A 57,341-nucleotide genomic window follows, 5' to 3' on the forward strand; every position below is an offset into this window, starting at 1 on the left:
TAGGTCGAGAACTCGGTCACGTTGATCTTGCCGATCTGCTTGCCGTCGAACCCGGCGTCGCCGGTCAGCGCGCCGAGCACGTCGCCCGGGCGGATTTTGTCCTTGCGGCCGCCGAGAATCTGCAGCGTTTCCATCGGCGGCAGCAGCGTGTCGGTGCCGGTCGGCTTCAGTTCCGCGAGCGAATGCCATTCGACCTCGCGCTTCTGCGCCTGCTCGATCGCGCCGACCCGGCCCATCTCGTCCATGCTGGCGAGGCTCAGCGCCCAGCCTTCCTGATCCGCGCGGCCAGTGCGGCCGATGCGGTGCACGTGCACTTCGGGGTCGGGCGTCACGTCCACGTTGATCACCGCTTCAAGCTGCGCGATGTCGAGCCCGCGCGCGGCGACGTCGGTTGCGACCAGTACCGAGCAGCTGCGGTTCGCGAACTGGATCAGCACCTGGTCCCGTTCGCGCTGTTCGAGTTCGCCGTGCAGCGCGAGCGCATGGAACCCCTGCGCGTGCAGCACGTCGAGCAGGTCGCGGCATTGCTGCTTGGTGTTGCAGAATGCGATCGTGCTGATCGGCCGGTAGTGATTCAGCAGCTGGCCGACCGCGTGCAGCCGCTCGGTTTCCGTCACTTCGTAGAAGCGCTGGCGGATCTTGCTGTTGTCGTGGCGCTCCTCGAGCTTCACTTCCTTCGGATTGCGCAGGAATTGCTGACTCAGCTTCGCGATGCCGTCCGGATAGGTCGCCGAGAACAGCAGCGTCTGGCGCGTGGTCGGGCACAGCCGCGCGACCTTCGCGATGTCGTCGAAGAAGCCCATGTCGAGCATCCGGTCGGCTTCGTCGAGCACGAGCGTGTTGAGCGCATCGAGCTTCAGGTTGCCGCGGTCGAGGTGATCCATGATGCGGCCCGGCGTGCCGACGACGATGTGCGCGCCGTGTTCGAGGCTCTGCGCCTGCGGGCGCATCGGCGTGCCGCCGCACAGCGTCAGCACCTTCACGTTTTCTTCTGCGCGCGCGAGGCGGCGCACTTCCTGTGCGACCTGGTCGGCGAGTTCGCGCGTCGGGCACAGGATCATCGCCTGCACGTCGAAGCGGCGCGCGTCGAGGCGCGCGAGCAGCGCGAGCGAGAACGCGGCGGTCTTGCCGCTGCCCGTCTTCGCCTGCGCGATCAGGTCATGGCCGGCGAGCGCGATCGGCAGGCTCGCGGCCTGAATCGGCGTCATGTCGACATAGCCGAGCTGCGCGAGGTTCGCGAGCGCGGCGGGCGTCAGCGGCAGCGCGCTGAACGGCGTGGCGGTCGGTTGCGTCAAGACAGGTCTCCGAGGTAGGGGCGGCCTTCCATCTGCTCGTAGACGACATTGCCTTCGTCGTCCTCGAAGCGCTCGAGATAGTTGCGGGCGCCGCAGAGCGGGCAGCGGAACAGCAGCCCCTGGCCCTCGTCCTTGATGACGACGTCGGACGTCTCCCACTGCGTGCCGCAGCTCTGGTTTCGGCAGGTAAACACGGTCATTCTCCAGCTGAATTCGGTTGGTGGCGCGCCCGGCGGGCGCGGCAGCGAGGCGCGGCGCTCGCGCGGCTCGGGCGCGGGCCGCACCGGCGGTCGCGTGGACCGCGGCGATGCGGATGGTGGATCGGGTGGCGACGGCGTCGCGCGTGCCCGCAATTCTAGCGGATGCGGGGGGCGCCAGTGGGCGGCACGGTGCGCGGACCGGCTGCGCACGAACGTCCGTGTGCAGCCGGTGGGGGCGCCGCGACCGGCTGCGTGCGGCGCCGCACGCATTCGCCATGAAAAACGGCCGCCCCGAAGGGCGGCCGTCCGATGCGGCGAAACGCAGCCGGATCCGTTACAGCGCCATGTCGGCCGATGCCTTCGCGGGTCGCGCCGGCGCGCCGCCCGTCGCCTGCGACGGCGCCGTCAGGTCGATCTTCGGCGGCGGCGACAACTGCAGCACGTCGCTCGTGTAGGTCCATTCCTCGACGACCTTCGCCGGGCTGTCGTTCAGCTTCGTGCCGTAGCTCGGCACGATCTGGCGGATCTTCTGCTGCCATTCGGGCGTCGCGACCTTGTCCTTGAACACCTTCTGCATCAGGTTCAGCATGATCGGCGCCGCCGTCGACGCACCCGGCGATGCGCCGAGCAGCCCCGCGATGCTGCCGTCCTGCGAGCTGACGATCTCGGTGCCGAGCTTCAGCACGCCGCCCTTCTTCGGGTCGCGCTTGATGATCTGCACGCGCTGGCCGGCCTGCCACAGGCGCCAGTCTTCCTTCTTCGCATCCGGGAAGTATTCCTTCAGCGCGTTGAAGCGGTCGTCGTCGGACAGCATCAACTGGCCGGCCAGATACTGGACGAGCGGGAATTCGTCAACGCCCACGCGCATCATCGGCGCGACGTTGTGCAGGTTCGTACTCTTCGCGAGGTCGAAGTACGAGCCGTTCTTCAGGAACTTGGTCGAGAACGTCGCGAACGGCCCGAACAGGATGATCTTCTTGCCGTCGATAATCCGCGTGTCGAGGTGCGGCACCGACATCGGCGGCGAGCCGACCGACGCCTTGCCGTACGCCTTCGCGAGGTGCCGCTTCACGACCTCGGGGTTGTCGGTGACGAGAAACGAGCCGCCGACCGGGAACGCGCCGTAGTCCTTCGCCTCGGGGATGCCCGACGCCTGCAGCAGGTGCAGCGCACCGCCGCCTGCGCCGATGAACACGAACTTCGCGTCGACGGCCTGCGGCGGTTCGTCGGAATGCAGCTTGACCCACGACACATGCCACGTGCCATCCGCGTTGCGCGCGATCTCGCGCACTTCGCTCGACAGCGACAGCGTGAAGTTCGGCTGCGTCTTCAGGTAACCGACGAACTGGCGCGTGATCTCGCCGAAGTTCACGTCGGTGCCGATCGGCGTCCACGTGGCGGCGACCTTCTGCGAACGGTCGCGGCCTTCCATCATCAGCGGCACCCACTGCCTGATCTGGTCGTAATCTTCCGAATACTGCATTCCGCGGAACAGCGGGCTCGCCTGCAGCGCGTCGTAGCGCTTCTTCAGGAAGCGGACGTTGTCGTCGCCCCACACGAAGCTCATGTGCGGCGTCGAGTTGATGAACGAGCGCGGGTTCTTCAGCACGCCCTGGCGGACCTGCCATGCCCAGAATTGGCGCGAGATCTGGAACGACTCGTTGATCTCGATCGCCTTGGAGATGTCGATCTTGCCATCCGCTTTCTCCGGCGTGTAGTTCAGTTCCGCGAGCGCCGAGTGGCCGGTGCCGGCGTTGTTCCAGCCGTTCGAGCTTTCCAGCGCGACGCCGTCAAGGCGCTCGACCATCGTCATCGACCAGTCGGGCTGAAGCTCGTGCAGCCACACGCCGAGCGTCGAGCTCATGATGCCGCCGCCCACCAGCAGGACGTCGACCTTCTTCGTATCGGCGGCGTGCGCGGACGACGCGGCGACGCACAGCGCAATCGCCGACAGTATTACCCGTAACGTTTTGATCACAGCAGATCCCTTTTTCAACTTGGATGCATCGGTTTGCCATCTCGTCCGGACGTGCCGAATCGCGACCGGTTTCGGTATCCGGAGATCCGGACCGCGAATCCGGAATTCCGGATCGGTCGCGTGCACCGTCGCATTTGCGCACGGGACGCCGTTGCGAAGGACACCTTCGGATCGGCTCCGTGCGGTCATGCGGATGCGTGCACCGCGGTCGCGGGCAACGCGTTCCGGCCCGCGCGGCAAGCTTCGCCGGGCGGCATTTCAGCCGAAGTCGACATGGGCCGCGCGCGATGCGTCTGGCGGGAGCGGGACGGCAAGGGGCGCGTAATATAACCGAACTCGAAAGCCGTGTCGCACGCGCGCAATATCCTTGTTTTCGTGGGGTTTTTGCGTGTCCGGAAACCCGGAACGACGGAGCGCGGAACGGGAAAAACGGCGAGGAAAGCGCTGCGGTGCGAAAGCACACGCTCGGCGTGCGCCAGCCCGTGGCAGCTAAGACAACGGATGTACCGAAGGAGCGAGCTGAGCGCCAATTCGCCGTTTGGCGCATGCCGCGAGCGTCGTATGAAACGAATAAGCGAAAAGCAAAGATATCGGCGGACCGCGTTTCCGACGGCCCTCATCAGCGCGGTGCGCTCGGCGGAAGGTGCTTTACGGCGCACGGAGCAATCTCGGTGTTCACGTACAGACCGGCGACAATGCGCTGCGTGATTATCGTCGCGATATAACGGCGCAGGCCCGAGTACAGCAACGCGATGCCGCGCGGCCGTGCGCGGTGCCGTTACGATGCCGTCGTGCGGCGCGGATTGCCGAGCCGTATCTGTGGTTCGGCTTCGTGCACGATATGCAGTTCGCGCGTGCGGATGGGTAGCGCGCAATTCGCATCGTCGAGCGTCTTGCGCACCTGGCGCGCGAGGCGCCAGCGCATCGCCCAGAACTTGTCGGTGTGCGTCCACACGCGCATGTTGGCGATTGCGGTGCTGTCGTCGAAGCGCATCACCATCACGTCCGGGGCGGGATCCTTCAGCACGTCGGGATCGGCTTCGGCCAGCGCACGCAGTGCGTCCAGTGCGCGGTCGATGTCGTCGTGCACCGACACTTCCACTTCGAGATCGAGACGGCGCGTCGTGTTGCGCGTGTAGTTGCGGATTGGGCTGCCCCACAGCGCGCTGTTCGGCACGTATTCGCAGATGCCGTCCGGCTTCGTCAGCCGCGTCATGAAGAGGCCGACCTCTTCGACGGTGCCCGCGACGCCCGTACTGCCGTCGATGTAGTCGCCGACCTTGAACGGCCGCAGCAGCAACAGCATGATGCCGGCCGCGATGTTCTGCATCGTGCCCTGGAGCGCGAGCCCGATGGCGAGGCCGGCCGCGCCGAGCACCGCGACGATGCTGGCAGTTTCGATGCCGAGCTGCGACAGCGCACCGACGATCGCGACGATGCGGATGCCCCACACGGCGACGTCGCAGAGGATCGGCCGCAGCGTATCGTCGACGCGCTCCTTGTTCGAGAGCAGCCGGTTGAGCCAGTTGCCGATACGTTTCGACAGCCACCAGCCGGCGACGAGGAGCGCCACCGCGGCGGACAGCTTGACGGAGAGGGTGGACAACGCGTTCCACAGGAACGTCCAGCGTTCCGGATGAAGAGTGTCGGAGAACATGACGGGATTTCGGTTTTGGAGATACGGAGCTCGGCACGTGTCGCATACCGGCAACCCTCGACTGTACACGGCACGGCGGCTATTGCGCCAATGCATCGCGTTCGGGCTGAGTTGATTTGGTACGGGTATTAGATCGCTTTGAAATCAAATCAGACACGTCCTATTCATCCGTTGCAGCCACGCCGATACACTCGCTTTCGTGTAGCCGGACCGCGACGATCGATCGTCAGCGATATCCGGTTTTTTTGATTTTCATTGAATAGCGAGTGACGACGTCATGCGGTCAGACCTGCGTTTCCGTGTCGCACGCGAGCAAGGTCACCCCGCATCACGCGGCGTTCGCCGTTTCCCGATACACGCTGCGTTACTGTGCGGGATTGTCACGGCCGCCTGCGTGGCCGGTGCGCAGGCGGCAGCACTGGCGTTTCACGATGCCGCGCATGTGGCGCCCGCGACGACGGAAGCCCCCGACCTTGGCGACGTGCCTTTCTTCAATTCCGCGCGCACGACGTGGGGCGGCCTGCATGCATCGTCCGCCGTGCCGCTCGACATCGCATATGTGTCGCATGCGTTGAACGTGCCCGCACGCGGCGAGCACGATGCTCCGGCGATGCGTTTCGGTGCTTGCATTGCATATCGCGTGCTGTGCGATACCGCGCGCGATGCGGTCGAACGCGGCTATGCGTCGCGGTTCGACTACGGGCTGGCGTCTGCATTGCCCGCGACGGGTTCAAAGCAGGTGTTCTCGCAAGCTGCGACCGATCTGGCATCCGCGGAGCCGTTCACGTTGCCGCAGCCGGATCGCGGCGCGTACGCCGGAGCGATCGTCGGCAGTCTGCGCGCTTCGCTGGCGCGTGCCGATCTGCCGGCCGGCGTCGCCGCACAGATCGTACGTGTGCTGGCCGGCCGGATGGATCCGAAGCAGCGCGGCACGGACGGCGACACTTTCCGCGTGGCATTCGAGGCAAACCGTGATGCCAAGCGGCCGGGCCGCGTGCGCGTGACGGCGCTCGACATCCGCTTTCGCGGCCAGCGGGTCACGGCCGTGTGGTTCGCCGCTCATCCCGGATCGCCGGGCGCCTATTACGATCTTGACGGCATGCCGCTCGCCGGTTCGCGCTTCGCGATGCCGGTCGCCGCGACGCGTATCAGTTCCCGGTTCGGCGCACGCGTGCATCCGGTGAGCGGTTCGCGTCACGTGCATTCGGGCGTCGATCTCGCGGCGCCGGCGGGCCGTGCGGTTCGTGCGTCGGAGCGCGGTGTCGTGACGTTCATCGGTACCGAGCCGCGCGGCTACGGCAAGTACGTGGTGATTCGCCATGACGGCGGTTACACGTCGTACTACGCGCACTTGTCGGCATTCGAGCCGACACTGCGAACCGGCGCGCGCGTCGTGCGTGGTCAACGCGTCGGCGCGGTCGGTAGCACGGGCAGCGCCACTGGCCCGCACCTGCACTTCGAGGTTCGCCGGCATGCGCGCCTGGTCGATCCGATCAAACTCGTGCAAGCAGCCCAAGCCACGAAGCTGAAGGGCGCGCAGCGTGTGGCGTTCAACCGGGTGGCCCGTGATGCGCGCACGCAACTGGCGTCGGCGGTCCGGTCGCAGCCCGTTGCAATGGCGAAGCGCTCTGCATCGGATTCGGGCTGAGCAGGCCTCCGGACGATGCCGGATCGAATCGACTACAAGCATTTCGCTTCAGCTCAACTCCCGCTGGGTCAAATGTGGTGCGTGAATACCGTCATGCATGGCTCGGCGCTGAATGATCACAAGTGCGGATCCAACGAAGCACGGACGTCTCGTCATTGATAGGACATGTTGAAGAAAATCCGGCCGATTGCCGTGCCGGGTTGGACATCGTTCGACGTCTTCACGTATTTGGCCGCCAGCGGCACGGTAATCGACGGCGTCGCGGAATCGGTGATCATGAACTGGTTATCCGCGCCTGCCGCTGACGTGTCGGGGCCGTAACGGACGGCCTTCGATCGGAAAAACACTTGGTAACCGAGGGCCGGAGGCGGTCGATTCGGGCGCGAGCGAAAGTATGTCCGAGCGGTTCGCGGGGTTGCTTGCATCGGCGAATGTCGCATGCACGGCCAGTCCTGCCGGGCAGTTGTCGAGCACGATATTGAATCCCGTGGCGCCAGCCGAGGACCCTGGCCCATCGAGCAAGTACGTGACGCCTCTGGGTATCGTCACGTTCACGTCGGGAGTGGCAACCCTGCAGGCCTGCGCTTCGATCTTGATTGGCGGATCGACACGCAGTTCGTATGTCGCTATCGGCTCGCCAGGATCCGCCTCCATCTGAACCGACATATATGGGAGATTCGCGACTGTGCCTGTTCCAAGCGAGCCGATCACGACAAGTTCGGCCGCCGTCCTGAATTTATTCGTGAATGGCCATCCTGCGTCGATTGTCCGGGAAAACGGCGCGACAAGTGTGGTCCCCCACAGGTCTGGCTCGAATGGTCTCGGCGACGGGGTAGGTACGAAGCCATGGAACCGGATGCCTAATCCCTTTATTCCAGTCTCGTAGACATTGGTATAGCCCGGCGCGAGCGTGCCGCCCACAACGCGTGCAGCTGTCTTGATGTACCCATAGCCACAAATGACGGTCTGTGTCGGCAGAGTTTTCTTTTGAGACGTTCCCACAAATTTGTCTCGCGGGAGCTGCCACTCAGCGAATGAAACGGTCTCCCCGAGCGTGCTGAACATGCACTTGGACCACGCGGTCTGAGAAGCCATCGAAAGGGCCGCGCCGACAAACACCGTTCGTACAACGCAGTTAAATTGATCGTGCAGTTGTGCATCCATATCAAGTCTCTTTCCGAGTTTGGTCGTTCCGTATTCGAAGTGTCATCGGCCGGTGCCGCGCCCTGATTGTTCGCTCAAGGCTTGCGGCGGGGCGCCCCCGGTTGCGAGCCGAATGCTGGATCGGCGGAACGCGCGCCGACAGGTGAGCGTTGGCGCATCGAACTCTAAACCGTACGTGCCGCGGGTAATCAATTCCGTGTTTTTGCAGATATGTACTACTAATGTAAGCGGATCGACGAGGTCGGTTCTTAAATTAAGTATTGCATGAGTGTGGTTAATATTCAACGCAATAGTCGATATTTGCCTTGATGTCTGTATGGGTGATAAAAAAGTAGATATATCGCTAATTATCTTTTAATTAATGTTGCAAAAAAGTAATTAAACGTACGTATGTTGATTTTCTAATATGACAAGTCTCAAATCTGCAAAAAAGGATCGGCGGTGATGCGGCGGAGCGGGGATGTGAGCTACAGGTCATGCGAAGCTGTTGCGACGTGCCGCGTGACTCAAGCGAGCGGTGTGTGTCGCGACGAGGGCGCCATCAGCGCGACGCGGTATTGATAGCACCTGTCTGCCAGTTGACACCACCTGATCGGCCGGGCGGCGATTGGCGGCGGCAAATTTGCGGATCGCAGCGCCGGGACCGTCAATCCAGCGCCGCAACAGCCCGATCGAGCTTATGGGCCCGCTTTGCTGCACGCGTGAATTTCGACGTTGGTCCAGGCGCATGGCCTGGGTCGCCGTTCGCTGATTGCGACGGTTCTTGGGTTACCTGTTCGCCTGCGAGCGGAGTCAGCAGAAGTAACCGCACTTCGAAACGTCGAACGCGGTAGCGGTCGACCTCGCTCGAGTATTGCTCGCGGTTGCATAGGACACGAACGAAAGAAATATTAAAAAAAGAAAAAACATAATACGAGTTCTATTAATCAATAAATTTTCGAGTCGTTGTCCCATATTCGCGCATAGGCCAAATCGTTAGAATTGGAAAATAAAATTCGCCCCATCGGCGGATGGTCGGACCGTAAAAAACGGCTGCCACCGTGAGACGTTTTCAGATCGTTCACCCGGTGCTCGGCGAATCAGCAACACGGGTCGCGGATCGTATGCCAGGCACGCGTGACGGGGTGGCGGATCCATCGACACCTTTCCTTCCCGTTGTACCAGCACGTAGACGTATTCGGAATGTTTCTCTCGATCCGCGCGGCGCGCACCCTGTGTGCCGCGAACCTGTTGTGGTTCAGCTTGGCCATCCACGCTCAGCCTGCGAGTCCGGGCGCACGGCCTCCCGTCGCGAACCGCGGCCAGGAGCAGCAACTCGATCAACTGCAGCAGCAGTATCTCCGGCAGCCCGACGTCTTGTCGGCACCCACGACGGGCGCGTCCGGCCGTCTGAATCTTCCCGCCGAGCAGCCGTGCTTCACGATCCGCACCGTCGAATGGCGCGGCGCGGACGCGTTCCCGTGGTTGGCGTCGGGTGCCGGCGTCGAAGGCCAGTGCATTGGCCAACAAGGCCTGCGCATGCTGCGTGAATGGGCCAACCGGCAACTCGCCGCGCACGGTTACGTTACGTCGCTCGCCAGTCTGCCGGCACAGGATCTGTCGCGCGGTCAGCTTGTCGTCGACATCCTGCCGGGCCGCATCGGCGAGATACGGGACGATGCCGCACGCATCGGCTGGACTCCATTGCTCTTTCCACATGGACCGCGTGGGCGGCTGAACGTGCGCGACCTCGACCAGGCGCTCGAGAACGTACGGCGCCTGCCCGGCCAGGCGGCCACGGCGTTCGATCTGGTGCCGGGCGCAACGCTCGGCGACACCGATATCGTCGTCCGGCATCCGGCCGACGCGCGACGCATGCGCGTCGTCGCGACCGCCGACAACGCGGGACTCGATGCAACCGGCCGCAACCAGCTCGGTGTGATCCTGTCGCTCGACTCGCCGTTGCATCTGTACGACCAACTGCTCGTCACCTACAACACCGACGCCGCGTTCCGCGACAAGACGCGCGGCGCGCAATCCAAAAGCGTCGCATGGAACGTCCCGATCGGCTATGCGTCGTTCGCGGTCGGCGCGAGTGAATGGACCAGCCGCCAGCCGCTCGACGACCTGGGCGGTCTCGTCTACGCGAATCGGACCAGGCGCATCGAGGCCGCGATCGGCTACGTCCCGTACCGGTCGAGCCATGGCAAGTCGACGCTGCGCCTCAGGCTCGCGCGCCGGGACGATCGCGCGTGGTTCGACGGCTCGGAGCTTCTGGTCCTGAAGCATGACCTCGTGACCTACGACTTTTCGGCTGCGCATCGCGAGAAGTTCGCGAACGCGACGCTCGACGCCGCCATCGGCGTGCGCGGCAGTCTGCCGGCCTTCAGCCGCTTTCCCGGCTATGTGAAGGACCGCGCGCAATGGGACGGGCGCTATCGGGTCTTCACGGTCGACGGCGGCCTCGACACGGTTTTTTCGGTCGGCACGCGCCGCTACGGCTATCGCGGAACGCTGCGCATTCAGCACGCGCCGAGCGCTACGCCGTCTACGGAATTCATGCAGATCGGCGGCCGCTACACGGTCCGCGGATTCGATGGCAACTCCGCGCCGAGCGGCAAAAGCGGATGGCTGGTTCGGAACGAACTGGCGACCGGGCTTCGCGGCCAGGAAGTGTATGCGGCGCTCGATGCGGGCGGCGTGTCGTGCGATGCGTACGGGGAGCGCTGCGTGCTTGCGGGTGCCGCGCTCGGCGTGCGTGGCAGCTATCGCAGCTTCGGATTCGACGTCGCGCTCGGTGTGCCGCTGCGCAAGCCGGCGCGGTTGCACACCGCGTCGCCGACGCTGGACGTGCAACTCACCAGTCGTTTCTGACGCCGTCGCGAACGGCGACTTACTCACGGAGGCCCCCATGTAGCTCGCGTCATCCCTCGGCCGGCGCGCAGTCGCGCCACACCACAAACGCTATGGAGAAGCACCATGAAACACACTGTCACCCATCAATTCACGTATCGGCGCGCGTTGCCCCGACGTACGGCACTGGCGGGCGCGCTTGCGCTGATGATGCCTGCGCTGGCTGCGCACGGTCAGGCTGTCCTGCGCCCGGATGCCGGTGCCGCCGCACAGCCGGGCATCACGGCGGTCGGCGGGACGCCGGTCGTCAACATCACCGCGCCGAATGCAGCCGGTTTGTCGCATAACCGTTTCACCGATTACAACGTCGGCGCGAATGGGCTGATTCTGAACAACAGTGCCACGTCGGTTCATACGCAACTCGCGGGTACGATCGCCGGCAACGCGCAACTCGGCGGCGCACCCGCCCGGATCATTCTGAACGAGGTGACCGGCGGCCAGGTGTCGCGACTCAACGGCGCGACGGAAATCGCCGGGCAGGCGGCCCGGCTCATCGTCGCCAATCCGAACGGCCTCGTGGCAGACGGCGCCGGGTTCATCAATGCAACTCGCGCGACGCTCGTGGCCGGCAAGCCGGTGTTCGATCAGGATGGCGGCATCGCGAGCTTCGAAACGCGCGGTCGCCTCGTGGTCGAAGGCAAGGGGCTCGATGCGGCGGATACCGACGTCGATCTGGTCGCGCGCTCGCTGCGTATCAATGCCGACGCGAGGGCGAAGAAGCTCGTTGGGGTCGCGCTGGACGGCAACGTGAAGGTCGACGGCGACACCATTGCCTATCGCCGGAATGCCTCCGGCACCGACACGCCGGAGATTGCGATCGACGTCGCGCGGCTCGGCAGCATGCACGCGAACGCGATCACATTGGTTGGCGCGGCGAAGGGCGTCGGCGTGAACGTCGACGGGAAGATCGACGTCGTGGCGGGCCTGCCCGCTCTCGATGCGAGCGGGAAGGTGTTCACGCAAACTCAGTCCGGTGCGAATATCGGGTCGAACGTGTCCGGCGTCTCGGTTACGCAGATTCAGTCCGGTCCGAACGCAAACTCGGGCGGTGATGGCGTCACCATCGTTCAGCATCAATCCGGCGCAAATGTCGCCCCCGGCAGCCACGACGTTACCGTGGTGCAGCAACAATCCGGTGCCAACGCAGAAATCGGCGGCTCCGGCGGCTCGCATGGCCAGACGATGACCTTCGACAATACTGTCGGCACCGCAAAGAATGGCGGGATGACGATTGTCGGCGGGCTGTCGAACGGAGGAGAGCTGACCGCCGATACGGTCTCGGTTCATGGGGGCGCAACCGTCGCGTCGGGTGCGTCGCTCGCGGCGCGGCGCGATCTGTCGGTGTACGGCGGATTGTCCAAGAATGACGGCGTGGTACGTGGGCAATCGGTCTCGGTTCACGGTGGTGCACAGATCGGCTCGGACGGGCAACTGATCGCGTCCGATGCGCTGTCGACCTATGGCGATGTGAAGAGTGAAGGGAAGATCCGGGCCGGCTCGGCCGCGATCTATGACGGGCTCGATGTTGCCAAAGGCGGCAGCGTCGCAATCTCGGGAAGCGCTACGACATACGGCACTGTCAACAACGACGGTACGTTTCACGCGGATGCGGTGACGGCATACGGGAACGTCACCAATAGCGGCAAGATTCGCACCGAAAAATCGATCACCGTGTATCGCGGACTGAGCAACTCGGCGTCCGGCCGCGTCAGTGCGGGCGGTGCGCTTGCCGTGTACGGCGGGCTGTCGAACCACGGTCAGATCGAGAGGTACGCGAAAGTCGATACATTGGTCGACTCGACTCCGGTAGCTGCGCCGCCGGTCGTCATCGCGCCGACCCAGCCTGCAGCTCCGGCGGTAAAGCCGGCGGAACCGGTGGCGATCGCGGAACTCGCTCAATCGAAGCCCGAGAGCTCGGTCGTTGCACCGGTTGTCGACAAGCCGGTCGAGCAGGCAACGACGCAGCAGGTTGCGGACAAGCCGGTTGAGCAGGCCGCGACGCAGCAGCAGGTTGCCAACAAGCCAGTCGAGCAGGCAGCGACGCAGCAGGTGGCCGATAAGCCGGTCGAGCAGGCAACGACGCAGCAGGTTGCCAACAAGCCAGTCGAGCAGGCAGCGACGCAGCAGGTGGCCGATAAGCCGGTCGAGCAGGCAACGACGCAGCAGGTTGCGGACAAGCCGGTTGAGCAGGCAGCGACGCAGCAGGTTGCGAACAAGCCGGTTGAGCAGGAAGCGACGCAGCAGGCCGCCAACAAGCCGTTCCGGCCGATTCAGCCGGTCCAGCAAGTCGCGCCGCCGCCGTTCTATTTCGTGCCGGTGCATCAGATCATGGCATCGGTTTACGCATCGATGCCGTGGATGTACAACCCGATGATGTTCTTTGCGTCTGTATTCGGGTGGGGGCGCGTATAACTCAGCGCACGGGTATTGTCTGATCGTGTCGGGCCTGCTGATGTCAGGCGGGCCGGACACCGTCGATCAATAGGCAATCGATATCGCTGACATTTCGCTCCAGCGTGTGGGTGATTGTTCGTGAGCAGGCGGGCGCTGTACACGACGATGTTCCCCGCACGCCGGGGCGGCTACGGCTGAGTTCACGAGCGCCATCGACGCCGGGTTCGGTGGCGCTCCCTGCGGCCGCGGGAAGGCAATGCTCGTCAGGGGAGCTTAACGGCGGACGAGTTCGCCTAGCGTGTCCCGGAGCCGGGCGGCACTCAGCTCGCCCATGTGCGACTCGACGAGTTCGCCCTTCGCATTGAAGAACAGCGTCGTGGGCAGCCCGCGAGATCCGTATGCGTGCATCGCGCGCAGTGACGGATCGAGCAGAACGTTGTCGAACTGCAGTCCCTGTCGTTCGAGGAACGCACGCACGGTTTGCGCGTTTTCACCCTGGTTGAGCATCAGCACCGCAAGATCCGGACGATCACGCTGCGCCTGTTCGAGAATCGGCATCTCGCGCCGGCACGGCGCGCACCACGTCGCCCACAGGTTCACGACGACCGGCTTGCCGGCGAAGCGCTGCGGCAGCACGGGCGTCGCATCGAGCGTCTCGAGCTGCATTGCGGTGAACGGCAGTGCGTTACGTTGCAGCGTGGCGAGCGTGCCTTGCGCGATGCCCCACGCCGCGAGCCCCGCGACGATGCCTGCTGCCACAGGCTTGCGTAGCGCCGGCAAGCGACGCAGCCGCCACGCCGCGAACATGAGCGCGGCCACGATGCCGATACGCCAGTCGAAGCCGCCGTCGCCGAACGCAATGATCGAGCGCGGCGCGGACGCATAGTCGCGCCACCATTGCACGACGTAACTTGCGCGCGCTGCGATCAACCCGAGCAGCAGCACGTCGAGGATCAGGCTCGATGCGGTCTTGGGCTGGTCGTTGGGCGGTTTGCGCTGGATGAAACGCGCGACGAGCCACGCCAGCAACGCGGCGACAGCTACCGCGATGACGCGGATCGAGAACGGGCCGAGGCTCAACATGAAGCGAGAGTGCGAAGAGGGAAGGAAGAGCGGCGAAAACGGAACCGCCGACGTACGGTGTCGCGTTTCGACCCGACGGCATGGGCGGGGTTCCCGCGTCGGCGGTAATGTCGCTCAGCAGCGTCGACCGACTGCGATTGTGCTTCCGGCCCGCCGAGTGCATGGCCCGTACCGCAGCGCGTTGCTGCGCCGGCACCGGCGATCGATGGGCGATTAACGTCCGTTGTCGGATTCCGTACCGCCGAGCCGGTATGCGGTGAAGAACTCGTACCACGGCGTACCTTCCTCAACCGGTACGCCCAGCGCCGACGTGCGTTGCTTCAACGCAGCGAACACGTCGCGGATGCGCGCTGCCTGCGCGGCATCGCTGAACGGACGCGGCTTCGCTTTGCCGGCCGCGAACGCGCCGTACGCGATCGCGAGCAGACGTGCAGCATCGTCGATCGACAGGATCGATCCGTTGATCGCTTCGACGAAGCGCGGCCGATCCGCTTCTCGCGATGCGGCGAAGCACTGGAACACGATCGCCGATACCTCGTGCAAGTCCTCCGCGCGCAGCAACGCCGGCAGGCGCGCGGCGATCCGGTCGGCCGGTTCCTGTTGCAGCGCGGCGCCGAAGTCGAGCACGGCGGCCATCGGATTGCGTTCCGCCTTCACGCGATCGAGCGCCGACGCGGGCGAAGCGGGTGCTGCCTCCGACTCGTCGCCGGCCGGGGACCGCAGCACGTCCGCGACGTGCTGTGTCCATTCGGGATAAATCATTCGCACGTTGCCGAACTGCTCGCCGCCCCGGGCGTCCGGATTCCATCGGTAGATGATCGTACCGCCATGGATGAACGGCGAATACAGATGCTCGGGCGTCTGCGGCACCGGCCGCCGGTTGATCGGCAGCCATGCGAGCGTCAGCCAGTCGTAGCGGCCGGTGGGCGGCACCGACGGGCTCGAACTCGCGACGACCTGCCACGTGCCGCGGTTCGCGTAGCGGCGGCGCGCGTCCGGTATCGCGACGGTCCGCTGTTGCGCGGTATTGAAGTAGGTGGGGCCGATCACATTCGCGCCGCTGTCTGCGGCCGGCTTGATGGTCGCGATGACCCACGACGCACCGTCCGCCGAGCGATAGTCGGACGGCCGGAACGTGGCAACATCGTGCACCGTCCGCGTCTCGGCGGCGACGGGGCTCGGGGGAAACTGGGCGGAATCCGCGACAATACTCGGCATGGAGGTACCTCGGAATCGGGTGCGTATCGCGAACGGCGACGCAGGCCGTTTCTCGTCACTTTAGGATGTTGCAACCGATATCGCGAGTTGCGCAGACCCGGACGTCGCGAAATCTTGATTCGCGATCGAATGCAAGCATCCCTCGGCGAACCCGTTGTCTACATTTCGTCATTTAGCTAATATTCAAAACGTAAACCGAGGCCGATTCCATGGACGACGTCACCCGCATCAGCGCACTCGCGAACGAAAGCCGGCTGGCCGTGATGCGCTGGCTCAAGCAGCCGCGCAAGCATTTCCCGCCGCAGCCGCACGGCGACTTCGACGAACTCGGCGTGTGCTGCACATATATCACCGAGAAGCTCGGCATCGCGCCGGCGACGACCACGCGCCACATGCGCATCCTCGCGGATGCGGGGCTCGTGCGGGCGACGCGTGTCGGCAAGTTCACGTACTACAAGCGGATCGACGACGCGCTGCATCGGTTGGGCCGCGATCTCCTGCAACTCTGACCTTCACCGAGGCAATCGACATGGATGAACTCGCCCTGCTGGCCGACGCCGACCGGCGCGCGCACGCGTATCTCGCCGCGACGAACGAACGACGCGCATATCCGGATGCGGCCGCGCTCGCCGGTCTGACAGCGTTCGACGAGCCGCTGCCCGATACGGGCCGCCCGGCCGACGACGTGCTGCGCCTGCTCGATGACAAAGGCACGCCCGCAACCGTCGCATCGAACGGCCCGAACTACTTCGGCTTCGTGATCGGCGCGACGCTGCCGGCTGCTGCCGCGGCCGAGCGGCTGATGCTCGCGTGGGACCAGTGCGCGTCGTCGTTCGCGAATTCGCCGGTGGCCGCGACGATCGAGCGGCAGGCCGCGCGCTGGGTCGTCGACGTGCTCGGATTGCCCGAAGGCAGCGCAGTCGGCTTCGGCACGAGCGCGACGGCCTGCACGCTCGTCGCGCTGGTCGCCGCGCGGCGTGCGCTGCTCGGGCGCAAGGGCTGGGACGTCGACGAGGACGGGCTGACCGGTGCACCCGAGGTCAAGGTCGTGCTGTCCGAACTCGCGCACGTCACCGTGAAGAAGGCGCTGCGCGTGCTCGGCTTCGGGATGAAGCGCCTGATCGTCGCACCGGTCGACGCGCATGGCCGCATCGATCCCGCGCAACTGCCGCCGCTCGACGACATGACGATCCTGTGCGTGCAGGCCGGCGAAGTGAACACCGGCGAATTCGATCCGTTCGCGGCGCTGATTCCGGTTGCACAAGCCGCCGGTGCATGGGTGCACGTGGACGGCGCGTTCGGATTGTGGGCGCGCGCATCGTCAAAGCGCGCGCTGACCGACGGTGTCGACGGCGCGGACAGCTGGACCACCGACGGCCACAAGTTGCTCAACACGCCGTACGACGGCGCGATGGTGATCTGCCGCGACGCGGCCGCGCTCGCGACCGCGATGAACAGCGATGCGGTGTACTTGAGCGGCGCGCACGATGCGCAAAAGAACCTGAACCTCGAATTCTCGCGGCGCGCGCGCGGCATTCCGGTGTGGGCCGCGCTGCGTGCGCTCGGTCGCGCGGGCGTGGCGACGATGGTCGAGCGGCATTGCGCCCAAGCGCAGCGGGTCGCGGACGGCCTGCGCGCAGCCGGCTACGAGGTGCTGAATCGTGTCGTGCTGAACCAGGCGCTCGTGCGTGCCGGGACCGACGAAGAGACGATCGCGATCCTTCAGTCCGCGCAGGATTCGGGCGACGTGTGGTTCGGGCAGACCGTGTGGCAGGGGCGGCCTGCGTTCAGGATCAGCGTGTCGTCGTGGCGCACCGAAGACGCACACATCGATCGCCTCGTCGCGTTGCTGACGACGCTGCGCGGCGTGCACGTGGGCTGACTGGCATCGGCATTGCTTGCTGCCGTCCGGTGCAGCGCCGGTCTTGGTCATTGCGGCCTTCGAGCACGCCCATCGGAATTACCTCGCGCAGCGCACGCGCCGGCGCTGGATAGCCTGCCGGCGCGGTTGCGTGCGGCAACGGCGCGCGTCGACGCACGCCGCCGCGCCTCGCCGGCTTCCGCGTCCGCATGAAAATGTCGGACAATGGCGCCGCATGCGCGCCGCGCGAGTCGGGGCGGCGCGTCCAACCGCTGCATTCACGCTGACGAGGTCCCCATGTCCACGACACCTCCCCGGGAACTGCTGAAAGCTGCCGACATCGCGAAAATGACACCGGCGCGCGCGGTGCATTCGCTGAATCCCAATGCCGTTCGCCTCAAACGACAGCTCGGCGAGCCGACCGGTCTCACACAAATCGGCGTGCACCTGCTCACGCTGATGCCCGGTCACGAATCGTCCGAATATCACCGGCACCTGTACGAAGAAGAATGTGTGTACGTGCTGTCCGGCACCGGTACGGTCACGATCGGCGAACGTCGTCACGACGTCGGAGCCGGAGATTTTCTCGGCTTCGCACGCGGCGGCGAAGCGCATGTGCTCGAGAATACGGGCGATGCACCGCTCGAATTGCTGATCATGGGGCAGCGCCTCGAACACGACGTGTGCGAATACCCGCGCATCGGCAAGCGGCTTCATATCGCCGGACAGCTCGAAGATTTCGTCGACCTGCCCAAACAACCGTAGCGCGCGCGTATCCGCATCGATCGTCGTCGCCCTTATGATGCGGGAATGCCACCGACAGGATCCCTGCCATGGACGCACCGCACCCGCCGATGAATGCCCCCGTTTCCGACACGGAGCCGGAAACCGAAACCGCCGTAGAGCCGCGCGCGGCGCGCGTGCAGCGGCCCGTCGCGCTCGTCACCGGCTCGACGTCGGGCATCGGCGCGGCGATCGCGCGGCGCCTGGCGGCGGACGGCTATGCGGTGATCCTGCATTCGCGCCAGTCCGCCGCGGCCGGTCGTGCGATGGCGCGCGAACTTGGTGCGGCGTACGTTCAAGCCGATCTCGCCGACGACGCGCAGCGCGTGCGTCTGATTCGCGATGCGCTCGCGGTTCACGGGCGGCTCGACGTGCTGGTCAACAACGCAGGCGTGAGCCGCGTGATTCCGCACGACGATCTTGCCGCCGCGACGCCCGACGTATGGCGCGAGATGCATGAGATCAACGTGATCGCGCCGTTTCGGCTCGTCGCCGAAGCACAGCCGGCGCTGCTCGAAGCGGCGTCGGGCGGGCGCGCAGGCTGCGTGATCAACGTCAGCTCGCATGCGGGCGTGCGGCCCAAAGGCGCGTCGATCCCGTATGCAGCGGCCAAGGCTGCGCTCAATCACACGACGCGCCTTCTCGCACGCACGCTCGCGCCCGCGATTCGCGTCAATGCGGTCGCGCCCGGGCTCGTCGATACGCCGCTGACCGCCGACTGGACCGAAGCGCAGCAACTGTGGCGCGAGCGCGCGCCGATGCGCCGCGCGGCGACTCCGGACGACGTCGCGCAGACGGTCGCGATGCTCGTCGCGTCGGATTATGTGACCGGCGAGGTTGTGATGCTCGACGGTGGGATGAATCTCACCTGATCGAGGACCATTGGGGGCTTCCGGAGCTTCGGGGCATTAAGGCCCAAAGATGCGGTGGGGCGGGACGGCCCACTGAGCCGCGCTGCAACGGTGCCATGTCCCGCCGCCAGAATCGCCTGGCGAGTCCATTCGATCGCCGCGTCTCGACGTCAGCCGAGGCGCGCCCGCAACCGCGCAAGCGCGTGATCGTGCGTGCGTTCGAACTTCAGCGGCGTGACCGCGATATGGCCTTCGCCGAGCGCCATCGTTTCCGAATCCGCATCGTCGTCACGCGGTGCGCGCGCCAGCTTCAGCCAGTGGTATTCAATGTCGCGCGGATCCCGCCCCGACACGATGTCGACGCCTTGCAGCGTGCCGGCGCCCTGGTTCGTCACCTTCAGCCCGCGCACGTCATCAGCAGGCCGCGCCGGGAAATTCACGTTCAGACACGCGTCGCCGTCCCAGCCGGCCTCCGTGAGCCGGCGAATCACATCCGGCGCGTGCGTGAGCGCCGTATTCCACGGCACCGCGTTGCGGTCGCTGAACGCCTGGCTTAGCGCGATCGCCGGCACGCCGACCAGCATGCTCGTCATCGCGGCGCCGACCGTGCCCGAGAATACCGTCTCGGTGCCGAGGTTCGCGCCACGATTCACGCCGGACAGCACGATGTCGGGCCGAGCGCCCTTCATCAGGTGGCTGACCGCGATCGCGACGCAGTCTCCGGGCGTGCCGCGCACCGCGTAGCGCCGCTCGCCCTTGCGATGCACGCGCAACGGTTCGTGCAGGCTCAGCGAATGCGACGTGCCGCTCTGGTCTTCCGCCGGCGCGACGATCCAGACTTCGCGTGCCAGTTTTGTCGCGACCTGCTCGAGCACTTCAAGACCGGGGGCGTCGAATCCGTCGTCGTTGGCGAGCAGGACACGGTCGAATAGCGGGCGGGTTTCTTGCATCGGAACGATCCTCGCAGATGGGCGATGACACGGGAAGGCATCGCGCGTACACCCGCAAGGCTAGCATTCCGTCGCGATGCGTGTCGTCATGCCGAGCCGAGGAAAGCAAAGCAAAGCAAAGCGCAGATGCGAAAACGGGCGCATCGCGCGCCCGTTCCCGCCATCGGGAAAGCGACCACGCGGCGCATACGAGCCGCATCGCCGCACAGTCAGTATCCCTGGCGTCAGCCGAGCAGATGCCGCAGCAAGCCGGCCGACACGACGCCGACGATGACGGTCGGCAGGATCGACAGCCGCGTCGCCGCAACCAGCGTGACGGCGAGCGCGACCAGGTCGGCCGGACGCGTCGACACGAACGCCGGCGCGATCACCGAGATCAGTACGCAGCCCGGCACGTTCTCCATGATCGACGCCATCCGCGGGCTGAGCGTGCGGTTGCGCAGCAGCACGTAGCCGAGCACGCGCGACAGGTAGGTCGTCGAAGCCATCAGCACGATGGTCGCGACCGTCGCGAAATCAGGCAGCATCGCGCGGCTCCCACAGCAGCGCGGCGGCCAATCCCGCGCACGCGCCGGCCGCGACGTACCACGCGCCGGGCACGGCCAGGTGCGTGGCCGCCGCGACGACGAGGCTCACGAACCACGGCCGGCTCGCGCGCATGCCCTTCCACATTCCGCGCAGCAGCACCAGAAACACGGCCGTAAACGCCATGTCGAAGCCGTACTGCTCGACGTTGCCGATCGTCGGGCCGATTGCCGCGCCGAGCGTCGTCATCGAGATCCACGTGAGGTAAAGCCCGGAACAGATGCCTGCGTAATACGGGACGCTGATGTGCGAGGCGGAGCGCGCGCGCGCATCGCCGAGCGACATTGCCCAGCTTTCGTCGCACATGAAGAACAGCGCGGCGAATGCGCGGCGGCGCGGCAGGCGCCGCAGGTAGGGCGCGAAGGCCGCGCCCATCAGGATGTGGCGCGAATTCACTAGGAACGACATCGCGACGATCAGCGCGATGTGCGGCGGCGACGTCCACAGATGAATCGCCGCGAACTCGGAGCCGCCGCCGAAGTTCAGCCCCGTCATCATCGGCACTTCGAACAGGCTCAGCCCCTTTTGCGCGGCCTGCGCGCCGAGCACCAGCGCGAACGGCACGAACCCCAGCATGACGGGCAGCGCCGCGCGCAATCCGCGGCCCATCTCGGCGACATAAACGGGCTTGTCGCGAAGCCCGGACGACGTTGAAACGCTACTGCTCATTACTCCTCCTTCGGGGGTAGGATTGTCTGCTTTTTTGACTCGAATCGGATTGCGTTACGGACCAAGATTCCGCAGAATTTGGCATCCAACGAGTGATTTGGAAATTTTTTGGAATTTGATGCCAATGAAGCTTGATGCAATCGACCGGCGGATCCTCAACGCACTGCAGCGCGACGGCCGCATGCAGAACGTGGAACTCGCGCACGAGGTCGGGCTGTCGCCGTCGCCGTGCCTGCGCCGTGTGCGGCTGCTTGAGGAAGCCGGCGTGATCGAAAAATACGTGGCGGTGCTGAACCCGGCGAAGGTCGGCAAAGGGCTGACGATCTTCACGCGCGTGTGGCTGAAGGGGCAGGACGCGGAGTCGGTGAACCGCTTTGCCGAGGCCGTCCAGCAAATGCCGGAAGTGGTCGAGTGCCACCTGATGGCCGGCGATTGCGATTTCCTGTTGCGCGTGGTGGCCGCCGACATCGACGACTACCGGCGCTTCCAGATGGAGTACCTGACGCGCATCCCCGGCGTGCTGAGCGTGAAGACCGACATTCCGATGCAGAAGGTCAAACTCACGTCCGCGTTGCCGACGTAACGCGGGGCGACGCGAGGCGACGATCCGGCGCGTCGTCATCGGCCGGTGACGCTGCACCGATACACTGTCGGAGCTACCTGTTGCGCCGCATACCGCTGCATCGCGTGCGATAGCGATGTGCTAGCAACTAACGGTCATCCACAACACCGTCGGCGAGCACGTGCGATGTGTGCCGCGATCTGTTGGCGGGGCGTCTTTCTTGTCGAGCGACTCATGCAGCCATACAACAATCCGTGGAATTCGCTGGAAATCGTCAAGCTGGTGCTCGGCGTGCTCACGCCGTTGTCGGTCGCGGGTCTCGGCTGGCTCGTCGCGCGTCGGCTGAAGCGGCTCGAACTCGTGCAGTGGACCAACCAGCGGCTGATCGAGAAGCGGCTCATGCTGTACGACACGGTCGCGCCGCAGCTCAATGCGCTGCTGTGCTTCTACACATGGATCGGCTACTGGAAGGACATCTCGCCGGACGACGTGATCCGCGCGAAGCGCGACCTCGACCGCACGTTCCACATCTACCGCTATCTGTTCGACGACGATGTGTACGACGCATATCACGCGTTCATCCACGCGCTGTTCGAGGTGCATACGGGGCCCGGGCGCGATGCACGGATCCGTTCGCTGATCCAGTCGCCTGACGGCGACCGGAGCGTGCACGGCACGTATGAATGGAAGGCGGCGTGGGGCGACCGCTTTGCGACCGCGAACGTCGCGGACAAAGCCGACGTACTGCGACACTACACGCGGCTGATGGAGCGGCTGCGCGTCGCGCTCGGCGCGAACCGCTGAAGGTGCAGCCGGGTTCGCCCTGCCGCCGCCAAGTCGTCTAACTCCATGTTGGGCAGATGCCTCCGCCGCTCCGGCCGCGCGTGGGCACACCGACCGCCGCACGATTCTCGCCGCGGCCTGCGTCATCGAGCCATTGCCCGCGCACGGTCGCGCGTGACGCGGCTTCTTCAGGACAGGCCGATGTGGCGGCCCGTTATCGCGTTCCCGCCGCGACACGCGTCATGCGGGCGCTGGCGTCGCGCTTGCGCGGGCCGCATGTCCGCGTGTCGGCGGGCGCCGCCCGGCGCAGCCACTGCGCGCGCAGCCCGCGAGCGCGCCGAACGTCACGAAGCCCGGCCGATAGCTCCCGGTGTTTTCCTTCGCGATGCCTCACCGGCACGCCGGTCTCGCCGATCGGCGCCTGCAGGCGTGTGCGGCGCTCCGGCGGTTTACCGGCGCGTCGCTCAGTCCTTCACGATTACGTCGATGCGCAGCGCTTCGCCGCCTTCGACGATCGCGAGCAGCCGATCGACGTTAGGGTGCGCGCCCGGACGATTGCGTGCGTCGGCGGTGTGCTCGGCGAACACGGCAAGGCCGTGCTCGGCAGCTTTCGCATCGAGCATGCCGAACACTTGCTTCAGGTAGTTGTACACGGCAAGCGAGCCTTGCTTGCCCGGCTGGTTCTCGATGCTGGCGACCACGTCGCCGTTCGCGCCGGCGAGATCGATTCGTGCGATGCCGTCGATGGCCGGCAGTTGCGCAAGGTTGTCCTTGAATACTTGAGTCGGTTGAATCACTGAAACACTCCGTCGGTTCGGTCATAGGGCGAATCGGCCCGTATCTTATCCGATCGCTATCCTCGCCGAGCCGAGCAGAGCTGCGCCGCAAGACACGTGCACCGGCGACCCGGACGATCCACGCGTCGTTCGGTGCGACCGAGATGGCGGCGCGTGACATCGCGCGGATCATCGAGCCACGCGGGCCGCTCGGCGCCACGCTATCGGCGCGGATGTTCCATCGATATGCCCGCTTCGCGCGCGCGGTCGATGTCGGTACTGCGATAGGCGCGTTCGGGAATCTCGGCGAGCCGCGACGGATGCACCTGCCGCGGCGCGAGGCCGTAGAACTTCTGGAAGCTCATGATCAATGGCGACCACTTGTCGGGATCGACGCGGTCCGGATGGCCGTCCATCAGCAAATCCGGATGCACGTGCACACGCTGAATGCGCACTTCGAACACGCGGATGCACCCGCGCAATTCTGCCGAGTCTTCGCCAAGGCCATGAGTGGCGGCGACGACCGCTTCCATATGCACCGGGCACTCGAGCGCCCGTGGCGGGGCGACCGTCTGCGATGCCGTTTCGGTGAGTCCGGCGGTGCCGAACTTGTCCGGCTCGTGAACATAGCCGCGCGCCCGCTTCGTCTCGGGCACCGGATCCGAACCGGTGGTGCGCGCGATCCGGTCGACCGCGTGCGCCTGCGTCGACGACGGCAGGTTCAGCACGCATTCGCCGGTGCGTATCAGATTGTGCGTAGTCCGGGAGCTGGCCGCGAGCCCGAGTACGCACCGCCAGCCGAGCCAGAATGCCGACGACATCGGCGCGAGATTGGCTGTGCCGTCCGGATTCAGCGTGCTGATCAGCACAACGGGTGTGCCGAAATAGAGGATGTTCGGTTCGGTGATGCGATGCGGAGCGTTCATGGTCGTCCTTCGTTGACGGGATCGGTTCCCATGCTGATCGCGTCGCGGCTGCGCGGCACTCCGAATCTTGTCGTGTCATTCGAATCGGTCGGAACCGAGCGCCGGTTCAGCGCTGCCCGCACACCGCGGCGGCGGCCGGCGTCCCGCCTGCTTTTCCGCTACAGTAGGAAATCACCGGTCGCCCGTATCGCGTACGCCGGCACGCGGCGGCCACGTTCCGAAATTGCACACGAGGGCTCCGATGGACACTGAGCAACGTTACACCGCCAACGCGCCGACGCGCGCGGAAGTCGACGCACTGGCCGGTGCCACCGTCATCGAATTCGGCGCGAACTGGTGCGGGATCTGCGCGGGCGCGCAGCCGGCAATCGTCGCGTCGTTCTCCAAGCATCCGGCCGTGCGACACCTGAAGATCGAGGATGGCCCGGGCCGGCCGCTCGGCCGTTCGTTCGGCGTGAAGCTGTGGCCGACCCTGGTGTTCCTGCGCGACGGGATCGAGGTCGCACGCGTGGTGCGCCCAACCGATGCGAAGCAGATCGAAACCGACGGCTTCGCCGCCCTTGCGTGAGGCGCCGACCATGCAACAGGCCATCACGCACATCGCCGTCGAAACGCGCGGGAACGGCCTGGTCGAGTTCACGCCGCAGGTGCGCGCGTTCGTCGACCAGCAAGCGATCCGCACCGGGCTGCTGACCGTGTTCTGCCGCCACACGTCGGCGTCGCTGCTGATCCAGGAGAATGCCGATCCGTCGGTGCAGCGCGATCTCGAACGCTACTTCGCGACGCTCGCGCCCGAGGACGACGCACGCTACGAGCACGACACCGAAGGGCCCGACGACATGCCCGCGCATCTGCGCACTGCGCTGACACAGGTGCAGCTGTCGATTCCGGTCGAGCATGCGCGCATGGTGCTCGGCACGTGGCAGGGCATCTACCTGTTCGAGCATCGTCGCGCGGCGCATCGGCGCGACATCGTCCTGCATCTGATCGGCGAGTAGGCGGCGCGGGCGCTAGCGCGCACAGCCGCGCGGCGCATCGCTGCCGCGTTCAAGCGAGCAGCTTCTCGACGAGCGCGCCGAGTTCGCGCAGGTGAACGGGCTTCGGCAGGAATTCGTCGAACACGCGCGGGTTCTCGCGCAGCGCGGCCGATTCGTACGCGCTGACGCCGAGAATCGACGGAAACTTTCCGTCGCCGTTCGGCTGCGCGACCGCGCGAATGCGGCGCGCGACTTCGAAGCCGCTCAAGTCCGGCAGTTCGAGATCGAGCACGACGAGGTCGTAATGCGCGTCGTTGAAGCGCGTGACGCCGTCGTGCCCCGTGCTGCACAGATCGGTGTCCAGACCGAGCGCCGACAGCATCGCGCCGAGCGTTTCTCGCGCATTGTCGTTATCGTCGACCACGAGCGCGCGGCGGTTGTGATGAACGGCCGACGCGGGCCACGCGGGCGCGTCGGCGGCCGGGGCTCCGGCATCCGGCGCTTCGGCCGGCAGCGTGACGACGAACTCGCTGCCTTCGCCGACCGTACTGCGCACGTCCACATGGCCGCGCAGCGTCGTCACGATCTCACGTACGACGGCGAGCCCCATGCCGATACCGTCGACGTGCAGGCCGACCGCGTCGTTCGCGCGATAGAACGGCTCGAAGATCTTCGTCAGATGCTGCTTCCCGATGCCGGTGCCGGTGTCGCGCACGACGAGTTTCAGTTGCCGGCCGGCCGGTGCGTCGACGAGCGCGATCGATACGTCGATCGATCCGTCCACCGTGTACTTCACTGAATTCTCGATCAGATTCGACAGCACCTGTCGCAGCAGCTTGCGGTCCGAGCGGATCGCGAGGTCGTGCGGTTCGATCCGCTGCGCGACGTCGATTCGCTTCGCCGCGATCCTGTCGCGCAGCGGATCGAGCACTTCGGCGAGCAGCGACGCCATCCCGACCGTTTCGGCAACGGCGAGGCGCTTGGTCGAGCGCAACTTGATGTAGTCGGTAAGATCCTTGACCAGCGCTTCGAGCGACGATGCGGAATTCTGCAGCCGCCGGATCGTCTTCAGGTTCGCGTCGGATTGCGGCCGCGCTAGGAGGATCTCGATCGACCCGCAGATCGCCTGCAGCGGCGTGCGCAGTTCATGGCTGACCATCCCGAGGAACGCATTTTTCGCCTCGATCATTTCGAACGCACGATCCGATGCCTTGCGTTCCGCATCCAGCGCCGCATTCTGCCGTTCGAGCAGGTCGTCGCGCGTGCGCATCGTATAAAACAGCAGCAGGAACAGCGCGCACAGGATCACGCCGAGGATGATGCCGAGCACCACGATCGCCCGCTGCCGTTCCTTCAGCTGATGGAACGTGAAGTCGCGCTGCGCCATCTCGATTGCGCGGAAGTAGTTCGCGAGGCCGTTGACCTTAGGCCAGTACGCATTGACTTCGTCGATCACACGCTGCGCGCCATCCGGTGCGTTGCGCAGCAACGGCACCTCATGCTTCAGCCGTGTCATGAATTCGCCGAGCGCCGCGATTTCGGCGCGGGCGCGCGGGATGCGCAGCCAGTATTCGGAAACCTCGGATGGCCGCTGCAGGAACCCGAACGACACCGACAGGCTGTCGAGCTGCATCTGCACGTGATTGAAGTCGCCGTCCACGTGCGTCGCGTAGAGGATCAACTGGCGATCGAAGCGCGTGTAGACGTTCCGGTATTGCGATGCGGTCCAGAATACGCCCTCACGCGGGCCTTCGAGCACGCCCTCGTTGACCGACGTCGCAAGCAGGTCCCACAGCAGAAACGCCCACGCGGCGAATCCCAGGATCCACAGCGACCCCAGGACCACGATGATTTTTCTGTTCTTCCATCGCCCGCGCATGATGCCGCGCACTTACTTCACGGTCAGGCCGATGATCTGCCACGCGAATTTCGCTTCGCCGAGCGGCGTCTTCAGCTCGTCCGGATACTGGTCGCGCGGATACATGATCCACAGCGGGCCGTAATTGTCGTTGCCGAGCACCTTGCCGTTCATCGTGCGCGCGAGGATCACGCCATACTTGTCCGCGTCCGACACCGGGATCGTGAACGTGTATTCGTCGATGCAGCGGAATTCGATCTGCGTGCCGTGCGCGTCGACGGTCTTCAGCACGTCCGACAGGCGCGGGCCGGTGAAGGTCGCCTTCGGCGTCCAGCTCGTCGACGTGACGATCGTGTGCTGCGGCAGCGCCATCAGCGCCTGCTCGGAAAACACGAACGCGGTCTTGCCGGGCTGATTGCTGCGGCCGATCTTGCCGTCGACGGTGAACGTGAACGACGCCGCCCAGCTCGCGGCGGCGATGCCGAGCAGGCCTGCAGTCAGCAGACTCTTGATCCAGAGGGTCGAAATTCGCATGTTGGTCCCTTCGTTCGTGTGTGTGATGACGCGTTGCCGTGGGGCGTCAATTCGCGGCAGCGGTCGCGGCTGCGGCCGGCTGCGCGAGCTTCAGTTCGCGCGCGACTTCGGCGAACAGGATCGGCAGGCGCACCGGCTTCTCCTCGCAGCGCGCGTTGTAGTGCGACACGATGTGCGCGATCTCGTCCTCGCTCGCTTCGCCGGTGGAGATCTTGCCGGTCAGCAGGAAGATCGGCGCACCGCCGTTTTCGCTCGACCGGATGCCGCGCACGAGTTCGGCCGCGGTCTGGTCGCCCAGCATCCAGTCGAGGATGTAGCCGTCGAAGTCCTCGACTTCGAGCGCCTTGCGGAACGACGCACCGTCGTAGTACGGAATCGCGTTCACGCCTTTCTCGAGGAAGTATTCGCATACGGTTTCGGCGACGTCCCGCGAATCGTCGACGACCGCGATCCGCGCCGCATACACGTTCGGCTGGCTCGAACGCAGCTCGATGACGTCGACTGCGTAGGTGCGGCCTTCGCGCGCGTGCTGGCGTTCGGTCACGATCCATTCGCCCTGCCACTGCAGCGCGACGAAATCCGTGTCGATCTGGCTGCTGGCCTTCGCCGAGATCGCGGCGCGGCAGCGAAAGCGGCGCGACTCGATCACGAGCGTCGCGTCGATCATCTCGGCGGCGGCCGGTTGCGCGCCCTTGTCGTCGAGCAGGACCGCGGGCGGCACGCCGAAGTGCGTCGCGATGTCCTGCAATTGCGACAGGTTCCACGGGATCAGCCCTTTCATCTTGCGCGTGACGACCGAGAAACTGAGCCCCAGCACGTTGGCAATCGTCGTGTTGTGACTGCGCGGCGGAATGCCGTTGCGCGTCAGCAGATCGCGCACCTTGGTGGCGGTGATGAGGTCGGCGTTGGCCTGCTCGCTATTCGGCATCTCGAAGGGGTCTCCTGTGTTTTGGCGACGAAGAGCATATTCAAAAGTGACGCACTACGCAAACTTTGAAATCGCGATTGACCTTGACATGCCACATTTCTCGATTATCATTGCGTGCTACGTCACTATTGTTTGATGCGTCATGTTTTGACTGCGAGGTCGGCCGCTGTCGGCCCGCGCGAAACGACGCCGGCGAAGTGACCGAACGATTCGAAGAGAGAGCCGCGAGAGCCTGAGAGAGCCTTGGACTGCGTGTCGGCGTGGGTGAATTGTATTCGCCTCGCCGCGCGCAAACCGGGTACGCGCTCGCGCGGGCGGGATCGCGCGAAACTCCGGGCGCGCGCCACGAAGGGTCTCGCACGGATCGTACTTTTCCAGATGCCGCGCGTAACGAATCGCGTGCCTCAGGTGCGTCGCGTCCTCCGTCGACGCATCTTTTGCCGCCGGCGTGCTGGCGGCGTTTCTTCTCTTGTACCCCTGCAGTTTCGCGAAACGACTTGTCCGACCGGACAGGGCGCTGCATGCGATGTTGCCGCGCGGATTCGTTCTAGTTCAAAACAGTCGTTCAAACAAATGAGACGTGTACTAAAAGGATAATGCACGACTGATTTTTACAATGTCGTTTGGCATGATCGGGAAACCTCCAATCCCGAATGATTCCACCGTGACGTCCGGCCTCCCAGTGAAATTGCCACGTATCGGCAGTCAGGGCGCCGTCACGCCGAGCCATGCCATACAGCACGCTTCAGTCCATCCGCCGCTACCAGAGCATTTCGATGTTCGGTGGCGGCATCGTCGTCACGATCCTGATCCTGATCGCCTGCGGGCTCGGGATCACGTCGATCGTATACGGCTATCTGGACGGCGAGCGGCGCAACTTCCTGAATGGTGTCGAGGAAACGGTCGACCAACTGCAGGTCGCCGAAACATCTTTCCGCAACGGCGTCACGAACACGCAACTGATCTGGCGCGAGACGGGCGCCGCGTCCGGCGACGTCGTCAACGAGTTCTTCGCGAACGGCCAGCAGCTTGCGATTACGCCGTATCCGTCGCTGGTGGTCGGCGTGCCGGCGCAAACCGCGCAGCGCGACGAGGTCGCGCGCTATCTCGAGCTTTCTTTCCGGCTGTCGCGTATCTGCGCAGCGAGTTCGATCAATCGCGGTCGCACGCTCGAGGGCTATCACTACAGCACGCGCACGGGAATGTTCGGCCTGGTGCCGCATCTGGGGCGCAACAACCCGGCGCTTGCGTCCGCCGACACGCGCGCGCAGGTTCTCGCGGCGCTGCACATCGATTTCGACGGCGCGGCTCCGGCCGCGGATGATGGGCGGCCGCACGTCCGCTGGCTGCCGCCGTACCTCAATCCCGTCACCGGAGAGGCTCGCATCCGGATTGCCGCGCAGGCGCGCGCCGACGGCCAGCCATTCGCAGTGCTGGTCACCGAATACGCGCCGGACTACCTGCTGTCGTGGCTGCCCGGACGCGTCACGGCCGGCGTGTTCTTCGTCACGTCGGCCGACAACCGCGTGATCGCGATCGATCCCGGAGTCGAGCACACCAATGCGCTGACCGAGCGCCTGTTGAAACTCGACGTCACACACGGCATCCCCGCGTCCGGCGAGCCGCGGCTTCGCGACGGCGCGATCGTGTTCAACGGCAAGCTCGCCAACACTGGCTGGACAATCGCGTATGTGCTGTCGTTGGCCGACGTCGCGGCCGGCATCGGCGTGCAGGTCGGTGCGCTCGCGGGTTCGACGCTCGTTGCGATCGCCGTGATGTGGTTGCTGCTCGTGCGATTCCACCGGCGCGTGCTGGTGCCGGTCTACGCGCGCTCCGCGCGCGTGTTCGACAGCGAGGCGCTGTGCCGGAGCGTGATCGCGATGGCCCCGGTCGGTATCGAACTCGTGTCGCTGTCCGACCGTCGCGTGATGCTTGCGAGCGACGTGCTCACGCAGATGCTGCAGCCGCACGGCGGCGACCACGATGCATTGACCGCGCAGGTGCTCGACCGGTACGACGCGTTCGTCGCCAGCGGCGGCGCCGGCCGCACGATGATGACCGAGCTGACACTCGACGAACACGGCGCGTCGCCGCTGCATCTCGAGATCATCGCGCATGGTGCGCGTTACCAGGGCGAGGACGTGCTAATCGCAATCCTGGCCGATACGACCGCGCAGCGCCGGCTCGTGCATCAGCTCGAGGAGGCGGTGCGCGCGGCCGATTCGGCGAATGCGGCGAAGTCGTCGTTTCTCGCGGCGACGAGCCATGAGATCCGCACGCCGCTGAACGTGATCCTCGGTAATCTCGAGCTGCTCGAACGCACGGCGCTCGATGCATCGCAGCAGAGCCGCGTGCAAACACTGCGTGCGTCGGCCGAAGGGCTGCTCGCGATCGTCAGCGACATCCTCGATTTCTCGAAGATCGAAGCCGGTGCAATGTCGGTGGAGTCGATCGAGTTCGACGTGATCACCGTGATCGAGCGTGAGCTCGCGGCATTCGCGCCCGTCGCGAAGTCGAAAGGGCTGCCGCTGTTCGCCGATATCGACGCGAGCGGCGCACAGCGGATGCGGGGCGATCCCACGCGCCTCGCGCAGGTGGTCGGCAACCTGCTGAGCAATGCGATCAAGTTCACGAGCGCGGGGCGCATCGTCGTGCGCGTGGCGGTCGGGAGCGACGCGCACGGTGCGGCGGAGCTCGCGATCGGCGTTCAGGATACGGGCATCGGCATCGATCGTGCGCAACAGGCAAGGCTGTTCAAGCCGTTTTCGCAGGTCGATGCGTCGATCACGCGGCGCTACGGCGGCACGGGCCTGGGGCTTGCGCTCTGCGATCGGCTGATTGCGGCGATGGGCGGAACGATCACGGTGGACAGTGCGCCCGGCAGTGGCAGCCTGTTCACGGTGCGCCTGCCGCTGCGCATGGCGATCGTGCCGAAAGCCACCGCCGATGCGGGTGCTTGCGCCGGCCGGACGCTGATCGTCGTGTCCTCCGAGGACGCGTGGCGCGCGTTCGCGTTTCCGCATCTGCGTGCGTGGGGTTTCGACGTTGCGATGCATCCGAGTCCGATCGGGATTGCCGCCGGGTGCCTCGCGCGTGCGCATGCGATCGTGCTCTTTGGCGATTCCGACCATTGGCGGCGCGAGGAGCTCGACAGCCTCGGCGGTGGCACGCCGATCGTACTGGCGACGCCGGACGGCCCGCTGCAGCCGAACGTTGCGGGCCGCACGATTCGCGTGTCGAGTTATTCGTTGAACGGATTGCGCGCGGCGATCGAGCAAGCGCGCGTTGCGACGGCAGAACCGCGGCGCGTGGCCGATGCCGCTGCACCGGCAACGCCGGCTTCAGGTACGCGGGTGCCGCGCGTACTGGTCGCCGACGACGCGTCCGTCAACGGTTCGATCTTCCGCGAGCAACTGGACGTGCTCGGCTGTGTGGTGCGGTGTGTGTCGTCCGGCGGCGCGGCGCTCGACACGCTCGCCGGCGGGGCATGGGACGTGCTGCTGCTCGGAGCCGACCTGCACGACATGTCGGCGCGCGAACTGGCGGAAGCCGTCCACGCACGTGCGCTGCCGTGCGACATGATCGTCGTCGCATCGCATCTTGCGCCCGACGACGTGCGGCATTACGCCGCATCGAACGTCGAGTGTGTGTTGACCAAGCCGGTGACGCTGGCCGATCTGCGCCGCGGCGTGGCGCGCGTCGCGCGACGGCGCGGAATCGCGTTTCCCGCAGGCGCGGCGGATGAACGGTCCGTGACGAGCGTCATGGCGGCCGCGGCGACACACTGGCCGGGACGATAAGAAAAAGCGGCGTGAGGGTGGCATAGATCGCCTGCGTCAGAACGGGGAAGGCAGACACGCCGCATCGCTTCGGTGCCGCGTGATTTCGACTGAAGAAGGAAGGGTAAGACCGTGCGCTATACGGGAAAGGTGTTCGGGCTGCTGCTTGGATTTGCGACGTTGCCGGAGAAGTCCAGACGGGATTTCCTCACGAAGCTGAACGAATTCATGATGATGTCGCCATCGCAGAAGCGGCGGGTCATTACCGAGTGGCAGCACGCTTTGGATGACGGATCGGGCGAACCCGGCAAATCCGAAGTCAAGCGTTAGTCAGCGGCTCGGGGCAGCACCTTGCGGAACGCGATGGATCGGCAGCGCTGGGGCACTGCCGATCGGTTACTCGCGGGCGCTGGTCAGTGCAAATGCCGCGACTGCCGTACGGGGCGCGTTGTCCGACGAGCGAGGTTGCATCGGAGCGGTGTGGGCGCAGGCGGCCATGCCCCATCGTGCCGGCGCAGCACAGAACCCGTCTATTATCTTAAAATTGCGCTGCGCGCCGCCCGGTTTGCCGAATGTCGCAAAGCAATCGTGCTGCGGGATGGGTGCGAATCACGGCGCGTCGCACAACAACGCACGTCAGGCCGCGTGTATCGGGAGAAGAACAGAGATGGATGAATTTTTTGTGCGAGTGATGGTTGCGGACGATCATCCTTCGTCCGCGCTCGGGATGTCGCAGGCACTCGCGGGCAGTAGCACGATCAAGCTACTGGGCACCGTCTCCAATTCGACCGATCTGGTGGCGATGCTCGACGAGCAGCAGAGCGATGTGCTCGTCGTCGATTACGTGATGCCCGGCGGCAAGTATGGCGACGGCCTGTCGCTGCTGTCCTTTCTTCAGCGTCGCTACCCGGCGCTGCGCCTCGTGACGATCACGATGATCGACAACCCGAGCGTATTGCTCGCGATTCAGAAGCAGGGCGTCGGATGCATCCTTAGCAAGTCGGACGCCATTTCGCATCTGGTCGGCGCGGTTCATGCGGCGTTCGTCGGAGCGAATTATCTGTCTCCGTTCGTCAAGAAACTGCTGGAGGAGTGCCAGCCGTCCGCGGGTGTCCGCACGCTGACCGCGCGCGAAATCGAAGTCGTGCGGCTGTACGGGGCCGGCCTGACGGTCGGTCAGATCGCCGTCCAGCTACATCGCAGCAAGCAGACGATCAGTTCGCAGAAATCCAGCGCGATGAAGAAGCTCGGTATCGTCCGCGATGCCGATCTGATTCGCTACGCGGGCGAGGGCCAGCTGCCCGACTTGCCCGTGGGCGATGTATAGACGATCACGGACCGACAGTGCCGGCGACCGGTGCAGTGGATGATGCGTTGCCGGCGCGGATACGACTTCGACGACGCGCATGCCCACTAAACTGAAAACGCTGATCGCGCATGCCGCGGCTGGCGGCCGCAAACCGTTCGAACCCGGGCGCGTGCGTCGCCAGCAGCAGTGGCTGCTGTATGGAAGCGGTGTGGCGATCACGGTCTTCGTGCTGGTCTGCACGGCGCTCGTTGCGCGGCTCGACCTTCAGGAAACGGTCGTGCAGTTCCGATCGGAGTTCCTGGTCCGCAAGGCCGACCTGCTGGCGGAAATGGAAGTGGTCAGGGCGCTCCAGAACCGCTACGTCGAAAACCTCGAGATGATAGCGAGCCATGGCCCGGCCGCGCCGCCAGAGGCCTTCTCGCGTTTCGTCGACGATCGCGGCAGGCTGACTGGCGTCGGCCATGCCGGGCGCGTGGTGTTCGCTGCGTTCGCGGTTCCTTCATCGTCGCAACCCACGCGTCGCTACGCGTCCTTGCTCGCCAAGCTACTGGCTCAAAGTGAGGTCACAGGCATCATGCCGCCACAGCAGCCTGGCGATCCGGGTATGGGCGGCTATCTGATCGACCCGGACGGCAATTTCGTCATCGTGACCGGCTATCCGCTGGTCAAGCAGGCACTGGTGTTGCCGCCGGGCTTCGACATTAAGGCGTTGGTGCGGCAATTGCAACCGGCGCGCGAATTCGTGTCGGCGGCTGCCGCGCCGGATTACCGGAAGATTCTGCTCGAGCGGCGCGACGACCCGCTGCTCGGGCGCTCGGTGTTGCGGTTCGTGCAGGCCGTGCGCGACGCGCAGGGCAAACCGATCGCATGGTTCGTCGTCGTCCCGCGGGTGGCGATCGACGATTTGCTCCGTTCACCATCCCCGGGCATGGATTACGCGCTAGTCAGCCCGACCGCACAGGTTTTGACCGGCCGCGAAGCCGATTCTGCGCTGACCGCCCGCGCACTCGATTTTGCGCATGTCGCACGCGGCGAGCGAGCTGTGGCCCATCGCGTCGGCACGAGTATCGTGATCGGAGACCCGATGCCCGGGTTCCGCGAGGTGCTGACCGCGACGATGTCGTGGCGCAGCCTGTTCGCCGATATGGCCGCGCCACTGGGCACGGCAGTCGGGCTCGCGCTGCTCGCGATCGGAACGGTGTGGTTTGCGATCGTCATGTTCGACTGGCGCGCATTGCGTCCGGCCAACCGTCGCGCGATTCGGTTGATCGAAAGCGAAGCGCTGAACCGTGCGCTGATTCGCACGGCGCCGGCCGGGCTCATGCTGCTGTCGCTCGCTAACGGCGACACGCTGGTGCGCAACGACGCTGCGCGCAGATTGGGCGACGCCGGTGCGGTTGCGGCGCTCGGCAAGCGCATCTGGCAGGCCTATCACGCCCGGGTCTCGGGCAGGCGTGCGCCTCGCATCGTCACACACGAGTTGTCGATCGGGCTTGCCGACGGCAGTACGACCTATCTCGCTGCGCATATCGCCCGCAGCCGCTATCGCGGCGTCGATGTGCTGCTCTGTACGCTGACCGACATCACCGCGCGCAAGCAGATGGAGGACAAACTGCGCGAGGCCCGCGAAGCCGCCGAGGACGCGAACAAGGCGAAGTCGACGTTTCTGGCGACGATGAGTCACGAGATCCGCACGCCGCTGAATGCGATCGTCGGCAATCTCGAATTGATGGAGCGTGCGCCGCTGCCGCCGGACGAACGGCGGCGCCTCCACACGGTGATGTCGTCGTCGGATGCATTGCTGCGCGTGATCAACGACGTGCTCGACCTGTCGAAGGTCGAATCGAACCAGATGGTGCTCGAGGCGGTGCCGTTCGACCTGCGCGCGGTTGTGCGCGACGTCGCGGCGATTTTTCATCCGCTCGCCGCGGCCAGGCATCTCACGCTCGAATGCATGATCGATCCGCGGCTGGCAGACGCTTACGTTGGCGATCCGACCCGCCTGCGCCAGATTGTGTCGAATCTGGTTAGCAACGCAATCAAGTTTACCGAGCGCGGCAGCGTGACGATCGATGCCAGACCGATGAGCACTGCCGGTCAGGCGCATGGCGTCGAGATCGTGGTGCGCGACACCGGTATCGGCATTGCGCCGGAGGGGCTGCCGACGCTGTTCGACGTGTATGTCCAGACCGATGCGTCGATCTACCGGCGCTTTGGCGGCACCGGGCTCGGATTGCCGCTGTGCCGGCGCCTCGCGCGGCTGATGCAGGGCGATCTGGCAGTCGACACCGCGCCCGGCCGCGGCGCGGCGTTCATTGTGTCGCTGCCGCTTCCAGCCGCTTCGTCCGACGCATGTGTCGCGTTCGACGAAACGGAATCCGGGGTCGCGCCATTGCCGGCGCCCGCGCACGGCGATGCACCGCTGCGCGTGCTCGTTGCCGAGGACCATCCGGCAAGCCGTGCGCTGTTGCGCGATCAGCTCGATGCGCTGCATTGCGACGCCACGCTCGTCTCGAACGGTGTCGAAGCGATGCGCGCGTATTTCGCGCAGCCGTTCGACGTGGTGCTGACCGATCTCGGCATGCCCGAACTCGACGGTTTCGCGCTTGCGAATTTCCTGCGTGAGCAGGGCGCGACGGTGCCGGTGATCGCGATGACCGCGCATGCGACCGAAGAAGACCGGCGGCGTTGCGCGCAGGTCGGCGCGGCGGAGGTCGTACTCAAGCCGCTGTCGATCGATGCGCTCGACGCGGTGTTGCGGCGGCATGCGGGGCGCGGTGCGGCAATGCAGCCGGCGCGTCGCCAATCGATCGCGGTGACGGACGAGATGCGTCAGAAGTTGCACGCTGCAACGCTGCGGTCGCTGCCGATCATCGAAGCGGCGCTGGCGGCCGGCGACCTTCAGACGATCCGGCAGGAATTGCACTCGATGCGGGGCGGCTTCGCGCTCGTTGGCGACGCGGACACCTCAGCCGCATGTGCGCAAATGGAGCGGATAGAAAAAGAAGCCGATATCGCAGAGCTGCGCATTCGCTGGCCTGCCTTTCAGGACGAGATTCGGCGCGCGCTCGCGCGGTTGTGCGACACCGTTTGTCCGCACACCGGGCGCGCATCATAAGTACCGCGCGGCAATGCCTCCAAATGTCTTCTCGCGAGCACCTTCGGCGAGGCGGCTTTCCCTCGTTCCGTCATTGCGACGATCGCCATTCGATCGGCCGTATTTCGTCGTCTGTCCAAAGTGAACTCCCGACGTAATCCGGAGCGTCCGATGCGAACAGGCGCTGCTTTGTCGCGTTAATCCTGGATTCGGACTTCATTCCCCAATCGTCGAGTGACGACGCCAAATTTAGAAAAATTTTCACGATTGCGTAGATTAATATTCGCGCATTAAAAATCGAAGTGTAACCGCATCGGTCGTCAGGAAACACGCCAGTGGGAGTGGATGGATGCGACACATGCAGATGGTCGGCTGTCGCCGGGCGCGTGAGATTTTCACGTTTTAGTACTCGTCCTAATGTTTGGCAAGTCCGTTTGGAACTCGTTCCAATGCGGACATTCGGGCCCCTCAGTAGAATTCAGTTGTCGCCTGTAGTTGTCTAGCTTTGCAAAAAACGGGCGGCAATGCGGATTCGGGTGGTGGCGTCCTTGCCTTACGAGCCCTGAGTAACATTCGGATACTTGAACAGGTATCTTGCATCAGGGCGACGCGAATGCATGGGTGGCCTCCGTTTCGATTCGTCGGATATTTCAGCGTGATTCCGTGTAATTCGTGGAAGTCGTAGTTTCTGGTTCCCATGAATTCCTCTGGTTATGTCATTTTTCCTCTATCCGGAGGCAGGGCTGATTTTATCCGGGATGTTTGTTTTGGTGGTGCGGTGGAATGTCCTGATTGAGTGATACCGCTTCTAATTAATTGTTAATTTGTGGATTAACCTGACAATGAAAAAACTCGCGATGATGATGTCGGCCGCAGGTCTCGCCTTCGTGGCCATGAACGCGGCTCATGCTTCGGACGGCACGATCAACTTCACCGGCTCCGTGGTCGCATCGACCTGCAAGATCAACGGCGGGACGAACGATCTGACGGTCCCGCTGCCGAAGACGGCGACCAACCAGCTCGCGGCCGCGGGTGCCACCGCAGGCCGTACGCCGTTCAAGCTTTCGCTGTCGGGCTGCACGACCGACAAGACGGAGAGTGGCAAGACCATCCCCGCGCCGGTGAAGAAGGTTTCGGTGGCGTTCGAACCGGGGCCGAACGTGAACCTCGGCACGGGCCGCCTGAAGCTCACCGGCACCGATGCAGCGAAGAACGTCGAAATCGCGATCCTGAACGACAAGTACGAGCCGATCAAGATCGGTGCGGAAAGCTCGGCTCAAGGTGCGCAGGTCGTCGACATCGACACCGCCGTAGGCGGCACCGGCACGGCGACGCTTCAGTTCGCGGCTCAGTACGTCGCGACGAGCGATGAGGTGTCGGGCGGTTCCGCGAACTCGTTCGTCACGTACTCGCTGGTCTATCCGTAAGCAGTCGATCGTGACGGAACGCGCCGGCCGCCGGTAGGCGGCCGGTGAGTGGAAAGGCCGACGTATCAATGTTCGTCGGCCAATTCGAATTACTAATCAAGGAGCTCTATCGAAAATGATCACGAATCGTCCCTACGCAATCCTGCTGGTTTTGATGTCCATGCTGTTCTGCATGAACGCGCAAGCGAGCGTCACGCTGTCCGGCACGCGGGTCATTTTTGATGGCGGCGAAAAGGAAGTCACGCTCCAGCTCACGAACGACGGGAAGTTGCCGGCGCTTGTGCAGGCATGGCTTGACACAGGCGATGAGCGTGCAGCACCGGACACGATCGACGTGCCGTTCGTGATCACGCCGGCGGTCTTCCGCATCGAGCCGGGCAAGGGCCAGACGCTGCGGATTATCCATTCCGGCGAGGCGCTGCCGGCGGACAAGGAATCGCTGTTCTGGCTGAACGTGCTCGACGTGCCGCCGAAGGCATCGGCGGGCGACGACGTGAACCGCCTGCAGTTCGCGTTTCGCACGCGAGTCAAGTTGATGTACCGGCCCGCGAAGTTGCCGGGCAACGCGGTCGATGCGCCCGCCCGACTGAAGTGGAGTGTCGGCACCGACGACACGCACCGTCCGGTGCTGAAGGCGACCAATCCGAGCGCCTACGTCGTGAATCTGGCCGGTATCGAATTGAGGGCCGGCGGCAAATCTTTCGAAGTGGCGCTTGGCCATGTGCTTCCGGGCGAAACCGCTTCATTTCCGATCAAGAGCGCGGACGGAGCGAACTTCGCCGGCGCAAAGGTGTTGTACAGCAGTGTCGACGACTGGGGCGCCAATCACGGTCACGAGGCGACGGTCGGCCAATAAAACTATTTCAGCGCACGGATCGGCTTCACTCAGGCAGCGATCAATGGATTTCACGCAGTGACATCCACAAAACTACGGGAACCTTTCAACGATGGAAAAGCGAAACACAGGTGGGCTGGTGGACAGCATGCCCAAGCTGAAGCCCATTTGCGCGTTGCTTTTCACGATCATAGCCGGATGGCAGGAGGCCGCGCGGGCGACAGAAAACACCGACATGGCGGCGATACAGGTGGCGGATGCAGGGACGATGCAGATCGCGCAGACGGAGTTCGCTCAGGTCGAGTTCGAAGGCGGCTTCCTGAACCACGGCGGCGGCGCGATCGACGTCACTCGCTATCAACGCGGCAACGTGGTCCGTGCCGGCATGTACAGCCCGGATATCTACGTGGACGGCAACTGGGTCGGGCGCGCCGAGGTGCAATTCAAGTCCGCGCCCGACACGCCGGATGCGCAGCCGTACTTTGACAAGGCGCTGCTCGACCGGATCGGCGTCGATCTGAAACGTCTGCCGAAGGACGTGCGCGAGACGCTCGACCAGGAAGGTGCGAGCTTGCGTATCGGTCAGGCGATTCCGGAAGCGTCCGTCAGCTTCGACTTCAACGACCTTCGGCTCGACCTGAGCATTCCGCAGGTGTCGCTGTTGCGCAAGGCCCGTGGCTACGTGAGCCCGGACCAATGGACCGAAGGCGTGCCGGTGGCGATGCTTGGCTATAACGCGAACGTGTACCACTCGCGTGTCAGCGGCGCGAAGGGCAGCACGCAAGGCTACGTCGGCGTCGACGGCGGGTTCAATTACGGGCGCTGGCACTTCCGCCACAACGGCTCGCTCAACTGGGACGACCGCGGCCGCCGCAAGTACGAAAACGCGGCGACTTATTTGCAGCGCGATCTGTCGGCGTGGTCGTCGCAGCTCGTGGTGGGCGATACGTATACCACCGGCGATCTGTTCGATTCGACGTCGTTCCGCGGCGTGCGCGTGTATTCGGACGACCGCATGCTGCCGGAATCGCAGCGTGGGTATGCGCCGGTCGTGCGCGGCGTCGCGAACACCAACGCGAAGGTGACGGTGTCGCAGAACGGCGTGAAGCTATACGAAACGACGGTCGCGCCCGGCGGCTTCGTGATCGACGACCTCTACCCGACCGGGTACGGCGGCGATCTGCGCGTGGTCGTCACCGAAGCAGACGGGTCCGTGCACTCGTTCTCGGTGCCGTACGCGGCCATTCCGATGTCGTTGCGACCCGGGCAGCATCGCTACAGTTTCACGGCAGGCGCCGTGCGTAACCTGCCGAATACGACGCCGGTGTTTACGCAGGCGACCTGGCAGCGCGGGCTGACGAACGCGCTGACCGGCTACGGCGGCGCGACGATCGCGCAAGGCTATCTGTCGGCGATGGCCGGCGCGGTGCTGAACACGTCGTGGGGTGCGTTCGGCGTCGACGTGACCCATGCGACGACGAAGATCCCGAACGAGCGGACCCATTCGGGGCAGAGTTTTCGCATCAGCTACGCGAAGACGGTGGCCGCGACCGGCACGAACGTCGCGATCGCCGCGTACCGCTATTCGACGAACGGCTTCTTCGGGTTGAACGATGCGATGGCAGCGCGCGATCAGGCGAAGGTCAACGTGTCGTCGACCGCGATCTACCGGCAGCGCAACCGTGCGTCGCTGACGATGAGCCAGCAACTCGGCGAAAAAGGCGGCAGCCTCAACCTCACCGCGTCGACGGCAACGTACTGGAACCGCAAGGGATCGGATACCGATTTCACGGTCGGCTACAGCAATTCGTTTCGCAACGTGTCGTACAACGTGTCGGCGACGCGCCAGCGCGATGCGTGGGGCAGGGCGAGCACGCTCGTCTATGCCGGATTGTCGATTCCTCTCGGCCGCACGCGGCCGGCGACGCTGTCGACCAACTTCAACCACGATTCGCGCGGGTCGACGCAGGTGCAGACGAGCTTGAGCGGCTCGCTCGGTGTAGACAGCAACGTGTCGTATGGCGTCAACGTCAACCACAGTGCCGCGTCGGACAACTCGCAGACGAGCGGCGGGGCGAACATCATGTACCGCGGCGCGCGGGCGGAGCTCAATGGCAGCGTCGGCGCGAGTGCGGACTATCAGCAGTTCTCGGTCGGTGCGCGTGGCGCGCTGGTTGCACATCGCGGCGGCATCACGCTGTCGCAGCCGTTGTCCGAAACCTTCGCGATCGTGGAGGCGAAGCATGCGGAAGGCGCGCGTGTCACGAATGCGTCCGGTGTGCGGGTTGACGGGCGCGGCTACGCGATCGTTCCGTACATGACGCCGTTCGCGATGAACGACGTCTCGCTCGATCCGAAGGGATTGTCGACCGACGTCGAACTGAAGGAAACGAGCCAGCGTGTCGCGCCGTTGGCGGGCGCCGTGCCGCTGCTGGTATTCAAGACCGACTACGGCCGCTCGGCGGTGATTCGTGCGCGGCAGGAGGATGGCGCGCCGGTGCCGTTCGGGGCAATCGTTACGGATGGGTCCGGCAAGGACGTCGGCGTGATCGGGCAGGGCGGCAAGCTGTTGGCGCGTGGCCTCGAGGACCGCGGCGAGCTGAAGGTGCAGTGGGAAAAGGACGACGGTACGGCGGTCTGCAAGCTGTCGTATTCGCTGCCGGTGCGCAAGCGCGCGAGTGGGTATCAGCCGTTGCACAGCTTCGAATTGCCTTGTGTCGCGGGTGGCGTTGTGGCGCCTGCGCCGGCTGCATCGCAGCGGCATGCGCCGGCGGCGGGGTAATGCGTGGACGTACGTGCGGGCAACGGTGCGAACGTGACGCTAGGTCTCGACAAGACAGAAAGACGGTGTAGTTCGCGGAAGCGCCTGCTCCAGAGCGCCGGCCTCGGAAGCGAACGGAACAGTGAGGAATGTGTGATGAGAAACATAAGCAGATCGACGATACGCGCTGGCACGCGTTGGGTCATCGTTGCCATATGCGGATTGAGCAGCGCGTCGGCATTGGCGCGTTGCTACATCGACGACTCGACGTCGCACTCGGTAACGGACACGCTGACGTTCAGCGACGTCACCTACGTTCGCGATGCGGTAATCGGCACGAAGAAGACCCAATATTCAAGAGCCACGGAAGGTAAGCTGCGGTGCGATTACTCGCCTTACGAGACCACGTCGACGGCGACGGTCGTGAACGGCGAACTGGTTCCGGGCTACACGAATGTCTATAAAACCGGCATAGACGGTATTGGCATCAAGTTCTTTGGCGTGGCCGTTGGCCATTCCAATACACGCGAAGCGCCGTTTGCGATGTCCGCACCATGGAGCTCGACCGCGTCAGACTGGTTCAATTCAGCGGCACAACTGATCGTAACCGGACCCGTTCGCGGCGGGACGACCAAGACGCTGCCGTCGATGCAAGTCACGTACAAGCAGGCACTGCACACAGCCCAAACCTATACGCTCTCCGTGAACAACTTCTCGATCGTCAGCAAGGCATGTCGGTTGACTGACTCGGCGATCGACGTGAAGCTGCCGCAGGTGCTTTACTCGAAAATGGAGGCGCCAGGATCGGTCGGCGGCGAGACCGCTTTCACGCTCAACTTGACAGATTGTCCGAGCGGTTTGTCGGTGTACTCGACACTGGCCGACGCAACTGACCCGACGAACCGGTCGACAACTCTGAAGCCGACCAGCGATTCGACCGCACGCGGCATCGCTTATCAAGTGTTGTATCGCGGTGCGCCGATTGCTTATGGGCCGGATTCGTCCGCGCAGGGGACGCAAAATCAGTTTTTTGTTGGAAAGCCCGCGGGACCGTCGCTCAGTATCCCGATGTCGGTGCGATACATCCGTACCGCCGATACCTTCTCGTCGGGGAGCGTAATCGGCCGCGTTATCGTGAATATGTCGTACCAGTAACGGAACCATCTGCTGTCAAACAGCATGCATCGGCCGGCGTTCGCCGTTCGGGCGCACGCAGAGCGCCGCACAGCGTCCCCGTCGGTTCTGACGTGGCCGGACGCGAGCGGCGCCTGTGCATCACATTCAGTTGCCGCCCGCATTATCCGTTGCGGAAGATCTCCGCATACGCGCTCAGCGCCGGCACGCCGCCGAGATGTGCGTACAGCACTTTCGAGCCCGGTTCGAATTCTCCGAGCCGCACCTTGTCGATCATCGCGTGCATCGATTTACCTTCGTAGACGGGATCGGTGAGCATGCCCTCCAGCCGCGCGCACAGCCGGATCGCCTCGAGCGTGCCGTCGCTGGGCAGACCGTATTCGGGGCCGCCGTAACGCGTGTCGAGCATGACGTCCCGATCGACGATATCGCGGCCAAGCCCGACCAGCTCGGCCGTATGTCGGGCGATGCGCGTGATCTGTTCGCGTGTCTGCTCCGGCTTCGCCGACGCATCGACGCCGATCACGCGATCCGCGCGACCGTCGGCGGCGAAGCCGACGACCATCCCCGCCTGCGTGCTGCCCGTCACCGAGCAGACCACGACGTAATCGAACTTGAAGCCGAGCTGCGCTTCCTGTTCACGCACTTCCTCCGCGAAGCCGACGAAGCCTAGCCCGCCGAGCGGATGCTCGGAACAGCCGGCCGGAATCGGATACGGCTTCCCGCCAGCCTGCCGCACGCTTTCCATCGCCTCTTCCCAACTGCGGCGAATGCCGATGTCGAAGCCGTCGGACACGAGTCGCACGTCGGCGCCCATCATCCGCGACAGCTGGATGTTGCCGACGCGATCGTACACGGGATCCTCGTAGTTGACCCAGTGCTCCTGCACGAGCACGCATTTCATCCCGAGATGCGCGGCGACGGCGGCGACCTGCCGGGTCTGGTTCGACTGCACGCCGCCGATCGACACGAGCGTATCGGCGCCTTTCTCCAGTGCATCGGGGATCAGGTATTCGAGCTTGCGCGTCTTGTTGCCGCCGAACGCGAGACCGCTGTTGCAGTCCTCACGCTTTGCATACAGCTCGACCTTGCCGCCAAGATGCGCGGTAAGGCGTTTGAGCGGCTGGATCGGCGTCGGACCGAAAGTCAGCGGATAACGGGGGAAGCGTTGCAGGTTCATCGGCAGGAGCTCCGGAAGGGACCAAGCTGGGAAGGGGATCGTTCGCGCTCGACCCGGCAGGCCGTGCGCCGATGAGCAAAATGATAGGCAGAAGCGCGGGAAATGAGCTTGCGAAATGCGTTCGATCGGCATACGTTATTTGCGATAGAACGGACAGTCGAACAATTTCGATTCGCACAGAGGAGTTTCAGTGCAATGAAATTAGGTCACGGCAGCACATCCCCGGCCGACGCCGCACCGGCGCTCGATCGCATCGACCGCGCGATCCTGCGGCAACTGCAGCAGGACGCGTCGATCTCGAACGTCAGCCTCGCGGCGAAGGTGAAGCTGAGCGCGCCGGCGTGCCTGCGCCGCGTCGAGCGGCTGAAGGAGACGGGATTGATCCGCGGCATCGTCGCGCTGCTCGAGCCGAAGCCGCTCGGTGCCGGGATGCTGGTCGTGATCGGCTTCGTGCTCGATCGTTCGACGCCGGAGGCGTTCGCCGAATTCGAGAAGGCCGCGCAGAAAGTGTCGGGATGCGTCGAATGTCACGTGGTGACCGGCGAATTCGATTACTTCATGCTGGTCCGTACGCGCGACAACGAGAGCTTCAACCGGCTGCACGCCGAACAGTTGCTGTACCTGCCCGGTGTGCGGCAGGTGCGTTCGTTCATGGTGCTCAAGGAAATACTGTCCACGCATGCGCTGCCGGTGTAGCGCATCCGTGACGGGGCGGCCCTGCATGCGGCGCGGGCAGCGAGCGCGACGCCACGCGATGGCTCGAGCGCGGTCGAAGCGAAGGGATCCCGCCGACGACCGCACGATGCTCCCGACAGGGACGGACCGCGCCGCAGGCCGCCGCACAGGACGTTCTGCATCGTCACGACGCCGCGCGACACGATCGCGTATGCTCGTTCCGTCACCGGCGGCGGCTGACGTTGCCGGATCAATCGTGTGACGACCAATCAACGAGCGAGGGCATCATGGCAAGACAGACGATGGCGGAATACCTGGCGAAGACGCTGGCGGCAGCGGGCATCGAACGCATCTGGGGCGTGACGGGCGACAGCCTGAACGGGTTGTCGTTCAGCCTGAGCCAGCTCGGCACGATCCGCTGGATGCATACGCGGCACGAGGAAAGCGCCGCGTTCGCGGCCGGCGCGGATGCTGCGTCGGCCGGCCGGCTCGCGGTGTGCGCGGGCAGCTGCGGGCCCGGCAACCTGCACCTGATCAACGGGCTGTATGACTGCCACCGCAATCACCAGCCGGTGCTCGCAATCGCCGCTCACATTCCGTCCACCGAGATCGGCCTCGGCTACTTCCAGGAAACCCATCCGCAGGAACTCTTCCGCGAATGCAGCCATTTCGCGGAACTCGTAACCAATGCGTCGCAATTCCCGCGCGTGCTCGCGCGCGCGATGCGTACCGCGATCGAAGAACGCGGGGTCGCGGTGATCGTGCTGCCGGGCGACATCGCGCTCGGCGACGGGCCGGAAGAAGCGCCTGCGTGGAGCGAGTCGGCGCCGCCGTCGATCGTGCCGGCGGACGCCGATCTCGACCGGCTCGCGGCGCTGCTCAACGGCTCGGACGCGGTCACGCTGCTGTGCGGCAGCGGCACGCAGGGCGCGCATGACGAAGTCGTCGCGCTGGCGGACACGCTCGGCGCACCGGTCGTGCATGCGTTGCGCGGCAAGCAGTTCGTCGAATGGGACAACCCGTTCGACGTCGGGATGACGGGGCTGATCGGCTTCAGCTCCGGCTATCACGCGATGGAGTCGTGCGACACGCTGTTAATGCTCGGCACGGATTTCCCGTACCGGCCGTTCTATCCGACCCACGCGAAGGTCGCGCAAATCGACTGGAAGGGCTCGCAGCTCGGGCATCGCGCGCCGCTTGCGCTGGGGCTCGTCGGCACCGTGAAGGAAACGATCGCGGCGCTGCTGCCGCGCCTCACGCGCAAGACGCAGCGGCGTTTCCTCGAGAACGCGCTGAAGCACTACGCGGCCGCGCGCAAGAGCCTCGACGATCTCGCGGTGGCCGAGCCGCCGGGCCGCGCGATCCATCCGCAGTACTTGACGAAGATCGTCGACGAAGTCGCAGCCGACGACGCGATCTTCACGGCCGACGTCGGCACGCCGACGCTGTGGGCTGCGCGCTATCTGACGATGAACGGCAAACGCCAGCTGCACGGCTCGTTCAATCACGGCTCGATGGCGAACGCGATGCCGCAGGCGCTCGGCGCGCAGGGCGCGCATCCGGGGCGGCAGGTCGTATCGCTGTCGGGCGACGGCGGACTGTCGATGTTGCTCGGCGACCTGCTCACCGCACGCCAGCTGAAGTTGCCGATCAAGATCGTCGTGTACAACAACAGCCTGCTCGGCTTCGTGTCGATGGAGCTGAAGGCGGCCGGCTATCTCGACACGAACGTCGATTTGAGCCCGACCGACTTCGCGGCGATCGCGAAAGGCGCGGGGATCTTCAGCGTGCGCGTCGAACATTCGGAGAACGTCGAGCATGCGCTGCGCACCGCGTTCGCGCACGACGGGCCGGCAGTCGTCGACGTCGTCACGTCGAAGTACGAACTCGCGATGCCGCCGAAGATCGAGCTCGCGCATGCGAAGGGCTTCAGCCTGTTCATGCTGCGCGCGATCCTGAGCGGGCGCGGCGACGAGATCGTCGAACTCGCTCGGACCAACTTGCGGTGACGTTGCCGGGCGGCGCGGCCGCTGGGCTCATGGCCGCAGTTTCGCCCGCCGCCCGGACATCCTGCACGCAACGCAATCCGTGACAATCTTCACGTCGCGTTAAGTTTGCATTTCCTAGAATCGATTGATCGCCGCCCGCTGCGGCGCAATGGTTCGTCCAGGAGGATGCACGTGAGAAAACCCCGTGTCGTCGAAACGCCGTTGCCGTCAGTCGTTGGCACGCCGGAGCCGGACGCGAAAACGCGCAAGGGGGGGGCGATGACCTGGCCGAATGCGGTGCGCGTGTCGGCATTGTTCGTACGCGAGTGGGTCGGCCGCCCGGCAGCGGTCGGGGCGTTGTGCCCGAGTTCGCGGCATCTGGCGCGCGCAATGGCCGAAGCGGCGCCTGACGGCGACGGCCTCGTCGTCGAACTGGGAGGCGGCACGGGTGCGATCACCGCCGCGTTGCTCGAACGCGGCGTCGCGCCGCGGCGCCTGGTCGTGGTGGAACGCTCGCCCGCGTTCGTCCGGCATCTGCGCCGACGTTTTCCCGCCATCACGATCTTGGCCGGGGACGCCCGACAACTTGCGCGATTGCTGCCGCCGGATGCGCGGGTCGATGCGATCGTGTCGTGCCTGCCGTTGCGCACGCTGCCGCGCGACGACGTGACGGCGATCGTCGATCAATGTCGTCGCGTGTTGTCGGCCGACGGCGTCATGATTCAGTTCACGTACGATTTGCGTCCGCCCGGACGTCGTCCGCTCGGTAATCCGGCATTTGCCGCCGCCGCCAGCCGCGTCGTATGGGCAAATATTCCGCCTGCACGCATCGTCACGATGCACGCGGTCGCGATTGAAGAACCGGTGTGAGCGGCCGCGCCGCGCTTTTGTCGCTCGACTGTGCGGGCCGACCGTTATTTCGTCGCGAGCACGCATGCAAGAGGATGCGACGGCGTTCCGTTGCGCTGCACGGCCACCGACACGAAACCGGCTTCGGTCATCAGCCGCGCGAGCTTTTCCGGCCGATGGGCATCGTAAGGCGCCCGATCGATGTCGCGGACGGTGATCGCGACGATCCCGTCGCGCCGGACGACGCGGCGCAATTCGGTCAGGCCGCGCATCGGAGCGCGCCAGAAATAGATGCAGTTGATCGAAAACGCCTTGTCGAAAGTACCGTCCGCGAACGGCAGCGCGTCGACGGAGCCGAGTGCGAGGCGCACGCGCCCCTGCTCGATGGTCGCCTGATTCAGGCGCTTTGCCGCGGCAAGCATGGTCAGCGAGTGGTCGACGCCGGCGATCCGGCAGGACGGGGCCATGTCGGCGGCGAGCTTGATTGCGTCGCCGGGCCCGAAGCCGACTTCAAGGACCCGATCGCTGTCGCCGAGGGACAACAGCGATAACGTCCACACGTTGTCCAGCCGATTGTGCCGACGCATGATCCCGCCGGCGATACGCCCGGCCAGGCCGCGCGGCAGTCCTGATTGCCCGAGGTGAGTCGTCATGGTCGTCCCCCTTTGCCGCGAATGGGGAGCAAGCGACGTGCCGCTTTCGGCAAGCGCCTGGAGCGGATCGCCGAATGGGCGCGCATCGCGCGCACCGTCGTGCAGGCGGCGACGTGACCGCGCGCGCCCGCGGAGCGACGCGGCATCCGCGTCCGGTTGACGGCCGGTCTTGTATCGCTCGGCGCGGCGACGGTCGGCGAGGCAGTGGCGACGGCGGCTTCGCGCATGCGCGCGACGTTCGATCCGCCACCTGCGCGTCGCCCGCCATCGTGCACGCTTGCAAGCAGCCGAATCGCCCGTTGGCGCGCCGCCGAACGACGGCCCTTGCATCGCATGCCGTTTTTTGCACCGCAACGCCGTTTTTTTGCACGGTATTTAGGGCGTGCTTTCTAAGCTGCCGGTGTGTCCAACAGCCGGGGAAGCCTTCCCTCCAGCACCATGACCGCAATGGATCCCGGACCCGCATCCGACGTCGCCGGCCGCCATGTGCCGGTCGGCGCCGGCCGCCTCGTCGTCCCGCTGCCGCGCCCGTCGCGCCTGCAGATGTCCGTCACGCTGACCGCTGATGCCGGCCTGCGCGCGCCCGCCCGGCTGGCGGCGCTGCTGCATTCGCCGCTCGGTGTGTACGTCGCCTGTGCGCACGTCGTGCGCGATTCGGTCCACGTGCAATTCGACATCGCGCCGCAGGATCTCGGCTTCACGCTGCATACGCTGATCGCGCAACAGGCCGGTGCGCTGATCGGGCGGGTCGCGTGCGCGTCGGCGTCCGGCCCCCAACGCATCTCGGACGAGGCACGCTGATTGCTCGTACGATCCGCCGTCGCTTCACCGGCTGCCGCGCTGTCCGTCGGCCGGGGCGGCGGACGTTTGTGCGCCGCGTCGTACGCGGCGCTGGCCTTCGACAAGGAGGATCCATGTACCTCACAGAAGAAGTACACACCGCGCGCCCCGCCAGCCGTCGCGTGCGCGTGGTGACGCTGCCGTCGAGCAGACAGCTTGCCCGGCAGTTGCTGGTGACGGTTCGCGCGGCGGACGTGCTGCTGCGCCAGGCGATCCGGTTGCCGGATCGTCATCAATGGTCGGTCGACATCGAACGTGTCGAGGCGGCCGGCGGCCCGCTGGCCGCGTGGGATTCGCACGTGACGTTCCGCGTCGCGAAGGTGTTCGCGCCGACGGTCGACGAGAATGGGCGCGCCGGCGACACCGATCAGGTCGGAGTCGAGATCCGGCTGTTCCTGCCCGAGCAGGCGTATATGGGCGAGCAGCGCGTCGGCATCTTCGGCCGGCGGCACGGCAACCGGTTCCGCGCGACGCTGTCGGTGACGGCAGGCTCCGGTTGGGGCGGCCGCCGCAACGAATGCATTCCGGCCGCCGGGCGGCACGTGCACGGCGACACGCTGGAAGCGCTCGTCGACACGGTGGCGGGTATCGTCAACGCCGCGTTGCTGACGGCCGGCCGTTCGCAACCCGGTGGTTCGTGACGACGCACGCGGCGCGTGCCCGAGCGCGGTTCACGCGTCGCTGGCCTGGCCGGTTTGCCGTTGCAGGTCTTCCATCAGTTGTTCCGCGAGAAAGTCGCACGGCGGGCGCTTCGATTTCGTGCTGCGCGCGAGGATCAGTTCGAGTGGCGGCAGATCGGGGAGCCCGTGCGAGCGGCCGAGCATCGACAACTGCGCGGGAATCGCGCAGCGTGCAAGCGGCGCGACGGCCAGGCCGGCCTCGACCATGCTGAGCAGCCCGAGCAGGCTCGGGCTTTCATACGAAGTCCGGAACGGCAGCTTCGCGCGTTCGAGGCTGCGGATCGCATTCTCGCGCGCGACGCTGCCCGGCATGAACACCGCGATCGGCAACGGCCGTTCTTCCCACACGCGCGGGCCGTTCGTCATCGCGGCCCACGCCATCGGCTCGTGGCGGATGAAGTCGCCGGACAACCCCTTGATGCGCGTGCCGCACACGAGATCGACGGTGCCGTCCTTCAACAGCGGCGCGAGCGCGCTGCTCGGCAGCCCGATCACCTGGATCTCGACCTTCGGATAGGTCGCCGAAAACTTCTTCAGCACCGACGGCAGCAGCGACGACGCGTAGTCGTCCGGCACGCCGATGACCACCTTGCCGGTCACTTCCGGCCGCACGACGGCCGCCCATGCTTCGTCGCGCAGTGCCAGCATTCGTCTGGCGAATCCCAACAGCACCTCGCCTTCGCGCGTCAGCACGATGCTGCGCGGCTTGCGCACGAACAGCGGGCGGCCGATCGCGTCCTCGAGGCTCTTGATCTGCATGCTCACGGCGGACTGCGAGCGGTTCACCGCCTCGGCGGCGCGGGTCATGTTGCCGGTTTCCGCGACGGCGACGACGGTGGCCAGCACGTCGTGATCGAGCATCTTCATCGGTATCAGGAAAACTGAATGTAACGATCAGCATTATGCGTTTTTATTGTCGCTGTGTGTCTGCCATAGTGGAATCAAGCCGGCCCGTATCGCTCGATGCGGCGCGGCAATCGCGCCGGCCTGCCAGGCGGGCAGCGTTGAACAGAGAAGAGTGGTGTACCGATGATCGATCATCCGTTGCGCGCCGCGCTGGCCGCGGAATTGCATGCCAGGCCATTCCTGCGGATCGCCGAAGCCGTGTCGCTCACGCATTACGCGATCTACACGGACGGCCAACCTGACATCCATGAAACGCTGCTGCAAGCGCTGTGCCGCGACACCGGCATGGCCGCGCCGCACGAAGGGGCGACTCACTACGCAGCGCAGTCGCCGTGCGGCTGGCACCTGAAGTGGGAGCGCCACACCGAATTCTCGACCTTCACGTTCGTTGCGCCGCGCCGCGACACCGGCTATTTCGACGATCTGGCGATCGAAGGGATTCCGGCCGCGTGGTTCGCGCGGCTCGCGGGCATTCGTTTCGTCGCGGTGCGGATGGAACTGTTGTCCGGCGACGCTGCACGGCTCGTGTGCGCAGACCTGCGCCGCTGGATCGACGGGCCCGCACTCGTCGGCAGCAACGTGCTCGGCGGCGGCAAGGTGTTCTGCGATTGGCACGTGCGCGACGACGGGTTCATGCGCTTTCTCGTGGTCGACGACGATTTTCGCGAGGAACAGGGCGGCCGTCTGCTGCAGCGTCTCCATGAGATCGAGACGTACCGGATGATGGCGCTGCTCGCGCTGCCGGTCGCGCGGCAGATGAGCCGCGAACTCGACGAGATCCATGCGGCGCTGCACGCGCTGATGCAGAGGATGGACGCGAGCGGCGCCGACGGCGACGACGCGGCGTTGCTCGTGAAGCTCACGCATCTCGCGGTGCGGGTCGAGGCGTTGTCGGGCGCCGGCGGCCGCTTCAGCGCGTCGCGCGCATACGAGAAGCTGGTGCTGGCACGCATCCATGAGTTGCGCGAGGAGCGCATCGAAGGGATGCCGACGATCGCGGAATTCATGGAGCGGCGTTTCGCGCCGGCCATGGAAACGTGCCGCAGCGTGTGGGCGCGGCACGAGCAGATCGCCGCGCGAATCGCCCGCGCGGTCGACCTGCTGCGCACACGCGTGAATCTCGCGCAGGAAAAGGACGTGACGCGGCTGCTGGCCGGCATGGAGCGCACCGCGCGCAATCAGCTCCATCTTCAGCACGCGGTCGAAGGGCTGTCGGTGGCGGCCATTTCGTACTACGTGCTGTCGCTCGCGACCGCGGCATTCAAGGCGCTGCACGTGATGAACCTGCCGGTCGATCCCGAACTGGCCGAAGGCCTGCTGATTGCGCCGGTGGTGTTCGCGGTGATTCACATCACGCGGCGCACGCGCGCGCAACTCGCGCACGCGGAAGCGGCGCATGAGCGCGCTTGCGCGCCGGCCGTGCACGCGGCGGCGATGAAGCAGGCAAGTTAGAACATCAACGACATATCGAAAGGAGTGGAGATGACTTTTTCGCCAGCACAAGCCGAGTTTTTCACCGGCCTCGATGCATTCGATCAAACGGTTCGGGATGAATCCGGCGTGCCGGAAGAAGCGTACGTGACGTCGTATCAGGCGGTGCTGCAGGAGCCGATGACGTCGCTCGTCGGCGGGACGATGGATCGGCCGGAAGTCGCGGCGGTGGCGATTCTCGGGTACAACTGACGCGCGTCGGCTGCACGGCGATTCAACATCGTGCGGTGCGCCGCGCGAGTCGCGTGCCGGGCGCCGGCGCAGCACGCATCGTGTCGGCGGTGTGGCCGGCCTGCGTTCTTTCGCTATCGGATGGTGTTCTGGTTGCGGCGCGATTGCCGCGCTGCGCGGCGGCGGCGCGCAGCGCGCCCGTTCGTGCCTGCGTTGCTGCGCTTGCACGATGCTTCCCCGGTGCGGCGACGTTCGGCGGCCGATTGTGCGGGATATCGGCGTCAATCCTCGCACGCATCGAGTACCGAGCCGGCCTGCGGTCACAACGAATGCCCGGCATTCGTTCGTCGCCGGCCACGTGCCGTCGTTCCAGCGCCTATCATGTATGAAGCCCGCCGCGCGCCGGGATGGTCGCGCGCGTGGCGAAACGCATGCGCGAACGAAGGGGGCAGTCATGATCGATCGCGACAACGTATTCGCGGGCTCGATTCCGGCGTTCTATGACACGCTGATGGTCCCGCTGATCTTTGACGGGTATGCGGCCGACGTGGCCGCGCTCGTCGCCGGATTTGCGCCGCGCACGGTGCTCGAAACGGCGGCCGGCAGCGGCGCGGTCACGCGGTTGCTCGCGCCGCGGCTCGGCCCCGATGCACACTACGTGGTGACCGACCTCAACCAGTCGATGCTCGACTACGCAGTCACCAGGCAAGCGCCCGACGGCCGTATCGAATGGCTGCAGGCGGACGCGCTCGCGCTGCCGTTCGACGATGCGTCGTTCGACGTCGTCTGCTGTCAGTTCGGCGCGATGTTCTTTCCCGACCGGGTGGCGGGCTACACCGAGGCGCGGCGCGTGCTGGCGCCGCACGGGCACTTCGTCTTCAGCGTCTGGGACCGCATCGACGAAAACGCGTTCGCCGACGAAATCACCGCGGCGATCGCCGCGCTGTTTCCGCACGACCCGCCGCGATTCCTCGCCCGCACGCCGCACGGCTATCACGATGTCGTGCTGATCCGCGACGAGTTGCATCGCGCAGGTTTCATCGACGTCGATATCACGACGCGCGAGAAAACGAGCCGGGCGCCATCCGCGCGCGATGCCGCAACCGCTTATTGTCGAGGCACGCCGCTATACGACGAAATCGTGTCGCGCGATCCCGCGCTGGTTCAGCTCGCGATGGATCGCGCGACGGAAGCGATTGCGGCGCGCCACGGCGACGGGCCGGTGGCCGGCAACATCCAGGCGCACGTGATCGTCGCGGCCGGATGACGGTGCGCCGGTTGCGGATGCCAAATCCGCGCGACCGCATCGCTCGCGGATCTAGCCAACCGCCCGGTCAATCGACCGAGCGCATTGCGTGACGCAGCTCCTGATAGCTGCGCAGGCCCGTCACACCGAGTTCGCGGCCGATTCCGCTGAGCCCGAAGCCGCCCCAGCACACATGCGGATAGATGAGTTGCGGCGCATTGATCCACACGAGTCCGGCACGCACGCGCACCTGGAACCGTTTCGCCGCCGCCGCATCGCGCGTGACGACGGTTGCGACGAGCCCATAGCGCGTGTCGTTCGCGAGCGAGATCGCTTCGTCATCGGTGCGGAACGACTTCACGCACGCGACCGGCCCGAACACTTCGTCCGTCCACAGCAGGTTGTCGGCTGCCGGTTCCGCGATCACGACGGGCGCCATGAAGAAGCCGTCGCCGCCGGCGTCGGCAACGCGGCCGCTGAACGCGACGCGCGCGCCCGCCGCGATCCCTTGCGCGACCATCGACTCGACGCGCGTGCGCTGCGCGGCCGAAATCATCGGCCCCATCGCAACCTGCTCGGTGGCGGGCGGCGCGACGACGAGCGCGCGCACGGCCGTTTCGAATGCGGCCATGAAACTGCGGTACAGGCTGTCGTGCACGAGGATGCGCGCGGTCGCCGAACACATCTGGCCCGCGTTCGTGAACGCGCCGGCGACGGCGAGCGACACCGCGACGTCGAGATCGGCGTCGTCGCGCACGATCAGCGACGACTTGCCGCCGAGCTCGAGCGTCACACGCTTCATGTCGTCGGCCGCTGCCCGCATCACCTTGCGGCCTGCGGCCGTGCTGCCGGTAAACGAAATCTTGTCGATCAGCGGATGCGCGGTCAGCGCCGCGCCGATCTCGGCGCCGCCATTGACGACGTTGACGACACCGGCGGGCACGCCGGCTTCGGCGATCAGGTCGAGCAGCGCGTGCTCGGCAGGCGACGTCAGTTCGGACGGCTTCAGCACGACCGTGCAGCCGGCGGCAAGCGCGGGCGCGAGCTTCCACGCGGTCGTGACCATCGGGAAGTTCCACGGCACGATCAGCGCGGCAACGCCGACCGCGTCGTGGAAGCGTTCGGCAGCGAACGCGTCGTTCGGCAGCGCGACCGGTTCGGCCGCGAACAGCGCGGCGTCTTCGCACAGCGTCGCGTAGTAAGCGAACGTCGCGGCAACGTCGCCGACGTCCGCATCGGCTTCGAACGGCGGCTTGCCGCTGACCTGCATCTGCAGCGCCGCGAGGTGCGTGCGATTGGCTTCGACGCGTTCGGCGATCTTCGCGAGCAGCCGGCCGCGCTCGGCAGGCGGCGTGTCGCGCCAGCCGGCAAATGCGTCGCGCGTGGCGCGGACCGCGGCGTCGACGTGCGCGGCCGTCGCGAACTCCTGCCAGCCGATCGTCTCGCCGGTCGACGCGTTGAAGATAGGCGCGCGGGCCTCGTCCGAATGCGTGCGCACGGGCTTGCCGGCGATGTGTGCGGCGGGCAGCACGCGCGTCGCGGCGGAAGGTGAAAGCTCGGAAGCGGACATGACGATGTTCCTGTCGGACGAATGGAGGGTTCAGCGGTACGCGACGCCGGGCATCACGCAGAGCATTTCGAAAGCGAGGTTCGCACCGACGAGCGCGGTGGTGCCGGTCGGATCGTACGGCGGCGATACTTCGACGAGATCCGCGCCGACGATGTTCAGCCCTTTCATGCCGCGAATGATCTCGAGACCCTGCTGCACCGACAGCCCACCGATTTCCGGCGTGCCGGTGCCGGGCGCGAACGACGGATCGAGGCCGTCGATGTCGAAGCTGAGATAGACGGGCGTGTCGCCGACGCGTTCGCGCACTTGCGCCATCAGCGGCGCGAGCGACGTGTTCCAGCATTGTTCGGCCTGTACGACCGTGAAGCCCTGCGCGCGGCACCAGTCGAAGTCGTCCGCGTGGTAGCCGGTGCCGCGCAGGCCGATCTGCGTGACCTTGTCACATTGCAGCAGCCCGTCCTCGACCGCGCGGCGGAACGGCGTGCCGTGCGCGATCTTCTCTCCGAACATCGTGTCGTTGACGTCCGCATGTGCGTCGACGTGCACGACCGCGACCCTGCCGTACTTGCGGTGCAGCGCGCGCAGGATCGGCCACGCGATCGTGTGGTCGCCGCCGAGCGTGATCGGCCGGCAGCCGTTCGCGACGATCTCGTCGTACGCTTGCTCGATGCGGCGTACCGAATCCTTCAGATCGTACGGGTTGGTCGCGACGTCGCCGATATCGGCGACTTGCAGCGAATCGAACGGTGCGGCGCGCGTCGCCATGTTGTAAGGGCGCAGCAGCACGGATTCGGTGCGGATCTGGCGCGGGCCGAAGCGGGCCCCGGAGCGGTTCGACGTGCCGAGGTCGAGCGGCACGCCGACGAAGCATACGTCGAGGCCGTCGGCCGTCGCGGCTTGCGGCAGCCGCATCATCGTGGCAATGCCGCCGAAGCGCGGCATCTCGTTGCCGCCCGTCGGCTGGTTCAATTCCCGGTGCATGAGCCGTCTCCTCGTTGGCTGAAAAGCGATTGCCGATGGTAGTGGAGAAGGTGAGCGGGAAGATTTCGAAGTCGCAACGTTTACATCGACGAGGCTCGATGCGAGCGGCGTTGCCGCATCGGCGCGGTGCGCGCGTCAGCGGGCAACAAACGCGATCATCCGGCGATGGCGGGCGGCGCGCCCGCGGCATCGTGCGCCGCGTTGGCCTGAAATGCCGGCGCCGTCGAGCCCCATGCGGCGAGCTCGCGCTTCGTGCGCACGCCGAGCTTCGCGAATGCGCGCTTCACGTATGACTCGGCCGTCGCCACGCGCACACCGAGGATGGCGGCGGTTTCCGGCACGGTCTTGCCGGAGATCAGATGCTTGCAGGTTTCATATTCGCGCCTGGACAGCTTGATGTTGTCGGCCGCGATCCGCGCATCGAATTGCGCAAGCGGGTGCGCTTCGGGCGTGGGATGCGCGACGCGCCGCGCGGCGGTGGTCGACGCATGCAGTTCGAGCAGCGGGAACAGCACGTCGCTGATGCTGCGAAAGCGGTTCATTTCGGCGAGCGTGAACGGCGGCCGGTCGCGGCCGCGTTCCAGCGCGATCGAGTGCTGCGCGTAGCGGGTGCCGCGCGCGAGCACGCATTCGTGGCCGATGCGCACGTCGTCGAATATCCGCTGCCGGAATTCGCCGGGCGGGATCGCGGCGATGTCGCGCACGACGAGCATCGTGCCGGTCTTGCCGCGCAGGCCCGCGAACAGCGGATCGCTGTCGAGGAAGCGCTCGTAATAGAGCGTCATCACGTCGGAGATTTCGGCGGTCGCGGTGCCGATGCCGCTGCTGCCGATCCATTCGCAGCGATAGCCGGTCGGCATCGAGCCGTCGACGCGCGAACGTTCGACGTGCGCGACGTCGAGCGGCACGACTTCGTTCAGCAATTGCGTGAGGCGCGGCACGAAGTGCGGCGTGCCGACCGTCTCGATCAGTTCGCCGAGCGCCTTGAACGACACGTTGAAACGGTCGGCGTCGCGGTGGAAGGGGTTCACGTCGAGCAGCATGCGGTTCCCCGGTGAAAATCGGGCGCGATTCTAGCGGGTGCGGCTTCGAACGTCAGTAGGGGGAAATACCGGCACGTCCGGCTCCAGCTCGATCGCGCCCGAAAAACGCGGTTTGTCCCCCCCGAAGGGGGGCATACCGGCGCAGTGTAAATCA

The 57,341-nt window shown here is 65.4% G+C and carries 49 protein-coding genes (1 of these 49 only partly in view); 27 read left to right on the forward strand and 22 right to left on the reverse strand.

Annotated elements, in window-relative coordinates:
- The 4 genes from dbpA to KDW55_RS22660 form a co-directional block, all read right to left on the reverse strand.
- Window positions 1-1,295 carry the 5' portion of an ATP-dependent RNA helicase DbpA gene (dbpA, locus tag KDW55_RS22645; protein ID WP_069242537.1) on the reverse strand. The gene continues 103 nt to the left of window position 1, outside the view, so only the first 1,295 of its 1,398 coding nucleotides appear in the window; the start codon lies at window positions 1,293-1,295; its stop codon lies beyond the left edge, outside the window.
- Window positions 1,292-1,489 carry a hypothetical protein gene (locus KDW55_RS22650; RefSeq protein WP_040140903.1) on the reverse strand — a complete coding sequence of 66 codons (198 nt, stop codon included), beginning with the start codon at window positions 1,487-1,489 and terminating at the stop codon, window positions 1,292-1,294. The genes dbpA and KDW55_RS22650 overlap by 4 nt, the downstream gene beginning before the upstream one ends.
- A gap of 340 nt (window positions 1,490-1,829) precedes the next feature.
- Window positions 1,830-3,473 carry a malate dehydrogenase (quinone) gene (mqo, locus tag KDW55_RS22655; RefSeq protein WP_315854913.1) on the reverse strand — a complete coding sequence of 548 codons (1,644 nt, stop codon included), beginning with the start codon at window positions 3,471-3,473 and terminating at the stop codon, window positions 1,830-1,832.
- A gap of 778 nt (window positions 3,474-4,251) precedes the next feature.
- Window positions 4,252-5,130 carry a mechanosensitive ion channel family protein gene (locus tag KDW55_RS22660; protein WP_040139047.1) on the reverse strand — a complete coding sequence of 293 codons (879 nt, stop codon included), beginning with the start codon at window positions 5,128-5,130 and terminating at the stop codon, window positions 4,252-4,254.
- A 277-nt stretch (window positions 5,131-5,407) separates the two neighbouring features.
- Between KDW55_RS22660 and KDW55_RS22665 the strand changes: the two genes are divergently transcribed.
- Complete coding sequence (locus KDW55_RS22665; protein ID WP_212161106.1) at window positions 5,408-6,778, forward strand: M23 family metallopeptidase; 1,371 nt, start codon at window positions 5,408-5,410, stop codon at window positions 6,776-6,778.
- 152 nt (window positions 6,779-6,930) lie between these two features.
- Here KDW55_RS22665 and KDW55_RS29655 read toward each other — a convergent pair whose 3' ends face one another.
- Both KDW55_RS29655 and KDW55_RS22670 read right to left on the reverse strand, forming a co-directional pair.
- Complete coding sequence (locus tag KDW55_RS29655; RefSeq protein WP_282972522.1) at window positions 6,931-7,056, reverse strand: hypothetical protein; 126 nt, start codon at window positions 7,054-7,056, stop codon at window positions 6,931-6,933.
- Between the two features lie 7 nt (window positions 7,057-7,063).
- Window positions 7,064-7,942 (reverse strand): hypothetical protein, encoded by an 879-nt coding sequence (locus KDW55_RS22670; RefSeq protein ID WP_212161105.1) that lies wholly within the window; start codon window positions 7,940-7,942, stop codon window positions 7,064-7,066.
- A 1,182-nt stretch (window positions 7,943-9,124) separates the two neighbouring features.
- Between KDW55_RS22670 and KDW55_RS22675 the strand changes: the two genes are divergently transcribed.
- Both KDW55_RS22675 and KDW55_RS22680 read left to right on the forward strand, forming a co-directional pair.
- A complete protein-coding gene (locus tag KDW55_RS22675) occupies window positions 9,125-10,795 on the forward strand; it encodes a ShlB/FhaC/HecB family hemolysin secretion/activation protein (protein WP_212161103.1) in 1,671 nt (556 codons plus the stop codon).
- 105 nt (window positions 10,796-10,900) lie between these two features.
- Complete coding sequence (locus KDW55_RS22680) at window positions 10,901-13,246, forward strand: filamentous hemagglutinin N-terminal domain-containing protein (RefSeq protein WP_212161102.1); 2,346 nt, start codon at window positions 10,901-10,903, stop codon at window positions 13,244-13,246.
- Between the two features lie 255 nt (window positions 13,247-13,501).
- Here the strand turns inward: KDW55_RS22680 and KDW55_RS22685 are convergent, their stop codons facing one another.
- Both KDW55_RS22685 and KDW55_RS22690 read right to left on the reverse strand, forming a co-directional pair.
- Window positions 13,502-14,311: a TlpA disulfide reductase family protein gene (locus KDW55_RS22685; protein WP_209822138.1), complete on the reverse strand. Its 810-nt coding sequence runs from the start codon at window positions 14,309-14,311 to the stop codon at window positions 13,502-13,504.
- A 213-nt stretch (window positions 14,312-14,524) separates the two neighbouring features.
- Window positions 14,525-15,529 carry a hypothetical protein gene (locus tag KDW55_RS22690; protein WP_212161101.1) on the reverse strand — a complete coding sequence of 335 codons (1,005 nt, stop codon included), beginning with the start codon at window positions 15,527-15,529 and terminating at the stop codon, window positions 14,525-14,527.
- A 209-nt stretch (window positions 15,530-15,738) separates the two neighbouring features.
- On the opposite strand from KDW55_RS22690, the gene KDW55_RS22695 reads away from it, so the two are divergent.
- The 4 genes from KDW55_RS22695 to KDW55_RS22710 all read left to right on the forward strand — a co-directional run bounded on the left by KDW55_RS22695 (window position 15,739) and on the right by KDW55_RS22710 (window position 19,045).
- Window positions 15,739-16,038 carry a helix-turn-helix domain-containing protein gene (locus KDW55_RS22695; protein ID WP_040139054.1) on the forward strand — a complete coding sequence of 100 codons (300 nt, stop codon included), beginning with the start codon at window positions 15,739-15,741 and terminating at the stop codon, window positions 16,036-16,038.
- 20 nt (window positions 16,039-16,058) lie between these two features.
- Window positions 16,059-17,411, forward strand: a complete 1,353-nt coding sequence (locus KDW55_RS22700; RefSeq protein ID WP_212198043.1) for a pyridoxal-dependent decarboxylase — start codon at window positions 16,059-16,061, stop codon at window positions 17,409-17,411.
- A 276-nt stretch (window positions 17,412-17,687) separates the two neighbouring features.
- Window positions 17,688-18,155, forward strand: a complete 468-nt coding sequence (locus tag KDW55_RS22705) for a cupin domain-containing protein (RefSeq protein ID WP_069242546.1) — start codon at window positions 17,688-17,690, stop codon at window positions 18,153-18,155.
- A gap of 68 nt (window positions 18,156-18,223) precedes the next feature.
- Window positions 18,224-19,045 carry an SDR family oxidoreductase gene (locus tag KDW55_RS22710; protein ID WP_059549010.1) on the forward strand — a complete coding sequence of 274 codons (822 nt, stop codon included), beginning with the start codon at window positions 18,224-18,226 and terminating at the stop codon, window positions 19,043-19,045.
- A gap of 149 nt (window positions 19,046-19,194) precedes the next feature.
- Here KDW55_RS22710 and surE read toward each other — a convergent pair whose 3' ends face one another.
- The 3 genes from surE to KDW55_RS22725 all read right to left on the reverse strand — a co-directional run bounded on the left by surE (window position 19,195) and on the right by KDW55_RS22725 (window position 21,228).
- Window positions 19,195-19,974: a 5'/3'-nucleotidase SurE gene (gene surE / locus KDW55_RS22715; RefSeq protein WP_212198044.1), complete on the reverse strand. Its 780-nt coding sequence runs from the start codon at window positions 19,972-19,974 to the stop codon at window positions 19,195-19,197.
- Window positions 19,975-20,198: 224 nt separating this feature from the next.
- Window positions 20,199-20,498, reverse strand: coding sequence for an AzlD family protein (locus KDW55_RS22720; protein ID WP_212161151.1), 300 nt, complete (start codon window positions 20,496-20,498; stop codon window positions 20,199-20,201).
- Window positions 20,491-21,228 carry an AzlC family ABC transporter permease gene (locus tag KDW55_RS22725; protein ID WP_059549013.1) on the reverse strand — a complete coding sequence of 246 codons (738 nt, stop codon included), beginning with the start codon at window positions 21,226-21,228 and terminating at the stop codon, window positions 20,491-20,493. The genes KDW55_RS22720 and KDW55_RS22725 overlap by 8 nt, the downstream gene beginning before the upstream one ends.
- A 124-nt stretch (window positions 21,229-21,352) precedes the next feature.
- On the opposite strand from KDW55_RS22725, the gene KDW55_RS22730 reads away from it, so the two are divergent.
- Both KDW55_RS22730 and KDW55_RS22735 read left to right on the forward strand, forming a co-directional pair.
- Window positions 21,353-21,811 (forward strand): Lrp/AsnC family transcriptional regulator, encoded by a 459-nt coding sequence (locus KDW55_RS22730; RefSeq protein WP_040139061.1) that lies wholly within the window; start codon window positions 21,353-21,355, stop codon window positions 21,809-21,811.
- Window positions 21,812-22,024: 213 nt separating this feature from the next.
- Window positions 22,025-22,594, forward strand: a complete 570-nt coding sequence (locus KDW55_RS22735; protein ID WP_040139062.1) for a hypothetical protein — start codon at window positions 22,025-22,027, stop codon at window positions 22,592-22,594.
- Between the two features lie 443 nt (window positions 22,595-23,037).
- Here the strand turns inward: KDW55_RS22735 and KDW55_RS22740 are convergent, their stop codons facing one another.
- Both KDW55_RS22740 and KDW55_RS22745 read right to left on the reverse strand, forming a co-directional pair.
- Window positions 23,038-23,370 carry a DUF2322 family protein gene (locus KDW55_RS22740; protein ID WP_040139063.1) on the reverse strand — a complete coding sequence of 111 codons (333 nt, stop codon included), beginning with the start codon at window positions 23,368-23,370 and terminating at the stop codon, window positions 23,038-23,040.
- A 200-nt stretch (window positions 23,371-23,570) separates the two neighbouring features.
- Window positions 23,571-24,275, reverse strand: coding sequence for a flavin reductase family protein (locus KDW55_RS22745; RefSeq protein ID WP_059549015.1), 705 nt, complete (start codon window positions 24,273-24,275; stop codon window positions 23,571-23,573).
- 241 nt (window positions 24,276-24,516) lie between these two features.
- Between KDW55_RS22745 and KDW55_RS22750 the strand changes: the two genes are divergently transcribed.
- Both KDW55_RS22750 and KDW55_RS22755 read left to right on the forward strand, forming a co-directional pair.
- Window positions 24,517-24,843, forward strand: coding sequence for a thioredoxin family protein (locus tag KDW55_RS22750; protein WP_040139065.1), 327 nt, complete (start codon window positions 24,517-24,519; stop codon window positions 24,841-24,843).
- 10 nt (window positions 24,844-24,853) lie between these two features.
- Entirely contained in the window at window positions 24,854-25,273 is a 420-nt protein-coding gene (locus tag KDW55_RS22755) for a secondary thiamine-phosphate synthase enzyme YjbQ (protein WP_069242550.1), read from the forward strand.
- A gap of 49 nt (window positions 25,274-25,322) precedes the next feature.
- Here KDW55_RS22755 and atsR read toward each other — a convergent pair whose 3' ends face one another.
- Genes atsR through KDW55_RS22770 form a run of 3 tightly spaced genes read right to left on the reverse strand, consistent with a single transcriptional unit; the run spans window position 25,323 to window position 28,572 of the window.
- A complete protein-coding gene (gene atsR / locus KDW55_RS22760) occupies window positions 25,323-27,134 on the reverse strand; it encodes a hybrid sensor histidine kinase/response regulator AtsR (RefSeq protein WP_040140904.1) in 1,812 nt (603 codons plus the stop codon).
- Window positions 27,135-27,143: 9 nt separating this feature from the next.
- Entirely contained in the window at window positions 27,144-27,644 is a 501-nt protein-coding gene (locus KDW55_RS22765; protein WP_212161099.1) for a molybdopterin-dependent oxidoreductase, read from the reverse strand.
- Window positions 27,645-27,690: 46 nt separating this feature from the next.
- Entirely contained in the window at window positions 27,691-28,572 is an 882-nt protein-coding gene (locus tag KDW55_RS22770; protein WP_212161098.1) for a helix-turn-helix domain-containing protein, read from the reverse strand.
- A gap of 728 nt (window positions 28,573-29,300) precedes the next feature.
- Here KDW55_RS22770 and KDW55_RS22775 point away from each other — a divergent pair.
- The 8 genes from KDW55_RS22775 (at window position 29,301) to KDW55_RS22810 (ending at window position 42,935) form a co-directional block, all read left to right on the forward strand.
- Window positions 29,301-32,372 carry an ATP-binding protein gene (locus KDW55_RS22775; protein WP_212161097.1) on the forward strand — a complete coding sequence of 1,024 codons (3,072 nt, stop codon included), beginning with the start codon at window positions 29,301-29,303 and terminating at the stop codon, window positions 32,370-32,372.
- Window positions 32,373-32,483: 111 nt separating this feature from the next.
- On the forward strand, window positions 32,484-32,681 hold the full coding sequence (locus KDW55_RS22780) for a hypothetical protein (RefSeq protein WP_212161096.1): 198 nt from the start codon (window positions 32,484-32,486) through the stop codon (window positions 32,679-32,681).
- A 337-nt stretch (window positions 32,682-33,018) separates the two neighbouring features.
- The gene (locus KDW55_RS22785; protein WP_212161149.1) at window positions 33,019-33,678 is read left to right on the forward strand and encodes a response regulator; all 660 of its coding nucleotides are present in this window, start codon (window positions 33,019-33,021) and stop codon (window positions 33,676-33,678) included.
- Between the two features lie 79 nt (window positions 33,679-33,757).
- Entirely contained in the window at window positions 33,758-36,778 is a 3,021-nt protein-coding gene (locus KDW55_RS22790) for a hybrid sensor histidine kinase/response regulator (RefSeq protein WP_212161095.1), read from the forward strand.
- 821 nt (window positions 36,779-37,599) lie between these two features.
- The gene (locus KDW55_RS22795) at window positions 37,600-38,184 is read left to right on the forward strand and encodes a fimbrial protein (RefSeq protein WP_212198045.1); all 585 of its coding nucleotides are present in this window, start codon (window positions 37,600-37,602) and stop codon (window positions 38,182-38,184) included.
- A gap of 115 nt (window positions 38,185-38,299) precedes the next feature.
- On the forward strand, window positions 38,300-39,040 hold the full coding sequence (locus tag KDW55_RS22800) for a fimbria/pilus periplasmic chaperone (protein ID WP_212161093.1): 741 nt from the start codon (window positions 38,300-38,302) through the stop codon (window positions 39,038-39,040).
- A gap of 91 nt (window positions 39,041-39,131) precedes the next feature.
- Complete coding sequence (locus tag KDW55_RS22805) at window positions 39,132-41,801, forward strand: fimbria/pilus outer membrane usher protein (protein ID WP_212161091.1); 2,670 nt, start codon at window positions 39,132-39,134, stop codon at window positions 41,799-41,801.
- Window positions 41,802-41,936: 135 nt separating this feature from the next.
- Window positions 41,937-42,935, forward strand: a complete 999-nt coding sequence (locus KDW55_RS22810) for a fimbrial protein (protein ID WP_212161090.1) — start codon at window positions 41,937-41,939, stop codon at window positions 42,933-42,935.
- 142 nt (window positions 42,936-43,077) lie between these two features.
- On the opposite strand, the gene KDW55_RS22815 is transcribed toward KDW55_RS22810, so the two are convergent.
- Window positions 43,078-44,094, reverse strand: a complete 1,017-nt coding sequence (locus KDW55_RS22815) for a 1-aminocyclopropane-1-carboxylate deaminase (RefSeq protein ID WP_212161088.1) — start codon at window positions 44,092-44,094, stop codon at window positions 43,078-43,080.
- Window positions 44,095-44,289: 195 nt separating this feature from the next.
- Here KDW55_RS22815 and KDW55_RS22820 point away from each other — a divergent pair, with 195 nt between their 5' ends.
- The 3 genes from KDW55_RS22820 (at window position 44,290) to KDW55_RS22830 (ending at window position 47,627) form a co-directional block, all read left to right on the forward strand.
- A complete protein-coding gene (locus KDW55_RS22820) occupies window positions 44,290-44,790 on the forward strand; it encodes an Lrp/AsnC ligand binding domain-containing protein (protein WP_212161087.1) in 501 nt (166 codons plus the stop codon).
- 266 nt (window positions 44,791-45,056) lie between these two features.
- Window positions 45,057-46,778: a ubiquinone-dependent pyruvate dehydrogenase gene (gene poxB, locus KDW55_RS22825; protein ID WP_212161086.1), complete on the forward strand. Its 1,722-nt coding sequence runs from the start codon at window positions 45,057-45,059 to the stop codon at window positions 46,776-46,778.
- Window positions 46,779-47,036: 258 nt separating this feature from the next.
- Window positions 47,037-47,627 carry a methyltransferase domain-containing protein gene (locus tag KDW55_RS22830; RefSeq protein ID WP_212161148.1) on the forward strand — a complete coding sequence of 197 codons (591 nt, stop codon included), beginning with the start codon at window positions 47,037-47,039 and terminating at the stop codon, window positions 47,625-47,627.
- 44 nt (window positions 47,628-47,671) lie between these two features.
- On the opposite strand, the gene KDW55_RS22835 is transcribed toward KDW55_RS22830, so the two are convergent.
- Window positions 47,672-48,259: a methyltransferase domain-containing protein gene (locus KDW55_RS22835; RefSeq protein ID WP_040139080.1), complete on the reverse strand. Its 588-nt coding sequence runs from the start codon at window positions 48,257-48,259 to the stop codon at window positions 47,672-47,674.
- A gap of 438 nt (window positions 48,260-48,697) precedes the next feature.
- On the opposite strand from KDW55_RS22835, the gene KDW55_RS22840 reads away from it, so the two are divergent.
- Together KDW55_RS22840 and KDW55_RS22845 are read left to right on the forward strand one after the other, a co-directional pair.
- Window positions 48,698-49,060: a hypothetical protein gene (locus KDW55_RS22840; RefSeq protein ID WP_059549032.1), complete on the forward strand. Its 363-nt coding sequence runs from the start codon at window positions 48,698-48,700 to the stop codon at window positions 49,058-49,060.
- A 113-nt stretch (window positions 49,061-49,173) separates the two neighbouring features.
- Window positions 49,174-49,740: a hypothetical protein gene (locus KDW55_RS22845; RefSeq protein ID WP_212161085.1), complete on the forward strand. Its 567-nt coding sequence runs from the start codon at window positions 49,174-49,176 to the stop codon at window positions 49,738-49,740.
- A gap of 30 nt (window positions 49,741-49,770) precedes the next feature.
- Here the strand turns inward: KDW55_RS22845 and KDW55_RS22850 are convergent, their stop codons facing one another.
- The gene (locus KDW55_RS22850; RefSeq protein WP_040139083.1) at window positions 49,771-50,646 is read right to left on the reverse strand and encodes a LysR family transcriptional regulator; all 876 of its coding nucleotides are present in this window, start codon (window positions 50,644-50,646) and stop codon (window positions 49,771-49,773) included.
- A 162-nt stretch (window positions 50,647-50,808) separates the two neighbouring features.
- Between KDW55_RS22850 and KDW55_RS22855 the strand changes: the two genes are divergently transcribed.
- The 3 genes from KDW55_RS22855 to KDW55_RS22865 all read left to right on the forward strand — a co-directional run bounded on the left by KDW55_RS22855 (window position 50,809) and on the right by KDW55_RS22865 (window position 53,614).
- Entirely contained in the window at window positions 50,809-52,137 is a 1,329-nt protein-coding gene (locus KDW55_RS22855) for a DUF3422 domain-containing protein (protein WP_040139084.1), read from the forward strand.
- A gap of 30 nt (window positions 52,138-52,167) precedes the next feature.
- A complete protein-coding gene (locus tag KDW55_RS22860) occupies window positions 52,168-52,368 on the forward strand; it encodes a hypothetical protein (protein ID WP_069242556.1) in 201 nt (66 codons plus the stop codon).
- Window positions 52,369-52,801: 433 nt separating this feature from the next.
- Entirely contained in the window at window positions 52,802-53,614 is an 813-nt protein-coding gene (locus KDW55_RS22865; RefSeq protein ID WP_069243478.1) for a methyltransferase domain-containing protein, read from the forward strand.
- A gap of 67 nt (window positions 53,615-53,681) precedes the next feature.
- On the opposite strand, the gene KDW55_RS22870 is transcribed toward KDW55_RS22865, so the two are convergent.
- The 3 genes from KDW55_RS22870 to KDW55_RS22880 all read right to left on the reverse strand — a co-directional run bounded on the left by KDW55_RS22870 (window position 53,682) and on the right by KDW55_RS22880 (window position 57,187).
- A complete protein-coding gene (locus KDW55_RS22870; RefSeq protein WP_212161083.1) occupies window positions 53,682-55,163 on the reverse strand; it encodes an aldehyde dehydrogenase family protein in 1,482 nt (493 codons plus the stop codon).
- A 30-nt stretch (window positions 55,164-55,193) separates the two neighbouring features.
- Window positions 55,194-56,144, reverse strand: coding sequence for an agmatinase (speB, locus tag KDW55_RS22875; protein ID WP_069242559.1), 951 nt, complete (start codon window positions 56,142-56,144; stop codon window positions 55,194-55,196).
- Between the two features lie 155 nt (window positions 56,145-56,299).
- On the reverse strand, window positions 56,300-57,187 hold the full coding sequence (locus KDW55_RS22880; protein ID WP_059549038.1) for a helix-turn-helix transcriptional regulator: 888 nt from the start codon (window positions 57,185-57,187) through the stop codon (window positions 56,300-56,302).
- Window positions 57,188-57,341: the final 154 nt, after the last annotated feature.

It is taken from the genome of Burkholderia sp. AU19243 (assembly GCF_018148075.1).
In the GTDB taxonomy this organism is placed as follows: domain Bacteria; phylum Pseudomonadota; class Gammaproteobacteria; order Burkholderiales; family Burkholderiaceae; genus Burkholderia; species Burkholderia latens_A.

Excerpts from the sequence above, each read along its gene's own strand:
- KDW55_RS22815 (WP_212161088.1), bottom strand. The coding sequence starts at position 44,094 with ATGAACCTGCAACGCTTCCCCCGTTATCCGCTGACTTTCGGTCCGACG.
- KDW55_RS22790 (WP_212161095.1), top strand. The coding sequence starts at position 33,758 with ATGCCCACTAAACTGAAAACGCTGATCGCGCATGCCGCGGCTGGCGGC.
- KDW55_RS22730 (WP_040139061.1), top strand. The coding sequence starts at position 21,353 with ATGAAGCTTGATGCAATCGACCGGCGGATCCTCAACGCACTGCAGCGC.
- surE (WP_212198044.1), bottom strand. The coding sequence starts at position 19,974 with ATGCAAGAAACCCGCCCGCTATTCGACCGTGTCCTGCTCGCCAACGAC.
- KDW55_RS22705 (WP_069242546.1), top strand. The coding sequence starts at position 17,688 with ATGTCCACGACACCTCCCCGGGAACTGCTGAAAGCTGCCGACATCGCG.
- KDW55_RS22750 (WP_040139065.1), top strand. The coding sequence starts at position 24,517 with ATGGACACTGAGCAACGTTACACCGCCAACGCGCCGACGCGCGCGGAA.
- KDW55_RS22680 (WP_212161102.1), top strand. The coding sequence starts at position 10,901 with ATGAAACACACTGTCACCCATCAATTCACGTATCGGCGCGCGTTGCCC.
- KDW55_RS22725 (WP_059549013.1), bottom strand. The coding sequence starts at position 21,228 with ATGAGCAGTAGCGTTTCAACGTCGTCCGGGCTTCGCGACAAGCCCGTT.
- KDW55_RS22830 (WP_212161148.1), top strand. The coding sequence starts at position 47,037 with ATGACCTGGCCGAATGCGGTGCGCGTGTCGGCATTGTTCGTACGCGAG.
- KDW55_RS22690 (WP_212161101.1), bottom strand. The coding sequence starts at position 15,529 with ATGCCGAGTATTGTCGCGGATTCCGCCCAGTTTCCCCCGAGCCCCGTC.
- KDW55_RS22785 (WP_212161149.1), top strand. The coding sequence starts at position 33,019 with ATGGATGAATTTTTTGTGCGAGTGATGGTTGCGGACGATCATCCTTCG.
- KDW55_RS22860 (WP_069242556.1), top strand. The coding sequence starts at position 52,168 with ATGACTTTTTCGCCAGCACAAGCCGAGTTTTTCACCGGCCTCGATGCA.
- KDW55_RS22820 (WP_212161087.1), top strand. The coding sequence starts at position 44,290 with ATGAAATTAGGTCACGGCAGCACATCCCCGGCCGACGCCGCACCGGCG.
- KDW55_RS22835 (WP_040139080.1), bottom strand. The coding sequence starts at position 48,259 with ATGACGACTCACCTCGGGCAATCAGGACTGCCGCGCGGCCTGGCCGGG.
- KDW55_RS22855 (WP_040139084.1), top strand. The coding sequence starts at position 50,809 with ATGATCGATCATCCGTTGCGCGCCGCGCTGGCCGCGGAATTGCATGCC.
- KDW55_RS22800 (WP_212161093.1), top strand. The coding sequence starts at position 38,300 with ATGATCACGAATCGTCCCTACGCAATCCTGCTGGTTTTGATGTCCATG.
- poxB (WP_212161086.1), top strand. The coding sequence starts at position 45,057 with ATGGCAAGACAGACGATGGCGGAATACCTGGCGAAGACGCTGGCGGCA.
- KDW55_RS22880 (WP_059549038.1), bottom strand. The coding sequence starts at position 57,187 with ATGCTGCTCGACGTGAACCCCTTCCACCGCGACGCCGACCGTTTCAAC.
- KDW55_RS22810 (WP_212161090.1), top strand. The coding sequence starts at position 41,937 with ATGAGAAACATAAGCAGATCGACGATACGCGCTGGCACGCGTTGGGTC.
- KDW55_RS22710 (WP_059549010.1), top strand. The coding sequence starts at position 18,224 with ATGGACGCACCGCACCCGCCGATGAATGCCCCCGTTTCCGACACGGAG.
- KDW55_RS22670 (WP_212161105.1), bottom strand. The coding sequence starts at position 7,942 with ATGGATGCACAACTGCACGATCAATTTAACTGCGTTGTACGAACGGTG.
- speB (WP_069242559.1), bottom strand. The coding sequence starts at position 56,144 with ATGCACCGGGAATTGAACCAGCCGACGGGCGGCAACGAGATGCCGCGC.
- KDW55_RS22865 (WP_069243478.1), top strand. The coding sequence starts at position 52,802 with ATGATCGATCGCGACAACGTATTCGCGGGCTCGATTCCGGCGTTCTAT.
- KDW55_RS22695 (WP_040139054.1), top strand. The coding sequence starts at position 15,739 with ATGGACGACGTCACCCGCATCAGCGCACTCGCGAACGAAAGCCGGCTG.
- KDW55_RS22775 (WP_212161097.1), top strand. The coding sequence starts at position 29,301 with ATGCCATACAGCACGCTTCAGTCCATCCGCCGCTACCAGAGCATTTCG.
- KDW55_RS22765 (WP_212161099.1), bottom strand. The coding sequence starts at position 27,644 with ATGCGAATTTCGACCCTCTGGATCAAGAGTCTGCTGACTGCAGGCCTG.
- KDW55_RS22840 (WP_059549032.1), top strand. The coding sequence starts at position 48,698 with ATGACCGCAATGGATCCCGGACCCGCATCCGACGTCGCCGGCCGCCAT.
- KDW55_RS22685 (WP_209822138.1), bottom strand. The coding sequence starts at position 14,311 with ATGTTGAGCCTCGGCCCGTTCTCGATCCGCGTCATCGCGGTAGCTGTC.
- KDW55_RS22770 (WP_212161098.1), bottom strand. The coding sequence starts at position 28,572 with ATGCCGAATAGCGAGCAGGCCAACGCCGACCTCATCACCGCCACCAAG.
- KDW55_RS22660 (WP_040139047.1), bottom strand. The coding sequence starts at position 5,130 with ATGTTCTCCGACACTCTTCATCCGGAACGCTGGACGTTCCTGTGGAAC.
- KDW55_RS22745 (WP_059549015.1), bottom strand. The coding sequence starts at position 24,275 with ATGAACGCTCCGCATCGCATCACCGAACCGAACATCCTCTATTTCGGC.
- KDW55_RS22735 (WP_040139062.1), top strand. The coding sequence starts at position 22,025 with ATGCAGCCATACAACAATCCGTGGAATTCGCTGGAAATCGTCAAGCTG.
- KDW55_RS22850 (WP_040139083.1), bottom strand. The coding sequence starts at position 50,646 with ATGAAGATGCTCGATCACGACGTGCTGGCCACCGTCGTCGCCGTCGCG.
- KDW55_RS22870 (WP_212161083.1), bottom strand. The coding sequence starts at position 55,163 with ATGTCCGCTTCCGAGCTTTCACCTTCCGCCGCGACGCGCGTGCTGCCC.
- KDW55_RS22665 (WP_212161106.1), top strand. The coding sequence starts at position 5,408 with ATGCGGTCAGACCTGCGTTTCCGTGTCGCACGCGAGCAAGGTCACCCC.
- KDW55_RS22675 (WP_212161103.1), top strand. The coding sequence starts at position 9,125 with ATGTTTCTCTCGATCCGCGCGGCGCGCACCCTGTGTGCCGCGAACCTG.
- KDW55_RS22755 (WP_069242550.1), top strand. The coding sequence starts at position 24,854 with ATGCAACAGGCCATCACGCACATCGCCGTCGAAACGCGCGGGAACGGC.
- KDW55_RS29655 (WP_282972522.1), bottom strand. The coding sequence starts at position 7,056 with ATGATCACCGATTCCGCGACGCCGTCGATTACCGTGCCGCTGGCGGCC.
- KDW55_RS22700 (WP_212198043.1), top strand. The coding sequence starts at position 16,059 with ATGGATGAACTCGCCCTGCTGGCCGACGCCGACCGGCGCGCGCACGCG.
- KDW55_RS22805 (WP_212161091.1), top strand. The coding sequence starts at position 39,132 with ATGGAAAAGCGAAACACAGGTGGGCTGGTGGACAGCATGCCCAAGCTG.
- KDW55_RS22845 (WP_212161085.1), top strand. The coding sequence starts at position 49,174 with ATGTACCTCACAGAAGAAGTACACACCGCGCGCCCCGCCAGCCGTCGC.
- KDW55_RS22795 (WP_212198045.1), top strand. The coding sequence starts at position 37,600 with ATGAAAAAACTCGCGATGATGATGTCGGCCGCAGGTCTCGCCTTCGTG.